Below are 57,395 nucleotides of genomic sequence, written 5' to 3' on the forward strand. Positions count from 1 at the left end.
GACATAATAAATCTCCCCTTGTTTTAACTTTCTAACCCCAATATATAAATGAAACAATAAGAAATAGTTAAATGAACCTTAAGAAAGTCTTAAGATTGCATTTAAAATCACTTTGTTTGGTTATCTACTTTATAATATTGAAGTTTGTTAGTTTATATAAGCAACCTGGGAAATATTTGGGTATAGGGCTGAGGGCGTATTTTCAACGGGAAACGTCTTACGGTAATTGAAAGATATTAAAGAAAGTAGAATAGCAAGTGTTTAGAAAAGTATTTAAAAAGGGCTAAGGAATTTCATTCGGTACTTTTATTCCTAACAGTTTACATCCTCATATGATTAGACATACGGGAGGCCATGCATTTATTAGAGACTAGAGTAAACTTGGTTTATATTAGAGATTTATTAGGACATGTGAATGTTACTACAACCGAAAGTTATTTGTGGGGCAAATACAGAAACAAAAAGAAAAGCATTACAATTTTCATATATGGAAATTGTAAAACAAGATGTTTCTATGTGGTTTGAGGATACCGATCTATTAAACTGGTTAGATGATTTTTGTAGATAGAATTTAAAAATTATGGAAAGATATTTCTTATCTAAACCACGAATTCAGTACTTTTTTGGAGATATCTTTCCATAAACAAAAACTTTCTATAATTTCCCACGCCAGGCGGGCCTAGAATAATCAAATTGTACAACTGATCTAGCCATGTAAACTCTGTTAATTGATGGAGCTGTTTCTTGCTTAGAGATTGCTGTCCATTTCAAGCGTTTTTCAATTTGTTTCTCTTCGTGACGTTTCTGTTCGTATGCGGTTAGATGTTGTAAGAAACCCCGGTATGTCCAATCTTCTGATCCGGCTTGTTGAATCAGAGAAGGCAGATAATTTGCCGTCTCTGATTACCGTAATGTGCGCAATTTTGCTGCAGTTGTTCAAGGGATTGCGTCATACCATTGCCCCTCCTTTCAACACATCCAGATAACGATTCAATTCTCTTGACTCTGGCCGTATGTCAATTAGCGCAGGATCAACATCATGTAGTGTCTTGATTTCCTTAACTGGATCTATTATGAATCCAGCCTTTTTACCCGTGTTTTTGTAGAAGCCATTCATTCCGCTATTTCTTCCGGTGACTTTTCCAAATATTTATAAAAAGTCATTCTGGATATCCCCAACTTCCTGGCGATGCGCCGTATCTGAATCCTTGTTCTTTATATTGCTTGATCTTTATATACATTTTTAGAATTTCCACCTTTTCAACTTCCTCCATTACTGATAGTCAACATGATTGATTATATAGTAATGAAGTGAATTCTCAATGGGGAGAACGACCAGGTGCGATGTTTTGATAGGTGCTGCCCCTGGAGGGGTAGCACCTATCGAATGCGAAATGACCTACCCCACTATCTCAATAAAGTGTCCATTCTTATCTAGCAGAAATAGTCTATTATAGTTTAGCAGTTACAGATATGAATGTGTTTTACAAGATAATTATGACACAGGGGTTCCATCAGATTAGAACTCCTTTTATTATAAATCTAGAGGTTTTTTCTATAATTTAACTAATATTTTTAAAAATAGTAATATAGTAATATACTTTCGATGATTTACAACATTAATCGACATTTTTTAGTGTTGTAGATTAATAGAATAAAAAGCGCAGTGGGATTTCATGGGTATTTATAACTATTGAAATTTTTTCGTTAATTTGACTGATATAAAATGATGGTTTATTGTAATAATTGTTATATAATTTTAATAATTCACACAGGAGGTTGTTATTTATGAAAGCAATATTTTCTTCTTTCGCTATTATTTTAAGCATCGCATTTGTAAGTTTTGGATTTGCAAATGTTAGTTATGCAGCAGAATCAAACGACAAAGTGGTTAATATTAGTGAAACAGATCGTGATTGGTTAAATGGCTTGGGCTTCTCTAATGAAGAAATTAATATTATGTCAGACGTATCATTTAACCATATTAAAGAACAATTCAAAGGTGAAAAAGGTGAAATAGTAACAAAAAAAGAAGAGTATTACAAAATTAATAAAAAAGAAACTGTGAAACTGTCGAAGCAAGAGGCTTTAAGTGGGATAAAATTGGCAAAACAACTTAACAAATACAACCTTTTATCTGGCGGTTACGATACAGAAACAGATAGCTGGATTAAACAGACTTTATCGGTTTCATATATTGGAAATGGTAAATATCTAGCAAAAACGAGATATGAGTGGTTATATCAACCAGCTGCTACTTTTTCCGATGCTATTGCAATTACACACGATGACAATGTTGATGTAGACAATAATAGTTTCTTTTCTGAACATAGGAGTGGGAGTGGCTATGAGTTTGATTATGGAGCTGACAGAAGTAACTATTATGGCTTAGGAGATAAATTTGATTTAAAGAGATCAATTCCAGCTACAGGATTCATGTATTATGAATTCAAACGAGATAAAACAAGTGATAATACTGCTGATTTGTATGGTCACTATACTCATGCCACTTCACCTGGAGGATTTAATATTTCTTTATCTTTAGGAGTACTCTCCTTAAGTGGAGTAACTGAAACACAGGCTACAGATACAGCTGTTGATGTAACTTATTAAAATTAAAAATAAACAATGCTAATCACTATGATTTGTGATTAGCATTGTTTTTATGATTAGAATTTGTTATTGTAAGAAAATAAGAATAATATTTTAAGTTTAGACAACGAGAAAGGTGCTGATTAACTTGCCAAAGAAGTATGTAGTAATTTTAATTCTCAGTTTTTTACTTAATATTACAACAATAATATTTTTGTTTATTCAGAGTTCCCAAATAAACGAAAACAATATGTTTTTAGAAACCATAGACAAGAAAATAGAAAGTTTAGATGACTCATTTGAAGATGCTATACCGAGATTAGAAAAAATGATACAGCAAAATTAAATATAAAATCATCTTGTTTAAAACATATCTGTATCCCATCTTAACAAATATATTATTTCAACAGTTCCGGTTTAATTGAAAAAGTAGCTTATAATTATTAGACAAGTGGAATACAACTACTTGAAATATTGCCATAGTAATATTGGTATAATAAATTAACTAATAACTAATAACTAATAACTAATAACTATTAAGTGTATAAGCTCAAATAGCGTAGCGTGAGCTGTGTCTATTTGAACTTTTTGGTATCCAAAAGGGGGGGATGAATGTGTTTCAATAAGAGAATTATACTTTACGGAATTTGGTTATTGCTTCATTGATGAGTGAAGGGTACATACAACCCAAATTAAATAAAACCAGACAAATATGTAAAGATACACTTTATTCCAACAAACGGGGTTATTTTGCAAATTAGAACGGATTTTCCCACGCTATCTCAGACGAAATCCTGTGCAAAGTGCAAATACCCACCCATTTATTTACAATTAGCTGTTGGTGGCAAATAACCCAATTAGATTGTAACGATAGTTTTCTTTTAAAGCTTCAATTCTTTTCATATAATTAGTCATTTTATTAAATTCAGTTTTATTAACTGTCCAACAGTAGATTGCGCATGTTGCATTTTTAAATAATCCTTCATTTATATTTTCACTAACAAATCCACCAATAAACGGATTTCCTGGCCCCTTTCTCCCAAAGCTGTAAACTTGCGATAAATTCTCGTCAAAGGCTATGGATGCATGGTTGTATGGCTTCTTTGTATATAGTTTTATTGTTTTTGTAAATAATGTACCTGTATCAGTTAATAGTACATATACCTTTTTTTCTGACATAATAAATCTCCCCTTGTTTTAACTTTCTAACCCCAATATATAAATGAAACAATAAGAAATAGTTAAATGAACCTTAAGAAAGTCTTAAGATTGCATTTAAAATCACTTTGTTTGGTTATCTACTTTATAATATTGAAGTTTGTTAGTTTATATAAGCAACCTGGGAAATATTTGGGTATAGGGCTGAGGGCGTATTTTCAACGGGAAACGTCTGGCACAATTGAGAAAATATTGGAGAAAGTAGAATAGCAAGTGTTTAGAAAATAAAAAAAGCTGTTAATTCTCAATGGAGATTTAACGGCTTTTTAGTTTAATCAAGAAAAGAGAAAGTATCTTCTATAGAGAATTTTATATCAGGGAAAAGGGTGGATTGAAAAAGTTGATTTTCAAGGTCGAAAATCTCTTCTAAATGATAGGAATTTGAATGTAGTACATATTTTTCAATGTTCTTGTTGTGAGGGTCGATAATTAAATATTCTTTAACACCGGCTTTTTCATAATAGTTTCGTTTGAATAATCGATCGTTTCGAGCAGTACTTGGGGACAGAACTTCAATAATAAGATCCGGAGAACCATAACATCTCTTATTGCGCAATTTATTTTTATCACATACAACAGAAATGTCCGGGAGAACAGTTACATCTTTGTTTCCTTTTTTATCATCTTTAAAAGGAAAAATAACTTGAAGATTACTTCCAAATACTTGGCAAGTCTTTCCTTTAAGTGCATTACCGAATGCGACAATTAAATTAGCAACAACACCTTCATGTTCATAAGAGGCAGGTGACATAAAAACAGGAGCTCCTTCATAGAGTTCCGCCCTTTCCTCTTCCTTTACGTAATCTAAAAATTCTTCCAGTGAATAGTATTTATTTTTATCCAACTGAGACATTTATTTTTCTCCTTTCCAAGAATGTTCTTGAATATAATTTTACCTAGTATGGCATGAGGGTGCAAGTACAAATGCATTTATAAGTGAATATTACAAAATATTCGGGAGGAATTATGTAAAGGAAGATTTTACGTGATAGTATAGAATAATAATAGGAAAAGGGAGGGGGCATTTAAATGGGAGTATGTAACATCGACCATTCGCGTGAAGATGTTGTGAAAAAGCTGAAGAGCCAGGAAAACTTTTTACCAGAAGAGTTAAATAAAAAAATACATCACTTTCTAAAAAAGGAACATTCGCAGGAAACATTAAACGAGGTTTTCCATCTATTGAAGAAATACGACCTTGCTGAAAAATCAGAACAGGAAGACAGAAATGAAAAATTTAGTGCACTTATTGGTTGAAGGCTATAAAAAAGACTCCCATTTTAAACTAGTGGGAGTCTTTAAAGTATGCTATTTCTGTTTCGCAGCCTGTGTCATCTGATGCCAAATCGATCCTTCTGCTTTTTTGCCGCCTTCAATTCGAGCCAGAGCCATTTTTACCTGCATACGAACTTCAAATTCTGGGTCATCCATCGCCTGTTGCAATGCAGGTATTGCTGTTTCGTCTCCAATTTCATATAAGAACATGGCTGCACGCCAGCGTACGAGACGGTTTTTATCTGATAATGTATGGATCATTTCAGGCATTGCTTCCTTAAAGCCAAGATCTGATAAACAGTCACCAGCAGTACGTCGAACGTTAACTGCTTTATCCTTCAATGCTTTATACAGATACGGCAGCGTTTCCGGTTCTTCGATCACTCCTAAATAGGCAGTGGCAAGCCTGCGAATCGAAGCTTTTTCGTCATCCAATGCTTTGTCCAAAACTGGAAAATCAGCTTCTGTTGGATCCATTCTGTCCAATGCTGCATAACGATCTTTCCAGTTAGGCTGATCCAGCATATCGAGTGTTACCTTTTTGCCTTTTCTTTTCTCTTCCACGGGTTCATTTGAAAAAGCAAGTTTTACTAGATCTGATAGACGCTCAGAATCATAGGTTGCAGCTAATTCTTCCACAACATCCTGGCCAATTTCTTCAACTTCCCCGTACCGAGGACTTTGTTCCACCCATTTTCTTTCCATCAAATAATTATCAGAGGCACTTGATGCTTCCATTACAGAGGTCATAAATCTCTCAGGAAGTCCAAAGCGTTCTTCGTTATCGCCTTCCTGTAATTTCACTTGTGTAGGAATATTGCGAAATATTTGAATGAATACTTTCACTTCTCCAAATGCGTCTTCCATGTCAGTATTCTCACCCGAAAATAAATCAGTAGTTTCCACGGAAGAACCTAAAACATTCTTTACTTCAGGGAGGATTTCTTCCCAGGGAACCCGCGCATTACGTTCAAGTGCTATAAAATCTATTACACGATAAAGACCTTTCACTCCATTAATTTCAAATAGTTCTTTAATATATTCAGGAGCACTGTCCAGATTATCTTTAAGCTTATAATTTTCAGTTATTCCATCAGCCAATTGTTCATCAACATTGATTTTCATTGAATATGGGCTTGGTGTCGGTTCGATCGATACAATCTTCATTTCACATTCCCCCTTCGACATAACTCTATATAAATGTTAACAAAGAAATAAGGAATTATCCATTACAGCGTACTGCAGTGACCTCAGCTGGCTTTTGACATGATCAGCCCGTTTTCTTTATTAAATTCCTTTTTTCTTTAATCGGATCGACCTGTATAAATAAGATGGAATAGACTATCGTAAAGATTATATAAGTTATTCCAACAATGAAGCTTAATGTCCTCGGATCAAATACTTCCAATAGTAATCCGGCCGCTCCCATTGAAATACCGAGCGAAGTATTGGATACCATTGCCGTCAAACCGAAAAAAGTGCCATGCCTTGATTTTGGTACAATTTTCATAATAAGTGTGCTCAAGCAAATATTGCTTATTCCTCCAACAAATGTGATGAATAATATGGTAAGAAGGGCCAAGGAGAAGGCTGGAACAACACTTAAAATCAAATGTCCCACACCTTCAAGAGCGATAAAAATAACAATAAGTGTAATTAGCTTCCGCTTGAGCAGATTAGAAAAGAAAGAACTCAGTACAAATCCTAATCCGAGAAAAGCATAAATAAACCCAACCCCTAAATCTCCCATTTGAAAAATATCAAGCGCGTATACACTCATCAGTACATTATCAATACCATTAGCCAATGGCATGGTCAGTTCAATAATAAGAAACACAATAAGTGCAGAGGATCCGAAAATCAGCTTCCAAGCAGACGTGGTGTGTTGCGTTGGTATACTTGTTTTGGTGGCTGCAGCTGCTGGCGGTGTAATCTTTGATAGAAAGAATGCCGACAGCAGAAAGCTAATTCCATCTAAAAAGAAAGGAACATGTAAACCAAATAAATAGGATATAATTCCACCAGAACTTGAACCTAAAACAAGGACACCACCAACCATAATTTGCTCAATTGCATTTACATACAGCAGCCGATCCTGCTTAACCACCCGAGGTATCGATGCCATTCTTGCTGGTGCGTATAGTGCTTCCCCAGCTGCTAAACAAAATGCGCTGATAAATACTATCCATAAATGTTCTGGACCTTGAACAAAGATAGGAGATATAGCAAATGGGATTCGTATTAAATCGATCGTGATTAATAATTTCTTTTTTGAAAATCGATCTGCCAGTTTCCCTCCAATTGGTGCAAGCAATAAAAAAGGTGCCATCCGAATCGCAAAGAGTATTCCGATAGCAAAGCCTGAACCAGTAATTTGGTAGAGCAGTGTAAGGGTTGCGACTTGTGTGAATCTATATCCAATTCCGCTGACAGTACCAGCCCAGAACAAGTTTTGATAATTTTTCTCCATTTTCCATGCCTTCCAGTTATTCATATATACTCACCTAATTTCACGCTTATCTAATTAGATTTGCAAAAGAAAGCCCTGGCTAAAATGACTAACCAAGGCATTTGGATTAAATTAGCCACATTTCCTTTGGGTTCAGCTCGTACTCACCATTTTGTCTGTTCATAAAATGACACATAATAAACTCCCGGCGAATCGTTGCATAATCCTCATGAAACTGCTTAATGTGTTCATTAATTTCTTTCTCCTGATAGATACGCCCGACTTTTAATCCTTTAATCAAATGCTCCAGAATAATAAGCTTTTTCTTGCGTTGTGCAGGGATATTTTTGAGTTTACCATCGTTATTAAAGAAATTATTAATGATTTTGTACTTTTCTTCATCTGAAACAATCAATGACTCCACCTTCTCACCTCCAATTTCTAAAATTGCCTTGGCCATAAATTCAAGCTTTTTCTCGTTTAAATGAAAATAAATAGTGTTTTTATCTCGGCGCTGATAAATAACATCAATTTCCCTTAGCTTTGTAATGTGGTAGGAAATTGTAGGCGGTGTTAACCCTAATTTCCCCGCTAGGGCCTGCCCGTGTAATGGCCCATCCTTTAATAAAGCGATTATTTTAATCCTCGTTTTATCTCCAATCGTTTTATGAAAGTTAACAACTCGATCCAGTTGCATAGTTATACCTCCTGAAAAACATCTAATTTGATTGTAATCTAATTAGATAGATATAACAATAGATTTCTTTAGAAATATTTCAATCAATCCATACCACTCGAATTTTGTCGATTGGATTTTTTGTGATATACTCATGTTATCTTAATCAGAAATGGAGGTTTTCCTTGTGTTATATATCAGACTTCGATTCCAAGGATTGAACAAGTAATTGAATATGTTCAATGACTCTGCATGTGTTGCAGGGTAAACGGGATTAGTCTGCCCTTTACAAGGAAACCTTTTTATATACGGACAGTAAAAAGAGGGGGAGGAGTCTACCTTCTTTTTTGTTGTCTAAAAAAACGCCGGGCAAAAAATATATTAGGGAACTTGTAGCTAATTTGGTGGAATGATTATTTTTTTGCCGATTTGCTTGCATGAAAATATATCAGTTGTTAAGGCTGGACTATTTCCCGTTTACTTAAACACAGGCAGAGGTCTGTGTTTTTTAGTATGTAAAAATGGAGGGAAAAGTTATGAGAAAAAAGGCTGTTATAGTTGGTGTGAATATTAAGGGGAACGACGAGGAATTGGAATATTCCATGCAGGAGCTGGGAAACCTTGCAGCTGCATGTGGCATTGAAACTACAGGGGAAGTAACGCAAAACCTGAATCGGGTAAACCAAGGTTCTTATATCGGAACAGGAAAATTGAATGAATTAAAGTCTATGGTTGAAAAAGAGGATGCAGATACAATTATTTTTGATGATGAGTTAACACCTTCGCAGATTCGCAATTTGGAAGCAGAGTTGGACTTGGAAGTAGTAGATAGAACCATGCTTATCCTAGAGATTTTTGCTAAACGTGCGAAAACAAGGGAGTCTAAATTACAGGTAGAGGTAGCGCGTTTGAAATACATGCTCCCGAGATTAATTGGAAGCCGCGAGTCGCTTGGTCGTCAAGGGGGCGGTTCCGGGCTGAAAAACAGGGGTGCAGGTGAAACGAAGCTGGAGCTGGATCGAAGAAAGATTGAAGAGAAAATTTCTCAACTAAGCAAAGAACTTGAGGATTTGGTTAACCAGCGAAAACTGCAGCGGGAAAAACGTGCAAAAAACGAAATACCTATTGTTTCACTGGTGGGCTATACAAATGCAGGTAAATCAACCATGATGAATGCGGTGTTGGAATCATTTAATCAGGGGAAAGATAAGCATGTTTTTGAAAAAGATATGCTGTTTGCGACATTGGAAACATCAGTTAGAAAGGTGAAGCTCGATACGAATCAAACCTTCCTCCTGACAGATACGGTGGGCTTTATTAAAAAGCTTCCACATCATCTTGTAAAAGCATTCCGTTCGACATTGGAGGAAGTATCAGAAGCTAATCTCCTGATTCATGTGATTGATGTTTCAAATCCAGAACATGAAAAAAAACGTAAGCTAACCAATGAAATATTAGTGGAAATAGGAGTAATGGATATCCCGGTTATTTATGCTTACAACAAAGCCGATTTAGCGGATAGGAAATACCCATTCATTGAAGATAATCATGTTTACTTGTCTGCAGGAGAAAAAGTGGGAGTCAATGAACTTACAAGCATGATCAGTGAACATATTTTCAATGATTATGTTCGGTGTGAATTTTTAATTCCTTATTCAGATGGTCAGGTTGTTTCTTATTTTAATGAACGTGCTCATGTTTTACTGGAAGATTATGAAGCAGAAGGAACAAGGTTGGTTGTGGAATGCAGGGAAGCAGATAGAGAAAAGTATGATCAATATGTTATAAACGCAAAAAATCCAAATGAAAAAGGAAGTGTAACCTATGACACTGTCGAATGAACAAGTGATTGAAATAGCCAATAAAAATGGTTTGGAGATTGACCGTAACTCACTTAAATATAATGAATCAGGAGTTGATTTTCAGGTTGTATTTGCAGCTGATTCTGAAGAAGAGAACTGGGTCCTGCGTTTTCCAAGACGTAAGGATGTAGTGCCAAGAGCTAAGAAGGAAAAAGATATCCTCGACCTGATTGGAGAAAAAATTTCAGTGCAGGCACCCAGGTGGGAGATTTTTTCCGCTGAGCTTATTGGATATAAACTTTTAAAAGGGATCCCGGTAGGAACAATTGACCCAGAAGCAAAAGCATATGTATGGGAAATCGATGAAAAAAATATTCCCGCCATTTTTCATGAAACGTTGGGAAGTGCAATGGTGGAATTACACAAAATTGATCATGAGGAAGCTAAAAGGGCTGGTTTATCTGTGCAGTCTCCCGGAGATATAAAAAATTCGATGCAAAAGCGGATGGAAAAAGTTAAGGCTGAATTCGGTGTGAGTGAGGAGCTGTGGCATCGCTGGCAAGAGTGGCTGGCAAATGACGAACTCTGGCCGAAGCGAACTGCACTAATCCACGGTGATCTTCACCCAGGGCATATTTTAATCGACAAGGATACCAGAGTAACCGGATTCATTGACTGGACGGAAGCCCGTGTTGACGATCCGGGAAATGATTTTGTTTCACAACTTCTTACTCTAGGTGAAGATGCTCTAAAAGAATTAATTGATGCTTATGGAAACGCCGGCGGCTATGTATGGCCTAATATGTTTGAGCATATTGTTGAACTTTCAGCAGCATATCCTGTACCATTAGCAGAATTTGCGATGATTTCCGGCATGAAGGAGTATGAAGAAATGGCTAAACAAGCGCTTGGTGTAGAAAAGTAAATGATGAGGAAGAAAAGTCAATACCCATTTAAACAAAGAAGAGCGTCCTTCTAATATGGACGCTCTATCATTTCAAACCTATTTATTTTCCTCGGTTTTACCAGCTGTATCTTTTTCAAACAAAACAAGCAGTCCTGGTAATAATACACCTCGAATCAAGAAGGTATCCAGTAAAATTCCGACTGCGACTATGAAGCCAAAGACGAATAAAAACTCAATTGGCTGTGTCATCAGTACTGCAAAGGTTGCTGCCAAAATAAGTCCAGCAGAGGAAATTACCCCTCCAGTATTGGCAACGGCAATTTCAACTGCCTTTTTAACTGGATGTTTTGTGCGTTCTTCCATAAACCGCGATATTAGAATGATGTTATAATCAATTCCCAATGCTACGAGGAAAACAAAGGCGTACATTGGCACCCTGTTGCTTATGTTCTCTATATCAAAGAATAAATTGGTTAAAAACATCCCAAGTCCCAGTGCTGCAACATAGGAAACAAGGATCGTGCCCATCATATATACAGGCATTCTAAATGACTTGGTCAGGAAAATCAGCATTACAAAGATTAATAGTGTTTCTATTGTTATCACGACAGCAAGATCCCGGTTATTGACAGACCTGTCATCTATTGCAGTAGCTGTTTCTCCGGCAAAGTAAAGCTCGCCACTAGGATTACTGTTCTCTGCAATTTGTTCGGAATCATCAATGATTTCTTCAAGCGCATTCATTGTTTCATTTGAGTATGGACTCAGGTCAAATGTCATGCTATAAGAAATAACCTTTTCATCCTCGGTAATCCCATCCATCCGAACATTGCTTACATGCTCCCGATCAGACAGATCATTCATTAATTCATTTCTTTTTTCTTCACTGATAACCTCTTCTGACTCAAACAGGACAGTGGTTGGAGCTAAATCTCCAGCCTCAAACTTCTTCTCCAGAATTTCATAGCCAACACGAGAAGGCATATCGTCAGGAAAGGACTTTAGATTATCGAACTCATAACTTGTATTAAGTACATTCGTTGCAGATATTAGAAGGAAAATACCAATAATAGCTATAGAGATAATTGGTTTTCCTGTTACAAAACGACCAACCTTGCTCCAAAAGGAACTGGATTTAATATGCTGATCCCCAACACGTGGAATGATTGGCCAAAAAGACTTTCTGCCAAAAATCGTAAATAATGCAGGGACAAGGGTGACAGATGCAAGAATTACAACGACCATTGTTGTTCCGAAAATGGGAGCAAAGTTCCTAGAGTCCTCATATTGGGCAAAGAACAAAACAAGCATTGCTGCTAAAACAGTTGCTCCTGAAAAGAATACAGGAACTCCAACGCCTCTCATTGCAATCTTCATTGCATCATGTTTATTTTCATGGGTTTTTAGTTCTTCTCTATAACGTGAAAAAACAAATAAAGAATAATCAATCACAGCAGCAAATAATAATATACTCATGATGGATAAGGATTGGCTGCTTAACAGCACTCCGCTTTTACCTACTAAACCAAGCAGTTGGTTCACTACGCCATAAACAAATCCAGCTGCCAACAATGGGATTAATGCGAGTGCAGGTGATCTGTAAAGAATAATAAGCAGTACCAATATAATTCCTACAGTTGACAGGATAAGAACAAGGTCTGCACGGGAAAATAGATCATTTGTATCTGATGCTATTCCGGCTGGTCCTGTAACATATAAGGAAAGGTCAGTTTGTTCTACTATATTATAAATTTGTTCCAATGAATCCTGAATATCACTAGTCTCATAAGATGGATCAAAGTTTAGTGGAACGATTGCAGTGGTGCCATCCTCAGAGAAAAAGCTTTCAGTTGCCTGCGGGGGCAGTTCACTTAAAGGAACAATTGATTCGATTCCTTTCACATCTTCCTCGCTGATACTTGAAACAATATTAGATACATCAGTTAGTTCAAGCTCATTTTCATCTGTTTGGAACACTAAAATAGCAGGAATCCCATCATTATCTTTAAAGTATTTGTCCACTTTATTTTGGGCGATAACAGATTGAGCATCTTCAGGCAGCGAATCTAAACTGGAAACTTTATAATCATTAGAGCTCGGAGCAAACACCATTAATAACATGATTGCGACAAGCCAGATACTAACGGTAATCCACATACCTTTTTTGGATGTAACGCGATCGGTTATAAAATGCAGTAGATTTTTCATAGTTACTTCCTTTCTGTGCGTATGAATTATAAAGGCTCTTTTCGTAAACTTTGGGACTGCACTTCGTTCGCCCCACCAAATTACTGTTGCTTTTTAATCTTCGCAGTTTGGATAGAAGGCGACGTAATTAATGTTTGCTATAAGTATTTGCAATAATCGCCGTTCGGGATCGTTCCGGGCGGATGCTTTCCGCGGGCACGGCTTCAGCCTCCTCGAGAAAACCACTCTGCGGGGTCTTCAGACTCGTGCTGGGACTGCGATTACTCGCCCCACCGAAAACCTTTGTTCCCGCAGGAGTCACCGCCCTTCGCTCACCCGAACTGGTGAGGTAGTTCAAGTTTGAATATTGATTACTAATGCAGTTCATCGGCAGTAACCCAAATACCAGCGGAGGAAACACATTGAAGACTCCTGCGGGAGGAAAGGCATAGGTGAGACCCCGGAGTGCATAGCACGAGGAGGCTCACCAGCCGCCCTAAGGTCCGCGAAATGTGTTTCCGTAGCGAATCCCTGGTCCCAACCAGCGTTTGCAAATAAATTTTCACTGTGTCGCACTTTATATCTAGTACGGGACAGATAGCAACAATATATGCAAAAACAGCCATTATAAAGAATAGTGACACTTGTGTCACTTTACAATTATCATTCAAAGTAACACAAGTGTCAATTAGTTTTCTGTTAACATTCCGTGACTTATCATCTCCTTTATGGAGGCATTCCATTTTGCCAATGGAACATTAAAGTGATTTGGAATATCCACGGTTTGGAAAATAAATCCTAATACCAGGCTGTCTGGAATGGTTCGTTTTAAAAGATTTTCTTTCCTGCCCAAGTCAACAAAGTTTTGTAAATATTTATACATATCCTGATGAAGATCTTTTATTTGTTCAATATTGCCCTTGACCTTATTATTGGTTGATGGGATTTGAAAAGCTATGCTGCGTATCTGGTGGATTTCACTATCCTCTAAAATAATTTCCAATAAGTATTCAAACTGAGCCCGAAACCCATGATATTCATCTATTTTCTTTAATTCAATCAGAAATTTTTCCATTTCATAAACCATATAATCAGATATTAACTCCTCTTTGTTTTCATAATATTTATATATAGTACCCCTTGATAGGTTTAGTCGTTCAGCAACTTTACCAAAAGTAAATCCCTCATAACCATGGCTAAGAAGGATATCCCTGGTCGTAATATATAACATTTCTTTGGAAAATTTGCGCTCCCTTGCCATATGCTCACCTCGGTTCTTATTATAATCTAAGATAACATCTAAACAAAGGTCAGGAAATAATAATCGGTTAACCAGGATAAAGGACAGTCGAATATATATGGTATACTAAGTACAATTGAATATCTTGCCTAATGGTAACTTTTTTATAAGTTGAAAAGGGAAGTTGGTGAAATTCCAATGCGGTCCCGCCACTGTGATGAGGAGAGCTCTTTTGTATCCACTGTTTCAGTATTGAAATGGGAAGGGAAAAGGAGATTGATGATTCAAAGCCAGGATACCTGCCATAAGGAAGAACATTTTAATCCTACGGGAGATAGGAGGATGTTGCGATTTAATGATTTCATATATATGAAATTTATTTAATTGTGTTTTTAGCGTCTTCTACTATAGAAGGTGCTTTTTTATTTTTAGGAGGTTATCTTAGTGGAAAAAGTAACAATCCAAAGCTCAAGAACAATTCAAACCCGCCTTGTACTTCCGCCAGATACAAATCATTTGAACACGATATTTGGTGGTAAAGTGCTGGCTTTTATTGATGAAATTGCAGCATTAACAGCAATGAAGCATGCAAAAAGTGCAGTAGTAACAGCATCAATTGACTCTGTGGATTTCCTTTCCTCTGCGAAAGTAGGGGACTCATTAATATTGGAGTCATTTGTAACATATACAGGTACAAGTTCAATGGAGGTTTATGTAAAAGTTACGGCCCATGATTTAATTGAAAATGAAGAGAAACTAACGACAGAGTCCTTTCTAACGATGGTTGCTGTCAATGAAGAGGGAAGACCAGTTCCCGTTCCGAAAGTGTATCCCGAAACGGAAGAGGAAAGACAATTACATATGACAGCCCCTTCCAGAAAAAGAAATAGAGAAAAACGAGCAGCCATAAGATAAAGGGAATTTTATTAAATATCAAAAAAAGAAGTATCCGCATACTTACAACGGATACTTCCTTTGGGTTATTTTTTTTCAATATAAGCTTCACCAAGAATTTCTTTTTGATTGTAATTTTCAGATGAAAGCTTATCTTGAAGAAATGCTTCAACCTGATTTTCCTCAAGATCATACATTATTTCAATCTCCTTGGAAAATAACAGATCATCTTTTTCCAGAAGTGCTGAGGGCTCAGGACGAGTTTTTGGTTGGATTTCTTTATCGCCCATAACCTGGTTGAGTCCATTAGCATAGTCCTGTAATGAACGTGCGCCAACAATTTTAACGCCTTTATTTTCTTCGTTGACCATGATGATTGTCGGGAATCCTCTGGCACCAAGCTGCCCCGCAAGTGCAAAGTCCTGATTCAACAGATCCTGACTGCTTGAAAGATTCGCTTCCTTCATTATTTCTTTTCCATCAAGTCCGACTTTATCCACAAGCTCTGTCAATACCTGCTCATCCCCGATGTTTCTGTTGAAGGCAAAAACAGCCTCCCTGGCTTTCCGCAAAAATACAGGCGCAAGTTTTTCGTCATATTTCTGCACAACTTTAAAAACTCTGGATGGCGGGAATGAGGATTGAACCGGGTCATCATACCAAAGTGAACCATCAATCGGCATGCGGGATTGTTCACCAACTTCCCTCCAATGTCCGGCAACATCAGCAGGACCGCCAATACCATTTTGAACATCTGCAAATCCATCGCCCCATTTATCGAGCAATCCACCCATCACAGTTTTAAAGTTGAAATAATGACCATATTGTTCAACAAAACGTCGAAGTACTGGTTCAAGCGCCCAGCAATGGGAACAGATTGGGTCAGTTACATAATAAAGATCGATCGTTTTTTTAGGATTTAGATCAATTAATTCCATTGTTTCATCTCCGGCCTCTCCACATACTCCTGTTTCTAAATCGCAAACCATTTTATTATTCATTTAATTTTCCTCCTTAGCCGAAACAGCTACATTTTGGTATTCCATGGCCCATTCCTGGATGGGCTTCAGTGCATTTGCTAAAGCCTTTCCCTTTTCAGTGAGTTCATAGGAAATCGTAACAGGTGAGCCACTTGTAACGTTCTTATCTATTAATTCAAACGCTACAAGCTCAGATAATTTGAGTGAGAGTGATCTTGATGTTATTCCTGTAAAGTCTGTTTTAAGTTCAGAAAAATGTGCCCTGTAATCCTTACAAAGTGATAGATAATGGATAATTTGACCATTCCACTTTCTGGCTAATATTTGGAAAGCAGATTCAATATATGGACATGTATTAATGACGATCACCTCCGATTATAAAAAGTATATCATGTATAATAATTATATCAAGTATATAGTTTATATTTATTTATTTCTCACAGGTCTTAATTGGGTGAATATCATGAAATGTAACAACTTAACTATGGGGGAGAGAACTTTGCAAATTCATGTAGTAGAAAAAGGAGATACGTTATGGCATATTGCACAGCTTTATCAAACGAACATGAACCAGATTATATTGGTTAATCAGCTTGAAAATCCGAATGTGCTTGTTGTGGGGCAGGCGCTGGTTATACCTGAACCGAGTCGGGAATACGTTGTTCAGCCAGGAGACAATTTATGGGCAATTGCCGGTGAGTTTGGTGTTACTGTCGGGGAGTTGGCGGAAGTGAATAATATAACGAATCCAGCTTTAATATATGTAGGTCAGATGCTGCAATCACCTTCTATTCAACATACCATACAACCAGGTGATACACTTTGGCAGATAGCAGTGGATTTTGGAGTTACCATAAATGAGCTTATTCAGGTAAATAATATACCAAATCCATCGATGATCCATGTCGGACAAATGATTCGAATTCCAAATAGGAATAAACCTATTGCTGAAGTTAATGCGTATACTACACAGATGGATGAACAAGGTAGGCAGGAAGTGCTCTTATTAGGTAGGAATTTTACGTATCTTACACCTTTCACGTACAGCATTAGATCAGATGGATCAATTACTGATTTGCAGGATTTACAGGTATTGGAGGCTGCTCGGGCAACGAATTTGTCACCACTACTTGTACTGACAAATTTTGTTGAAGGAAGCTTCAATTCAGATGTTGTAGCCACTATCATGCGAGATGTAGATTTGCAGGAAAAATTGATAACCAATTTATTGAATACGATGAGAGAAAAAGGTTATTCCGGTGTGAATTTTGATTTTGAATATGTTTATCCAGAGGATCGTGAGAACTATAATAACTTTTTACGAAGGGTTGTTGCGAGACTTCACCCTGAAGGATATATTGTTTCCACGGCACTAGCACCTAAGATATCTGGCGACCAACAGGGACTTCTTTATGAAGCACATGATTATCAGGCCCATGGCGAAATTGTTGATTTTGTTTTCTTAATGACATATGAATGGGGCTGGGCTGGTGGAAGGCCTTTGGCTATCGCACCAATTAATGAGGTTCGAAAAGTACTCGATTATGCTGTAACCGTTATTCCCCGGGATAAAATATTGATGGGAATTCCACTATATGGCAGGGATTGGAAAATACCATGGGAAGAGGGGACGATTGCGCAAACAGTGAGCCCGCAGGAAGCAGTGAATTTAGCTGGCCATTATGGAGCCGCTATACAGTATGATGAAACCTATCAATCACCATTCTTCCGTTACGCAGATGAAATTGGACAGCGGCATGAAGTATGGTTTGAAGATGCAAGAAGTGTCCAGGCTAAGTATGATACTGTCAAAGAATATGGGTTAAGGGGATTAGGATACTGGGTTTTAGGCAGTCCTTTCCCGCAAAACTGGCCTGTGCTTCAGGAAAATTTTACGATTAGAAAGTATTAAAATATTATGGTGAGCTTTTTACAGGTGTTCTAATGTTGCCTTAAGAAGCTCACCGAATTTATTTCTGTCTTCTTCTGTAAAAGGTTTCGGCCCTTTCGTCCGCTTCCCGCTTTTTCTTGCCATTGCACTGAGATAACGGGACTGCAGGAGCTGATCAATATTATCATTCGTATAACTAAAGCCTTTATGATGAAGTACTGTGCAACCCTTTGCTAACCCCAATGATGCGAGGCCATAATCCTGTGTAACAATCAAATCCCCCTTTTGAGCAAGCTTCATAATGCGATAATCTGCAGCCTCGGCACCGTTATCTACATAGATTGTTTCAACTCCAGCTGGCTGCTCTTCATTGGAGAAATGCGAAAAACTAGTGACTAGGGTGACAGGAACTCCTGTATTAGCAGCTTCTGAAGTAATAATATCTTTTACTGGACAAGCATCTGCATCAACATAAATTTTCATTTGATTCACCTGATTTCTTATATGTATGTTGGGCGGTAAATGCTGCTGATATATGGGCTCTCCGGTCGATAAAATCGCCCTCCGGCAGATAAATCACTTCTCCGGACGATTTAATCACTTTCCAGCAGATATAACAACCCTCAGCACGATATTCCCCGACTGCATTTTTAATATTAAATTTCCCCTTACCTGGCTTTGACATTATAACGCTTCCTCGCCAACGTCATAACCTGTATCTATTTCTTTCATAGATTTCTCTAATTCCTTATTCAAATTACTAAAATCATAATTTGCAAATCGTTCTTGAATGGATAAAGACCGGTTGTATTTCCTTAATATAATTCCATGCTCGTTAACATTAAATGATACTTGATCACCGGATTTTAAGTTTAGCATACGACGGATCTCTATAGGAATTGTAACTTGCCCCTTACTTGTTAATTTGGCTTCAAGCAATCTAGTCACCTCACATTTCTTACTTTGTATTATATTCGAGTATAAAAGAGATATCAAAATATAATGATTTTAAATTAAAGTATTATTTATATTAATATACACTTTACAATAGTGTGCGACATACACTATAATAAATTCAGGAGTTGATAATATGAGCGATGCCCATGAACATATTGATAAATTAATGCAGGAATTGCGGCGGGGGACGATTACGATAGGGGTGCTCAGTCAGCTATCTGAACCTCAATATGGATATTCACTTGTTACGATGTTAGGTAAAAAAGGAGTCCAAGTTGAGCCAGGGACTTTGTATCCGCTGCTTAGAAGGCTTGAAAAACAAGGATTATTAGATAGCAAATGGGATACGAATGAATCGAGACCCAGGAAATATTATTTATTAAGTGAAACTGGAAAAGAAGTATTTAACCTGCTTGTTGCTGAGTGGAGAAGTATTGTTACCAGTTTGGAAAATCTGATTGAAAATGAAGGAGGGGAAAAAGATGGAGCTGATTGATCGGTATATTTATGCAGTCACACAAAAGCTGCCCCAAGAACAAAGGGAAGATATTGCGGAGGAACTTCGTGGCTTGATTGAAGATATGTTGGAGGAACGCACTGGGGGCGAAAAACGAACAAATGAAGCTGTAGAAGAAGTATTATTGGAATTGGGGAATCCGAAGTATTTAGCACAAAAATACCGGGGGACGAAAAAGTACTTAATCGGCCCGGAAATTTTTGATTCGTATGTTTTAGTGTTAAAAATTGTTATGATTACTCTTGCATTTGCGTTTGGTATTGGATTTGTCATAAAAATAATTCTAAATCCAATTTCAATTCTGGATCATTTCATCGAGTTGATTGTTTCACTTGTTACAGCAACTCCTGCAGCTTTTGGATGGACGACGTTAGGGTTTGCACTTGGCGAATATTTTGGTGGAATAAATGCGAAAGATTTATCATTTGAGAAGAAATGGAAGCCTTCAGACCTGGCGCCTATTCCGGATGAAAAAAGACAATTCAAACGCTATGAACCAATAATAGGTATCGGATTTTACGCACTGCTTATTATGGTTTTTGCCTTTTCTAATGAGTATTTTGGTGTCTGGATTTTTCATGATGAATTCTCTGGGGCAATTCCATTTCTAAACCCTGAAACATCAGGTTCTTACATGTTTTTTATTATTCTTATCTTGGGATTTGGGATCATAAAGGAATCTCTAAAGCTTATATTTGGCAAGTGGACACTTAAGCTTGTAATCTTTACGGCTATCGTCAATTTAATTTCACTAGCCACCGTAGTCATTATGATCAATGGACCCGCATTTTGGAACCCAGGTTTCATGTCTGAATTAGTTCAAGCGGGATTATTATCTGAAGGCAGTGAAGCATATGGGACGGTAAGTAAGATCTGGGAAAACACCACATTTTTGATTTTGGTATTATTAGTGATTGGTTTATTTTGGGATGTTGTAGATGGATTAATTAAAAGTCGAAAAAAATAAAACTCATTATAATTAAGTGTGATTCTTAATTTGGAAAATTCCTAACTGCAGGTAACTCTGAAAAGATGTGATCCCCTTGCAGTTAGGATAAATCTTAGTGAAGGTTATTCTACAACAAAATGAATCTATTGTATGTAATTTCCTACATTTGGGTTCCACCCAATGAAAGAGTTCATTTAGCTTTTCATCTTAGGATCCATTGCATCACGCAGTCCGTCACCCATTAGGTTGAATCCGAGTACTGTTAACATGATTGCAAGTCCAGGGAAAATCATTGTCCATGGAGCAGATTGTAAATAGTCCTTAGAGTCTGCAAGCATCTTACCCCATTCAGGAGAAGGAGGCTGTGCACCTAATCCCAAGAAACCAAGTGCTGCTGCTTCAAGAATGGCTGTTGCAATCGCAAGGGTTCCTTGAACAATAACAGGCGCCATTGAATTCGGCAAAATATGTGAGAATAATATTCGGATATCACGCATCCCTATTCCTTTTGCAGCAGTAATATATTCGTCTTCTTTAATACTTAGCACCTTTGATCTGATAAGCCTTCCGAAATTGGGCACATTGATAATTGCAATTGCAATAAGTGCGTTTTGAAGGGATGGCCCAAGAACAGCGACAATCGCAATCGCAAGTAAAATGGATGGAAAGGCAAGCATAATATCGAAAAATCTCGAAATAATTGTATCAACCCATCGTCCATAATATCCTGCAATAATACCTAATATACTACCAACGATAACAGAACCAATAACAGCAGAAAATCCTACCCATAGAGAAATTCGAGCACCGTAGATAATACGGGACAAGATATCACGGCCGAAATCATCTGTTCCCAGCCAATATTCAGCAGAAGGAGGTAATAATCTATCAGCTGTTTCTTGCGCATTAATTCCTTCCTTTGCAATCCATGGTGCAAAGATTGCCAGTAAAATAAAGAAGAGGACAATACAAAAGCCTACGACGGCAATTTTATTCTTTTTGAACTCATACCATGCTTCCCGCCAAGGGCCACGAGTTTGCTTTGGATCTGTGGTTTCTAGCTCGTCTATATTTCTGGCTGGATTTGCCATACACATCCACCTCCTTAATCGTATTTAATTCTTGGATCAATAAAGCTGTATAACAAGTCAACAATTAAATTAATCATGACAAAGATAAAGGCAACAACTAATATACCTGACTGGATTACTGGATAATCACGGAATCCGATGGCATCATAAATATAACGTCCGATACCAGGCCAAGCAAAGATCGTTTCAGTTAAAATCGCCCCACCTAAAAGCAAACCTAATTGTAGGCCAATAATCGTTAATACAGGGATAAAAGCATTCTTCAATGCATGTTTATAAATAACGAAAAACATTTTTTGTCCTTTTGCCTTTGCAGTTCTGATATAATCAGAACGCATTACTTCCAACATACTAGATCTAGTCATTCGAGCAATGATTGCCATTGGAATAGTAGCCAGTGAAAGTCCAGGCAGGATTAAATGTCTAATGACTTCCTTTAATTGACCCCATTCACCTTGTATGATGGTATCGATGATGTAAAAGTTTGTAATAGCATTGACAGGATCACGAACTGACTCTCTCCCGGTTGTCGGCAACCAATTCAATTCTAAAGCAAATCCCCATTGTCCTAATAGACCGAGCCAGAAAATAGGCATAGATACACCAACAAGTGCAAGTACCATCGCAATATAATCAAACCATGAATTTTGAAACCATGCGGAAACAATTCCCGCGTTAATTCCGATGAAGATTGCAATAATCATTGCAAAGACTGCAAGCTCAACTGTAGCCGCGAGATACGGCCAAATTTCTTCTACAACAGGTGCATGGGTTCTAAATGATTCTCCCAAATCCCCTGTTAGAATACCTTTTAAATAATCAATATATTGAATATACCAAGGTTTATCCAATCCGAGTTTTTCAGTTAGGGCCTGTACCGCCTCCGCTGTTGCTTGTTGTCCAAGAATGACTTGTGCGGGATTTCCGGGAATTGCCCGAATTAGCATCGAGACAATAAATGTCATTCCCAGTAATACAGGAATTAACTGAAATATTCTTTTTAGCGTATAGCTGAGCATGTTGAATCACCTCTTTAAACCGTATGTATTGCTCCAGCATTCATTTATTTTGTTAAATAAGATATAGATTAGTAATTTCTTATCGTAACAGTACAACTATGATATTCAGATAAGGCAAGTTAGCTTATTTGTTTACACTGATAGGAAAGTATAACTTTTTAAGGAAATGAGTATAAGTACAACTAATGCTTGCGATAAGCCAAGTTTTCTAAAAAGGAAAAAGGAAGAAATCTGAGAGTCGATTTCTCCCCCTAGCTTATATTTTCAATATAGTTCCTTCTGCTACGATTACTCTCTGTCTACTTCTACATTTGATAATAGGTCAGATCCAGTTGGATGTGGGACTAAGCCAGATAGTCCTTCTACTGCACCAAGTAATGGTGTAGAGTGTGCAAGCGGTACCCATGGTGCTTCTTCATTAATAATTACTTGTGCTTCTTTATAAAGCTCATTACGTTTTGATTGATCTGTTACCGTCTGTGCTTCAATGAATAAATCATGCATTTTATCATTCTTGTAGTACGTATAGTTGTTACTTCCAATATTGTCCTCATCTAAAAGTACGTATAGGAAGTTATCAGGATCTCCATTATCACCAGTCCAACCAAGCAGGAATGCATCCGCCTCACCTTTACTGGCAAGATCTAAATAAGTTGCCCACTCATGGGAAACAATCTCGGCTGTGATACCAACGTCTGCCAAATCTTTCTGCATAAGTTCTGCTACTTTTTGGCCATCCGGCATATATGGACGTGGCACAGGCATTGCCCATAATTCCATTTCAAAGCCATCACCATAACCTGCTTCTTCTAATAATTCTTTTGCTTTTTCGGGATCATATTCATATCCTTCAATTTCATCATTATACCCCTCAATGGAAGGTGGCATAGGGTTGACTGCAGGTGTGGCATAACCTGCAAAAAAAGTATCGATAATAGATTGTTTATCGATGGCGTGGTTCATTGCCTGACGTACCAGTTTATTATCAAATGGTTCACGTGTAACAGTTAGTCCTAGATACCCAACATTCATGGATGGACGTTCAATTAATTGTAGGTCAGCATTATCCTGAATTGCAGCTGCATCTGATGGATTGATTCCATCGGCAAGGTCAACTTCACCAGCTAATAATGCATTCAGTCTTGCAGAGTTATCTGGAATAGAACGGAAAACAACTTTATCCATTTTAGGTAATCCATCTACCCAATAGTCATCATAGCGTTCAATAGTAATTGAATCATTTGGTTTCCATTCTACAAATTTGAATGGACCAGTACCTACTGGATTTCTTTCAAAATCATCATCCCCATATTTTTCAATTGCAGTGGGACTTGCAATTGAAAACATATCCATTGCAAGGTTCTTTAGGAATGGTGCCTGTGGTCGCTTAAGCTTAAATACAACGGTATAGTCATCTTCTGCTTTAACAGATTCAATGACATGACCTTCGTCCCCTTCGAATCCGCCAAACATGGAATTATAGTATGGGAACGTATCTGCATCTCCAGCAGCCCAGCGTTCAAAGTTTTTCACAACAGCATCGGCATTAAAGTCTGTGCCATCATGGAAAGTAACCCCTTCTTCTAAAAAGAAAGTGTATGTTAAACTATCCTCAGAAATTTCCCAGTCATGGGCTAACTTTGGCACAATCTCTGTACCACCTTCTTCAAAGGTAACAATTGATTCATATATGTTCTTTGTGACCTTGAATGTTTCCCCCTCTGTTGTTCTAGATGGATCAAGTGATGTAGAATCACCACCACGGGCAAATACTAATATTCCCCCAGTACTGTCCTCATCGGATGAAACATCATCTCCTCCATCGCTGTCATTCGCATCTGTGCTTGCATTATCATCATCGCCACCTGAGCAGGCTGCAAGCATTAATGCAACAAAGAGAAGAAGCATCCCCAATAATGATTTGGTATTCTTCAACTTCATGTTAACTCCCCCTTAACTTTATATATCATTGCTGTTTGTCCCATTATATAAGTGACAAGCGGCAAAATGACCTGGTTTCTGTTCCTTTAATTCAGGAACGGCTTTTGTACAGACATCCATTTTAAATGGACATCTGGTGTGAAAGGCACATCCTGTAGGTGGATTTGCCGGACTTGGCATATCCCCTTCCAGTACAACCTCATTTTCATCATGATGTGGATCTGGAATTGGCACTGCAGATAAGAGTGCCTGTGTATAAGGATGCATAGGATTTTGATGTAATTCATTACTATCAGTTATTTCAACAATTTTACCTAAATACATAACTGCAATTCGGTCACTAATATGTCGGACTACTCCCAAATCATGGGCAATAAAAATATAGGTTAAATTAAATTCTTTTTGTAAATCCTGCATCAAATTCAGTACTTGAGCCTGAATGGACACATCAAGTGCTGAAACAGGTTCATCTGCAATAATTAACTTTGGATTTGTCATTAGTGCTCTGGCAATACCAATTCGCTGTCTTTGCCCACCACTAAATTGGTGTGGATAGCGTTTGGCATGAAAGGCATTTAGCCCAACAATCTCAAGGAATTCATAAATTTTTTCTTTTCTTTTTTTGGCATCTTTCATTCCATGCACTATTAAAGGTTCCGCAAGAATCTTTTCAATTGTATGTCGTGGATTAAGTGATGCATAAGGATCCTGAAAAACCATTTGTATATTGCGTCTAACTTTCCGCATGTCATTAGCGGAGAATTTAGTTATATCTTGCCCATCAAAACTTACCTTTCCTTCTGTTGGTTCCAATAATCTGACTAATGACCTGCCTGTTGTTGATTTACCACAGCCGGACTCTCCAACAATTCCAAGTGTTTCTCCTTCTTTTACATAGAATGAAACATCGTTTACAGCTTTTACAGCGCCAACTGTTTTACCGAAGAGTCCCTTTTTAATCGGAAAGTGTTTCTTGAGGCCATCAACTTCTAGTAAGTGCTTTGTCATGTTCGACTGCTCCTTCTTTGTCATATAAAAAACATCTTGCCTTTTGAACATCGGAAGTTTGATAGAATTCCGGGTTTTCATTAAAACAACGGTCAAAGGCAAATTTACAGCGGTCAGCAAAGCGGCACCCTTTATGTATGGAACCGGGAAGTGGCACATTTCCTTCGATAGAATAGAGTCGATCCTGTTTTTTTCGGACGTCTGGAACTGATTGAATTAATCCTTGGGTATAAGGATGTTTAGGTGAATCAAATAGTTTATCAACAGGCGCCTCTTCAATAACTTGACCAGAATACATGACAATCACACGTTCACAGGTTTTAGCAACTACACCTAGATCATGTGTAATCAACAAGAGAGCTGTATTTAAACGATCATTTAACTCTTTGATTAGTTTTAGAATTTGGGATTGGGTTGTCACATCCAGTGCTGTTGTCGGCTCATCTGCAATAAGTACTTTTGGGTCACAGATCAGTGCCATAGCAATCATTACTCTTTGACGCATGCCACCAGATAATTGGTGTGGGTATTCATCCATTAAATCTTTAGCGCGGGGAAGCTCGACAAGCTCCAGCATTTCAATACATCTGTCTTTTGCGTATTGTTTTCCTTTCTTTTTATGGTGAATTAATACCGCTTCCATCATTTGATGTCCAATTGTAAACAATGGGTTTAATGATGTCATCGGTTCCTGAAAGATCATTGCAATATCGTTTCCGCGGACTTTTCGCATTTCCCGTTCAGATAAATCCAGTAAATTTTTATCTTCAAAATGGATATCACCGCCGACTACTTTACCAGGAGGGTTTGGGACTAGTCCCATGATGGAAAGAGATGTCACACTTTTTCCACAGCCCGACTCACCAACAATCCCGAGCACTTCTCCATCATGTACATGGAAACTGACATGATCAACAGCAGGTATATCCCCTGAATCTGTAAAAAAAGTAGTTTGTAAATCATTTACTTCTAGCATAACTTTTTTATCCTCCATTATGTCACCCCTCCTTTTTCTGACTATACTTTCTATTTTAAATTATACTGCTAGTTGCAATAAATGCAATAGTTTTTATAAGATGCATTACATATAATGGTAATGAAGTGCATTCAAATACAGGGTGAATATGGTTTTTACCAAAGAGGATTTAAGGTTGGGAATAGTGATTATTAGTAGTTTTTTGTTGGAATATGGAAATTTAATGATAAATGGTGTTCATACGGTAGGCTTTTAAAAGGGGGTCAAGTCTATCTACAGCATTACTGGTTATCTTAATCAGTAATTCCTTTGGATTATTCTGAAACTTATAAATCGCTTATAACGTACATAGTATTAACCATTCATAAGTAGGTGGAGAGATTAATGAAGAAAAAAATCCCTTTTATCTTAATAGGATGTATGCTACTTGGCCTCTTTTTATTTTCTGTAAACTCGAAAGAAACAAAGGAAACAAATGTTGGAAAGGATAATGAATTTACCCAAAAAGAAGAGACTGAAGATAAACAAGACGTTGTAAGAGAGGAAAACGAAATAGACCCTTTTAACAAACTGCCGGAATATGAAGAGGAGGGTATTCAATGTAAATCCATAGAAGAAACCCTGGAGCGTGGAGATTGTTTCCAGGAAATTAATTCTAAATACCTTGTTTGGTTTATGGATACTGCAAAACAAGAATTCTTTTTCCCATTTCAAAGGGAACAGGATCATTGGAAAGATGTTCTTTATTTGACAGTAAATGCTAAGGATGAGCTGGGTGATGTAAATGAAACGGAATATTATGATTCGTATGTTGATCCACATACTAATTCCGAGTCAAATTCTGAAAGAGGCATGAAAATCCTCAACGATTATTGGTATATTTTCTCTGGATTCTTTCCTCAGGAGTATCGAAAGGACTTAAAACATGTCTACTGGACAGATACAGGAGAAGATTTTGTGTATGCAGTTGGCAGAGATGAGAAAAATCTGCAAGATACCGTATTAATGCTTTCACATCATATAGGAGAATATCGTCCTAGTGTAAAATATACACTTATTCACGAGTTTGGCCATGTGCTCACACTTAGTGAAGACCAGGTAAGAGTTGATGAAGAAGTTTTCTTGTCGGAGGACGAGGAGGCCTTTGAAGCGGCAGAAGCTAACTGCTCTACGTACTATCCTTATATTGGATGCCCGAATGAAGATAGCTATTTGAGTCAATATTATAAGGCGTTTTGGATGGATATAGAAGATGACTTTAATCAAATAGATTGGGAGACGGAGGAAGATTACAAAGCCTTTTTCTATGAAAACGAAGAGAGATTTTTCAATAGCTACCAAGGTTCAAATCCGGTGGAAGATATTGCTGATGCATTTACATTCTTTGTGATGACGCATAGTAATGAAATAGAAGGCAAGGCTGATTTGAAATATAGCAAGCTGGAATTTTTCTATCAGTATGAGGAATTGGTTGAATTACGGACAATGATTTTGGAAAATATGTATGATCTTTCGGTGGAGGATGGGGTGTTGTATTAGATTATCAGAACATGCTTGTGTACAGAATTATGGGTTAGGTGAAGCAAGCATGGGCGGGGAGTTGTGAGAGAAATACTTAAAGTTGAGAGATAATGTCCTATAGTTGAGAGAGAATTGATGAATCACCGCTTATCTCTCAACTTTCCACAAAAGTCTCTCAACTTCCGCGCTTCTTCTCTCAACTTTTCTCGAAAGTCTCTCAACTTCCACTCTTCTTCACTCAAATTCCTAACAGCTTCTATAATACTTGCAGTTCCCTAGGAAACGAAGTCAATACTTCAGCTTCACCATCCTCATTAATATAAACTTCATCTTCAATGCGAACCCCGCCATAATTAGGGATGTATATTCCAGGCTCGATTGTAAATAGCAAACCTTTTTCAGCTAGTTGATCATTATTTTCATGGATGGATGGTTCTTCATGTACTTCGATACCAAGACCGTGCCCTACGCGATTATTAAAATATTCCCCATAGCCATTTTGGTTTATAATATTTCTTGCTTCGATATCAAACGTTTTGAGTGGGACTCCTGCCTTTACAGCGGTTATGCCAGCCTGATTAGATTGAAGCACAATATTATAGATTTCTTTCTGCTTGTCTGACGCTTCTCCAATAATAAAAGTCCTAGTAATATCTGAACAATATCCTTCTTTTGTTATGACACCAAAATCAATTAATAAAAAGTCGCCTTTTTTAAATGCGCGTTCTCCAGGAGTTCCATGAGGCAATGCAGCTTTTTCACCGGCTAGAACCATGGTTGAAAAAGATGGACCAACCGCACCGAACTTCTTCATTAAGTACTCTAATTCTGCAGCTAGTTCTGCTTCAGTCATGCCTGCATGAACTTTTTTAATCCCTTCAGCCAGCACTTTCTCAATAATATCCACAGCTTGTTGTAAATATACAATTTCATTTCTGGATTTTTTAAGTCGTTGCCTGTTGATACCGGGCTGAATGTCATCATACGAAGCATCTGGGAAATATGATTGTAATTGATTATGTCGGAACATGCTGACTACATTCATCTCCAAACCGATACGCTTCACATTTGGACCAAGCGCTCTTTTAAGTTTTGCAAATGGATTTTCTTCATCAGAAATTGGAATAATATTTTTCACAAATGAGTCAGTATCAGCTATTTCTTTGTCCAATGCAGGAACAAATAAGGTGAATTCCTTGTTAAGGTTGTCAAAAATTAAAGCCATAAAACGTTCATGTGGATCAGAATTGAAACCAGTAAAGTAGAAAACGTTTGCTGGTGATGTAATCATTCCTACATCAATATTATTTTCATTCAAGCTTTTCAATAAAGTTTGTAATCTTGTTTGATAGTCAATAGTCATCGTTTCAACCTCCATTTTTAGTTATAGTTTAATAGGGGACCTTCAGGATTTTAAAGGTTTCCGCATTGTTAGCATGGCTAAAACTACTGCACTAATTCCCCCTGCAAGTTTCCCCACAATCAAGGCAAAAACTACTTCTTTATTAATTCCTGCCACAAAGCCTAAATGGCTCCCAAATACAAAAGCCCCGCTAACTGCGAAAGCAACGTTGATAACTTTTCCCCTTGAGTCCATTTCCTTTAACAGAGCCAGCATTGGAATAATATGTGCAAGTGAGGCAACTAAACCTGCTGTAGAAGTGTCACTAATCCCAAGTAAGGAGCCCATTTTATTCAATGGTTTCTTAAATGCCTTGGAAATAAACAGAACCATTGGAAATGCACCAGCCAGAAATACAGCGATCATTCCAACAATTTGTATCCCCTCACTTAATGGTGTCAGGTTAGGAATCACTGTGAAGCCAATTAATGTTTCAATAATGATGGCAGTTAGACCAATAATTGCTACTATCTCAATTATTTTTCCGAAAATTGAAAAGCCAAAAATCATTTTTTCTGGTTTTTTCCATAATCCGATTGCAATAAGGGTGGAGAACAGGATTGTTGGCAATAGATTTCTAAGTATCATCAATAAATTCAAATTGGCAACTAGCCCACCTATGATACAGCCGATGGGTATGGTGATAATTCCGAGAAGAACTCCCTTGGCAAAATAATCATGATCTTTTTTTTCAATAATCCCCAGTGACACAGGAATTGTAAAGACGATAGTTGGCCCCATCATGGTTCCTAAAAACACCCATGAGAATAGTTCTGCTTCCGAACTCTGTGACATTTCTTGCGCCAATGAATACCCACCCATATCGATTGCCAGTATTGTATTCGCAAAAGCTGATGGGTCAGCGCCAATCAAGCCATAAACGGGAGCGATGATTGGTGTTATAATTTTTGCGATAACAGGAGCCAAAGAGATTATTCCTACCATGGCTAATGTCAGTGGTCCCATTGCCATAAATCCCTCTGAAAATCGCTCCCCAAAACCTAACTTATTTCCGAAACATTTATCTATAGCTCCTAAACAAAGAAAACCAACTACGATTAAAACAATTACATCATTTATCCCCATTACTTTTCTCCATTCATTTGTAAGTCCATCCCATTATAACAAGGTGAGTCAATAATATGGAAGAAAATTAACACAAACAAATAGTTAGCAGGTTTAGGTTTCAAACTGTTAAGCTGATTTGTAAATGATATACGAAAAAAACCAAAGAGGGTGTTGTTAACATGCATCAAAAAGTTCTTATAAATGATCTGATTTTCGACGTGACAAATTTTCATGAAGAAAAAGTTATGAAAGAAGGAAAAGAGCTAATTAAAGTAAGCTTTGATTTTAAGGTGAAAAGTGAAGATTATCATGAAGTTACCACTTTACTTTACTTGAATGATTTTATAATTAAGGTCCCAGGGACAGAACTCGAATTTCCTGCAACGATATATAATTATTCAACATCGATCACGAATTTATATAAAGAGAATGAAGTTGGGGACTTTAAGCTGGAATTGATTGAAAACGTGTAGCTCCTAACTATGTTTTAACCTATGGTGCGATATGTTTGTACCATAGGTTTTTTTGCTGTATAATTGTTAATTATTTTTTGATCAAACGTTTGATCAATTTTTTATGAAAAATTTAGTGTCATGAATCTGGTATCAGCCTGTATAAATATTATGGGCATTTTTATTATCAATGTACTCAGGATTCTTAGGAAAAAACTATAAAGTACCACTCCATTCCCGCAGGTCATACACTGCATGTGGGAGGTATCGGTATGAATAATGAATTTCCGGATTTTGTAAATCAGATTATAGCGGGTTGGCCAGAGAAACAGAAAAATGGGGCATTGAAAATTATTGAGAAATATGGATTTCCACAAGAAGCGACAGCAAGCAGGTTGATTTGGTATAACAATGGACACTGGAAGCGGACAATTGTGCATCGTGATGCAGTACCGCATAATTTTCCTACTCCACATCCGGATTTTTTGGAGCAAACGATTGATTATCGAACACCAATTTATATGTTTGACGAAATTGCTTTCTTTGATGGCAGCTGTTATCCGGATCGAACAAAAGGAGAGGTCACTGCTATTTGTGATAAAGAAGAAATGAATATGCTGTCAATAAACTTATTCCATGAGATCGTGACAAGAAAGCGGACCGCCGAAGAAGCAAAAGCTGCTCTTGTTGAGATAGGTGCAAACTATTTGCTTCATCATATTTCTTCCCCGTATGTGGAGCAGTTTCTTTTCCCGAAGCAATATAATACAGGAGATCCGGATCTGCCGTATTTCTAATAGGTAAACGATAGCACGATCACAATAATCAATCCTTTTACTTTTTCCGCCAGCATGCGATAATGAGGAAAAAGTGAGATAGGATGAAAATATGAAGCAGGTCATCGATTTGAATATAAAAGGAAATTTTATAGAAAAATATAAAAGTGGGTATCCGTTGATCAGTAAAGATTCACTAGCTAATCCAAACGCTCTGACAGATGAAGGAAGTATTATCCATTTGAAGGATAATAATAACCAATTTATCGCAAAAGGCTATTATGGAAAACAGAACAAGGGCCTGGGCTGGGTGTTAACTCAGAAGCAGGGAGAGAAAATTGATTTTACCTTTTTCAAAACAAAAATACTCACAGCAATAAATAAACGACAATCTTATTATAAGGATGAAAAGACCAATGCATTTCGCGTTTTTAATGGGGAAGGTGATGGCATTGGTGGCCTGACAATTGACTATTTTGACGGATATTATGTAATCAGCTGGTATAGTGAAGGAATTTATACGTTTAAGGAACAGGTAATCAGAGTACTTGATGAGCTCGGGGATTATCAAACAATTTATGAGAAAAAGCGGTTTGATACGAAGGGTAAATATATTGATGATGATGATTTTGTAAAAGGAGTGCGCGGGGAATTCCCGATAATTGTTAAGGAAAATGGCATGACTTTTGCAGTTTATTTGAATGATGGTGCAATGGTTGGGGTTTTCCTAGATCAGCGCGATGTAAGGAAAGCAATACGTGATCGGTATGCAAAGGATAAAAATGTGCTAAATACTTTTTCATATACCGGCGCTTTTTCCATAGCAGCTGCTCTTGGTGGAGCTGAGAAGACAACGAGTGTCGATCTGGCAAAACGCAGCAGGAGTAAAACGATTGAGCAGTTCAGTGTGAACGGAATTGATTTTGACCAACAGGATATTATTGTGATGGATGTCTTTGATTATTTTAAATATGCGAAGCGAAAAAATTTGAAATTTGATTTAGTTGTTTTGGATCCACCAAGTTTTGCGCGTTCCAAGAAACGAACATTCAGTACAGCAAAAGACTATCCTTCACTTATCAAAGATACGATTGAAATCACAGAGAACGATGGTGTCATTATAGCTTCAACGAATAATGCGACATTTGGTATGAAGAAATTTAAAAAGTTTATAAAAGAGGCATTCAGTGAGATGAATGTAAAATATAAAATACTGGAAGAGTTTTCGCTGCCAACAGACTTTCAGGTGGATCGTGATTTTCCACAGGGCAATTATTTGAAGGTATTGGTTGTGAAGAAATTAGGGTAAATAAAATTAGATTAAATTAAAGTCGTGCATCTACTGCCTCCGCACGCGCGATTCCACTTAACAACAAACACTATAACTAAAGCGTATCTATCCAAATAAGATCGGACATTTAAAAAAACAATAAAAAAGAGCTGCAGATTACTCCGCAGCTCTTTTCAACGATTGTGTAACTTGAACACCAACACGATCAACCTCTAACATATTAACCTGATAATCTTTATATACTGTTTTCATATGTTCAGCAATGGCTTGTCCTTCTCCTTTAGGAACGAAGGAAATCATTGTTGGCCCCGCTCCGCTGATAACTGTTCCATACGCACCGAAACTTTTGGCTTCTTTTTTTATGTTCTTATAATTTGGGATAAGATTTGCCCTGTAAGGTTCATGAAATAAATCCTTTTCCATCATTTTTCCTGCTAAGTTATAATCCCCTTTTAAAAGAGAAGCAATCAGAATATTGCTGATGCTACTTGCAGTAGTAGCCGAATCCCTGGAGTAATTCGCTGGGAGCACGTTTCTTGCTTCTTCTGTTTTAAGTTCAATGTTAGGAATATATACAATTACATCCAGATTTAAGTCCGATAGTTGAATCCAATCGATTTCATGATCAGATGTCTTGACCGAAATGACCATTTCGCCGAGCAATGCAGGGGCGACATTGTCAGGATGTCCTTCGATTTCAGTTCCATAGTGTAACTTTTCCTCAGTAGATAGCGAAAGCTCACATGCCTGATTTGCCAGTTCAATACCAGCTATGACGGCGGAAGCACTGCTGCCAAGACCGCGTGCGAGTGGAATATCACTAGTTATAATAACTTTACATGCCGGCAGCTGTTTATTATGGCGCTCAGCAGTTTGTTTAGCAATTTGATAAATAAAATTTTCTTCATAATTTGTCTCATCCGGCAATAATTCGGAGTGTTGCTCAATCTCCCAATTATCAGCCTCTGAAACCTGTAATGTTAAATAAAGATTTAAAGCAGCACCTGCCGAATCAAAGCACGGACCTATGTTTGCTGTGCTTGCAGGAACTGAAATTGTAAAGTCCTTCATACCTTCACCATGGACTCGACATAATCGATTACTGCCTTTTCATCATTTGGCAGTGATGTAGGATTGATACTTAGCTGGTCAATAGCTGTTTGCGGATCTTTTAATCCATTCCCTGTAAGAACAGCCACTACTTTACTGCCTTTTTCAATGGTTCCTTTTTCACACTGCTGAATAAGTCCGGCGATGGAAGCACAAGACCCTGGTTCTGCGAAAATACCTTCCTTGCGTGCCAACAATTTAAAAGCATTCGCTATTTCATCATCTGTTACAGAATTAATAGCTCCATTGGATTCATCCCTGGCAGCTGTTGCCAAATCCCAGCTGGCTGGATTTCCAATGCGAATAGCGGTAGCGATCGTTTCAGGCTGTTCAATTACTTGATCCTTCACGATTGCGGCAGCACCCTCTGCTTCAAAGCCAAATATTCTTGGTAGTCCTGTTTGTTTCAATTCATGATATTCTTTAAAACCTTTCCAGTAAGCACTAATATTTCCGGCATTTCCTACAGGAATAGCTAGAATGTCAGGCGCAGTTCCGAGCTGATCGCAGACCTCAAATGCTGCTGTTTTCTGTCCTTCCAAACGATATGGATTTACTGAATTAACTAATGTCACAGCAGTTTTCTCACTAAGTTTTCTTACCATTTTTAAAGCTTCATCGAAATTTCCGTCTATCTCCACAATCTCTGCACCATACATAATTGCCTGTGCAAGCTTGCCCATTGCAACCTTTCCTTTTGGAATCACAATGATGGCACGGATACCGGCTTTGGCAGCATAGGCTGCAGCAGAAGCGGAAGTATTCCCGGTTGAAGCACATATAACGGAATTGCTTCCATCCTCAATTGCTTTTGCCACGGCCATTACCATTCCGCGGTCTTTAAAGGAACCTGTTGGATTAGCCCCTTCTACTTTTCCATAAAGCTCGATGTCTAACAGCTCAGAAAGGTTGGGAAAGTGGATAAGTGGTGTATTTCCTTCTTTTAGTGTAAGCTCCGGTGTCTTTTCAGATACAGGTAAATATTCTTTATAATGTTTGATTAGCCCCGTCCAATTCACTGTTCAGCATCTCCTTCGACTTTATAATGGCCTTTTATTTCAAGTACCCCATCAAGTTTAGGGAGCTCTTCCAATATATTGTGGAAGTTTTCCAATGATGTTTGATGTGTCACCAGAACTATTTCCGCAAGACCATGTTTTTCCAATGGCGTTTGCAAAATGTGTTTAAAGCTCATTCCAAATTGATTAAATAATGATGATATCGCTTGAAATACGCCAGGCTCATCATTGGCGTGCAGCCGTACATAATATTGTCCTAAACGTTCAGCAGGCGTTTTTAGTTCTTTTTTAAAGTATGGCTCAACAAATTGGTTTCCGGTTACACCCAAAAGCATATTTTTAATTAATGCAACAACATCTGAGACAATTGCTGTGGCAGTTGGCAGGCTTCCTGCCCCCGGACCGTAAAACATCGTCTCACCAACAGCTTCACCATATACATACACTGCATTATATTCATTTTTTACATCTGATAAAGGATGTTCTTTGGAAAGCAATGTAGGCTGAACTTCTACTTCCAGCTGTTGATTGGAGAAATTGGCATTACCGATCAGTTTCATTGTATAGCCAAGTTGATTTCCATATTGTAAATCTTCCAGTGCGATGTTTTTAATACCTGAGACTTCCACATCCTCCAAATCTACATCAGTTGAGAATGCCAAGCGTCCGAGAATAGCCATCTTTCTTGCCGCATCCAATCCCCCGACATCCGCAGTAGGATCTGCTTCAGCAAAGCCAAGTTCCTGAGCTTCCTTCAACGCATCTTCATAGCTCATTCCCTCATTATCCATTTTTGTCAGTATGTAATTGGTTGTACCATTAACAATCCCCATTACCTGCTGAATACGATCTGAAGAAAGTCCATCCGTAATTCCCCGCAATATCGGGATTCCTCCGGCAACACTTGCTTCATAATAAAAATCACATTTATTTTGGCTTGCAGCATTTTGCAGCTCTTTGCCATGTAATGCCACTAAATCTTTATTAGCCGTTACAACATGTTTTTTTGCTTTAAAGGCATTTAAAATATGCTGGCGCGCTTCATCTATTCCACCCATTACCTCAACAATGACATCAATTTCAGGATCGTTTAATACATCATCGGGATTTGTGGTAAGAAATGTTCGGTCTGTATTAACATCACGTTGTTTTTCAGGATTACGAACTAACACGCTTTTCACTTGTACTTCACAGCCAAGCTGGTGCATGAGCTTTTCCTGATGACTTTCAATAATTTTTATTACCCCTGAGCCTACTACTCCTAAACCTAACAGGCCAACAGACACTTTGTTTCCCACAATATCACCTCATATAAAATTTTATTTATAGCATTATTATTTGTAATTGTTTAATAGTCATTTAATCATGAATAATCGTGTATGGCAATAGCGAATTTTTAGAATTATTCATTAAAACGCTTACAATAATTTTGATGTTTTGGAATATATTTGTTATAGGTGATTAACCAAAATCGTTTTTATAAATAAACTAGTTATTATACAAAACAATGGGGTGACGGAGATGAAATATGCGAGTGTAGGCTTTACATTTATTGTCTGTTTGTTACTGGGAGCTGGTATTGGGTTGTTATTTGGTAATCTAGAGGTTGGCGGCGCAATTGGCTTTGGTGCAGGAATTATATCCATCGCTCTCTTTAGAAAAAAATAATGGAATTAACAAACAGTTCCCTGAAGATGTTGTTAATAAAGAATAAAACAAGCTTGTGTTGTTGTTGGCCACAAGCTTGTTTAAATTCAAAAGACCACTGTTTCATTCTGTTGTATCCGCTATTAAAGTGCTATAATGTTGAGAAAAGTTTTAGATGCATTGAATCATAATTTTAAAAAAGGTAAATAGGAGTGGAAAGTGTGTTCTATGAGTAAAAAGAAAATTGAACAAAGCGTTCGGCACCGTGCAACAGAGTTAATAAAGGAAAAAGGATACATCAGCCCTGTTGATCTTTTAGTCAAAATGGAGCGGCTAACATCTAAACAAGTAGAGGACTGGCGATTCAAGCGGATCCCTTATCTGGAACGTGTCACTGTTGGGAATTTGGCAAAACTGAATCACACAATGAAAGCATTAAAAAAGTTTGCAAACGAGCAAAATCTTAAACCATCCATCACAACTTATAAATCATGGGGGAAAGGTCCGAAAAAGCTTCTGCGTTTTTCAAAAACAGGTAATCCTTATATGGAAGAACTATATTCTACCCATTATGTACGGGTTAAAAGTAAAAGGAAAAGTGAAGCTGAAAAGAAGGATGAGTAAATGACAAAAGTAACAAAACTAAAAATTACTGAGTTAAAAAAGCATTTAAAAGAATATGATCAAAAAGAACTCATCGGATTAGTATCTGAGTTGTACAAGCTAAATAATGATGTACAGCATTACTTATCTGTAAAATATTTAGGAGGAGAAACGATTGCAGATTTATTTGAGAGTGCAGAGAAAGAGATAGAGGATGAATTCTTCCCTGATAGAGGCTTCGGCAAGATGCGTCTGGCAAAAGCAAAAAGCGCAGGTAACCAATTTTAAAAAGCTAACAAATGACCACATTAGAACAGTAGAGTTGATGCTGTTTTATGTAGAAGTTGGAACGGAATTTACCAATACCTATGGTGATATTGATGGAAAGTTCTATACCAGCATGTACTCTATGTATGATAAAGTAGTTTTGGAATGTGAAAAAGACGAAAACCTATTCAAAGAATTAAATGATCGATTGTATAAAGTTGTTGTTGAATCAGATGGAATTGGTTGGGGCTATCATGATGGTTTAGAAGAAAGGTATTACTCTATAGACTGGTTGGATGAGTGAATGATAATCACCATAAGGACTTAATTTTCAGATAGAAAAGAATATAAGGCAATCTGAAGAGATACGCATACCATAATTATGCTGCACCCAAGTTAATTTGGATTGCCTTTTAACTTTTCCACTTCTTCTATGCTTAATTCTGTAATTTCAGCAATATCGGCGGGTGACATTCCTTTTAATAGCAACTGCTTAGCTACTTTGATTGCTTTTTGTTTGTTTCCTCTTTCTATCCCTCTTGCCTGCGCTTCCTCATAAAACCGCTTCAAATCTTCACCTAGGTTTGAAATCATTAGGTTAACCTCCTTTGGATTGGCTTGATCAATTGTTTGTTCCATTTTCCTATGCTGAGCTTTAGGGAAACGTTTGATAATAATCTGCTTAAACCAGTTCTGGAATAATGTGAATTCCTTCGGTGTAAGTTTTTGCAATGTGCCAGCCAGAGCTTCCAGTTTCTTGTATAGTTCTTCAGGTTTCTTCGTTTTTTGATCCAAATAAAATACAGAAGAAATTAAATTTGATAACCCGAGTAACTCACCTTCAGTATATCGATTAACATCAAGTAAAATATATTTAAAATTAAGTAATTGCTCATCAAACATCGTTTCTTGACTCAGTTTTTGTTTAAATTCCAGTGGAACCGTCCATTCACCCCCTCCATTGTGCAGTACAATTGGTATAATTACAGGAAGACGAAAGTCCTTTTGCTTCACTTTAGTTTCATCACTGTTTTTTACAAATTCGCGCCAGACTTCAACCATGTAAAGCAATAAGCGATAGGGCATTTGATGATCCACGGTGGATTGCAATTCCATTAGTGTATAAAAGATAACTTCCCGATCTTTGAGTTTTAAATTATATATAAGATCGGCTTCTTCCTCCTGAAAGTCCGTAAAATAAACGATTTGTCTACGAGTTCAATATTTGATTCATCAATTTGTTTTACCCACTTTTTATCGATAAACGATTTAAGTAACTGGACAAATACTTGTTTTGCTTTTAGTAAGGATCTATATCCAACATCATGTTCATTATTAATCTTTCCCGTTTCATTCACTTTTGACACGAAGAACCCTCTTTTCTCTATTATATTCGATTACGCTGTAATTTCCATCATTATTGATGAATTTTCGAAAATAAGCAAATCGTTAATATTGGAAAATGAGGGCTAATCTTTGGTGAGAAATTGAATTTTGCTCTAAGGGGAAATGGCATTTTAGAGAGGTGGAATTGGGTTGAAATGCAAAAGTTGTATTTATAGATATTTTTTCATAATACGTGTATTTATGAATATCAGCCCGAATACGTACATTATTAAAAAAGAGAAGAATGTTGCTACCCATGTAATTATAAGATTGCAACAAAGATGTTAAGTCCTGAAGGAGCCAGAAATTTAAACGATGGTTGAAAGAAAAAGAGGTAAAGCGATCAACTTAAAGCAATGATGATCGCTTGTAATGCTTATAAAGTTAAGCATATGGGTAGTTCCTCTACTGCACCCTCCTTTTACGGAATAATAAGACGCCCCCAACAATTGTAATTAATACAACTAAAACTACCGTTATTGTTATTAACATTGGATCCTCGTTTACACTTTCAGGAATGAATCGATTTGCAACAGGACCCCACGACAGGAAGAATGGAATTAGTATGGTAATCCATGATTTAGAATAAATAGCAAAAATAATAAAAAACATAATACATGCCAGTAGGATCAAATTATTCTGTAGTGGTGTTGCAATGAAAAATGGCTCTGCATTTGTTTTTTGTTCCCATAGGATAACTACAACAAATAGTCCTGTTAGTATGGTGTAGGCTACAGCTATTACCCCGTAAAACCATTTTGAATGAAACAGCTTTGGCAATACATTTACTAATAGAAATCCATAAACTGCAAAGGAAAGCAGACATAAAAAGATAGATACACCTATTCCTATTTTCGAAATAGAAAATGTACCTTCTATAGCAGGTGCAAAGCTAAAGTAGGCAATGATAAGCAATGCTGTCATCGGTGCCAGGCTGGCAATCTGACGAAAATCAAAGCCCATTTCCTTGCCAATACTTTTCATATACTCCCTTGGACTTTCCCCGACAATATGTTCAGGCACTTTCCCCTCTGCTTCAGCCTGCTGCAGGTGATCTTCAAGCTCCTCTGTTAATTCATTAATTTCCGCATCATTTTTCCCTTTGGACATTAAGTACATTCTTAGCTCAATGATAAATTGTTCCGACTTATTGGACAGCATTCTTACCATCTCCTTCTTCTAAAAGTGAGGATACGCCTTGAGACAATTGATCCCAATGTTCCTTGAATCGTTCCAGTTCAACGATGCCATCTTCAGTAATTGTGTAATATTTTCTCTTTGGGCCGCTGGGTGATTTTCGCATCACTGTTGAAACAAGGTTGTTTTTTTGCAACCGCATTAATACAGGATATATACTTCCTTCACTTACTACCGCAAATTTATGCTCCTGTAGCTTTTCAATAATTTCATAGCCATATGTTTCCCCTTTGGCAATAAGTGCAAGTAAACTCCCATCCAGCAGACCCTTGAGCATTTGACTTGTTGTAGACAACGCCTTCACCTCTGATTATATTTCTAATTTACTCTATCTTACATCATGCTATAGTGTATTGCAAGATAGCATTAATAAAAATATCCACTAAGTTTTTAGTGGATATTTTTATTGAGATAACAAAATCTAAAGTGCTTATCATTTACATACTAGAAAGATATCTGTCTACACATACACGCTACTTCTTGATTTTGCCATTGATATTAATGCGGTCCCCAGTGCGAAAATAACAAAAAACCCGCCAACTGTAGGGGTTTGTGCAACAGAAGCCTGTTCAATCACAGTTCCACCGATGAGTGATCCGAATGCTATCCCGAAGTGAAGAGCAGAGTTATTTAAGCTTTGCTGAATATCTGCTGTTTCAGGGGAAGTTTCAATCAGATGGCTTTGCAATGCCGGTGTGATTGCCCAGCTCATCATACCCCAGAATACCATTACAATCAGGAATAATGGTAAAAGAAATGTAGTATAAGGAATCACAAATAATGCAATTCCAAAAATAATTACTGTAGTCAGTGTGGTCCGTTTGGAACCAAAGCGATCGGACAATGTACCGCCGATACCTCCACCACTAACTGCTGCAATTCCGAAGATCAAATAGATAATACTAACCCAGTTTCCATCAAGTCCCATTGTTGTTTTCACATATGGAGTTAAATAGGCATATAGCACGGCATGACCTGTCAGAAATAAAAATGTAGTTAGATGCGCAAAAAATATTCTGCGTTCTTTCAGTGATGCCAGCTGTTTTCCCAGAGAAACTTGCGGCTTTGGTGCAACTTTCTCCATAAAGAAATATACACCTATCATGGAAAACAGAGTTAATACTGAAATCAAAATAAAAGGTGCCCGCCAGCCAAAAGCATTACCAAGCATTAATCCAAATGGAATCCCTAATACAAGCGAACCACTAACTCCCATGGAAACCAAGCCAATCGATCGACCGCGGTATTTTGGGTCACCAATACTTGCTGCTAAGGTTAAACATAGGATAATTAATAAGGCCGCACTCGCTGCAGAAATGATACGACTTAAAAACAGAATGGCAAATGAGGTGCTAATAATTGCCACAAAGTTTCCAATTAAAAATACGAATAAAGCGATTAACATTAATTTTTTTCGTTCTATTTTAGCTGTTAAAACCAATAAAACCGGAGCTCCGATTGCAAAGACTACAGAAAAAATAGTTATCAAAAGTCCAGCCTGACCAAGACTTATTCCTAAATCTGTAGCAACTAAATCGAGTATTCCACCTATAATTAATTCGACCATCCCAACAACAAATGCGACAATCGTTAATAAATATATACGTTTATCCATTATTACTTACGCCTTTCCTTCTATAGATACCTTTATTATACTAATCTCATTTGTAAGGAAAGACAAGAGAAATATATGGAAATGAAAGATTTACGAATTAACTGTCTACGCATATTTAGTTCGAATCTTTTGGACAAAACATGGGGAAATAATTAGCTGTTTTTGGTATACTTGAAATACCTCACGTTTTAAAGGAGGAAAATTCGTTGAGTAATCAAGCTAAATTACAAAAAGAAGCTATGCATATGCTTAAGCTTACAAGCAGAACTTTTTATATTCCAATAAAATTATTAAATCAAACGTTGAGATTAACAGTAGGCTCAGCCTATTTATGTATGCGTGCAATCGATGAAATAGAGGATCATGACCAATTAGATGCAGAAACAAAGCAGTACTTACTCCGTTCTACCAGTGAGTTGTTAAAACATGAGCAATTTGATGGGACTGCCTATCAAAAGCTGGTAAAGCCATATGCGTCCCTTTTACCGGAAGTTACCAAAAGACTTGGTGACTGGATTTCTATATGTCCGGAGGAAATTGCAGGTAAAATCAAAGAATCAACAAGCATCATGGCTGAAGGGATGGCTGATTGGGTTGAAAAGGACTGGGTAGTAAATACGAAAGAAGATCTGGATGACTATACATACTATGTAGCAGGATTGGTTGGTGTAATGCTTTCTGACATATGGGAGTGGTATGATAATACAAAAACGGACCGGGACCTTGCGATTGGATATGGCAGGGGGTTGCAGGCAGTTAACATGCTCAGGAATCAGGAAGAAGATGCTGACCGTGGAGTAAGCTTTATCCCTGAAGGCTGGGATAGAAATGATTTATTTGCCTATGCCACAGACAATTTAAGTAAAGCAGATGAATACATAAAAGACATTAATACCCGCAACATTCTTTTATTTTGCAGAATTCCGTTGGCACTGGCAAAACGGACCTTAAAGGCAATGAAAAGCGGTAAAGAAAAAATGTCGCGTGACGAAGTGGAAGAAACAGTTGATGGGATTATTAATGAGTAAAGAAATTCTCTAATAAATACACAGTTAGGTGATCTGATTGTGTATTTTTTACTAATAGGAAATTTTCAAGGAAAAACAGTATAAGTGCATGAAGAATTGGCGATAAGCCAATTTACCAAATGATAATTTCGATAGTTATAAGTTTTATGAAGTTTACAGTATAATAAAGGAAAATTAAATAATAACCGGGGTGAAGGGGGATGCTGGAAAATCAATCTGAGGTTAGCAGGCATCCGACCGGAAGTTTCCCACACATTGGTAAGCCTGGGAATTAACTTTGAAAATTAAAACGTATAGCTCTTTGCAGCAGGCTCTTTCTGTGTATATGAATGCACAGAAACAAGCAAACTAGGATCAATCATGATAAATAGTTGATTTTTTTGACTATGAATCGGATTATACCTATAATAAATAACTGTGTTAAAAATCTGAGCAAGCTGATGGTTTTTCGTCAAGGTTATTATGAAAGAAAAAGAATGTGATAATCAACTTCCATCCAACGGTCTTAAAATGACAAAGGTATATATATAGTTTAGACACTTGCTCCTAACAAAATTAGGAGGAAAAGCGTGGATTTAGAAAAGAAAGGCAAGAGATTAGATTGGCCGGTATTTATCGTAAGTGGTGGATTTTTAATATTATTTATTGTATTGTCATTAATTAACAGTGATGTAGTTGGTAGTACAATTACTACATTATTTGATTATTCTGCAGACATATTTGGTGCCTATTGGCAATTACTATTACTGGGGAACTTTTTCGTCGGGCTCGGTTTGGCGTTTTCAAAATATGGAAAAGTTCGTTTAGGTAAACAGTCCAAACCAAAATATAGTTATTTCCGCTGGGTCGCCATGATTTTAGTTACATTATTGGCGAGTGGCGGCGTTTTCTGGGCAGCCTCAGAACCAATGTATCATTATATGAGCTCACCCCCACTATTCGGTGGCGGAGAGTTTAACAATTTGAATGCAGCGTTTGCTCAGAGTTTCCTGCACTGGGGATTTACGGCATGGGCAATTCTTGGAACACTTGCAGTAATTGTGATGATGTATGTGCATTATAGTAAAGGATTGCCTTTACGGCCAAGGGGCTTGTTATACCCGATCTTCGGTGAAAAAATATACCGGAATAGTGTACTTGGTTCATCGGCAGATATATTTTCAATCATAGCAACTGTTGCTGGAACATTGGGTCCACTGGGGTTCCTGGGATTACAGATTTCGTACGGGCTTAATCATTTATTTGATGTTCCCAATACATTAACAGTAAGTATTATTGTCGTACTGGTGCTTGCAGGAGTAGCTGCGATTTCAGCTGCAACCGGAGTTGATCGAGGGATTCTTACCCTCAGTCGCTATAATGTAGGGTTTACAATTTTCTTGGCAATTGTAACACTTATTATCGGCCCCACGATGTTCATTATTGATGCATTTGTAGGTGGAACGGGCGTTCATTTGCAAAACTTTTTCTCGATGAGTCTATTTCGCGGGGATAATGCATGGCTTGGTGGATGGACTATATTCTTCTGGGGCTGGTTCATCGGTTATGCTCCCATGCTGATTGTATTTATTAGCCGAATTTCCCGTGGCAGAACCATCAGAGAGCTGATTATTGCAGTATCAATTGTTGCTCCATTAGTTAATAACTTCTGGTTTTCGGTTGTAGGTGGAACGGGTGTTTTTTATGAAAGGGAAAATCCGGGTTCAATCTCGAATGCATTAAATGAAGGTGGAATGCCTGCAGCAGTAATGGCAATCACAGATCAAATGCCTTTGGGCCTATGGATGGGATTAGGGTTTTTACTTGTCTCCGTCGTATTTGTTGCAACAACAGTTGACACGATGTCTTATACAGTTGCGGCAACATTAACTGGAAATGATAATCCAAAAAGATGGCTGCGGGTATTTTGGGCAATGATTTTTGGCCTGACAACGGTCATGATACTTTCGATTGGTGAGGGCAGCATTGCTTCTATCCAAAACTCAATCGTTATTACAGCAGTTCCCGTGTCGCTATTATTATTACCTCCATTATGGAATGCACCTAGAATAGCAAGAAAAATGGCGCTGGAACAAGGTCTCATTTGGGAAAGAGAAATGAGAAAAAAAGTAAATAAATAATCATTAGGGAACCTTCACAAGTGAGGTTCCCATATTTTTTTATTCACTTTCCATATATGTTAATGAAACTTTCAGATTGGCATTCTTTTCACGAATACGATCAAGCAAATCCCTGTCCTTTGTGCCTGCTTTACAGCGGATCGCATAAGTGTACAATATCATAGTACCCAGATTAGTAGTTTCCACCTGCCTGAGGGAGTTGCTTAAAGTGAATGTTTGGAATACATCATCAAGCAGGTTTTCATGATTTAAATTTTCCGGAACAGTTACTTTTAATATTTGGGTATCCTTACCTTTCCCGTATTCAAATTTATAAAGAATATAGAATAGGATACATGCAAAAACTGTCAGGATAATTGCCAAGTCAAATTGATATAATCCACAAGTCATACCGACAGAGAGACCAAAGAAAATATATGCAATATCCTTCGCATCGGTTACGGCACTCCTGAACCGGATCAGTGAAAATACTGCAAATAAACCAAAGGCAACACCGGCATTTCCGCTGACAACATTCATCACTACCGATACAACAACACTCATAATAATGATGGTATGCACGAAATTTTGGGAGTACCTTTCTCCAGTAAATGTAATTTGATATAGTTTCGTAATAATTAAACTAAGAATGGTTGCTACTGCCATTGCAAGTAAACTCATAAATATAGTTGATTCATTTCCGTCAATTTTAAATAGCTGATCGATGATCTCCATATTAAATACCTCCCACAAGTACGTTTTCCTTCACAATGCCATTTGGCAAAGCTTCATTTTTTAATAATTCCAAGCTTGTGCAAAATTTTGATGCACTTCTTTGTTCACAATTTATATTTTGCAAGATTCGTGTTAGCCATAATGGAACGCTGTCGTTTACTTTTACTTCTAAAACTACTAAATCGTCATCTATAAAATTTACGCCATGTGGCCCATGTTCCAGTAATAGATTATCTTTCCTGCACCTAAGATTTAAATCAAATGTAATTCTTAAATCAGGGTCATCTGTACAGTGAAGTGCATGCCGGTCATAGCTTACAACCATTTCTGGATCCAACTGGTAAAGCTTGCGGAAATAATCTATTTCTTTTAAAACCTGTGGATTTGAAGTTTCATAGTAATCCAGCGAGTCCTCCTTTTCATCCAAATAGCGATATGCTTCATGAAGCGGGATCAGCATTCTCCTTTTATTCACTACTTTTTTATGCTTTTGTTTTACTTCAAAAAAAGCTGTACTATTAAGGTCGGTGTCGTTATAGACACGCAGACGCAGCTTTTGCCGATACTTTAATTTGTTTTTTGTTTCAAAATAAATTTTGTGATCCGAGCTTTCGAAATATAGGGTGGAAACTGTATACCTTCCATCAATGCCAAATTTGTCCGAACGCATATAAGGTGCAATTTGCATGATGAGCTCCTGATATTGCTCCTTAGTAATAAGATATTTTTGTTCCCTTCTTCTGAAAATTTCAATTGCCATAATCTTCATCCTCCTTGAGATCTATAGTAAAGGGGTATGGTAAGATCCCGATGTGAGAAGGATTAGAATACGGTGAGAAATACATGTGTTTCCAGTAAGTAAAAATGGTACTTAATATGTAGAGTTATAATGGGGACAAGTGTTGATTATTTTAAGGACGGGAATTTATTGCATGAAAAAGAAAGAGACCTTAAAAAAGGTCTCTTTCGTTAAGTTTAGGTCCATTCCTTTCTCAAAAGTGCTCTGACTGCAAGGTACAGTAGAGCTACAGCAAAGACAATTACTGCAATTGCTCCCACAGCTATCAATAAATTAGCTATGGCGGTTGAAGTGATGAAACTCGCTGCAAGTCCTGGTACAATGATTAGCGCAAAGCCTGCTAGAATGGCTGTGAGAAAAAGTGTGGCCAATCGATTCATCATAATCCCTCCTTCGCTATACCTTATGAAGGAAGGAAAAATTATGCTTGTATTGATGTCTATCAATTAAATAATTTGGGATATCTAATAGCATTGGAAGGACTCGATTTGGTCCAAATCAATTCCAAAATATACCCATCTGAAACCGGCCCATCTGAAACCAGCGATGGAATTCCTTCCTACAAACGTTGGGAAAAACCAGAAAGAATCTCTTCTTAGCCATATATAGGTGAATCGGAACAAGCAGCCACGTATGCCGCCTGGATCTACTGCTTTGGTTTGAAATTGCGACTGTTCCGGTGTAAAGCTTGGTGGTGGGGTAGTAGGTGCACCGGTTGATTGCCCACCGCCAGGGAATCCAGGAAACTGTCCGGGGCCACTGGGACTGCCTGGTCCACCGGGAAAACCACCACCAGGAAATCCGCCTCCTGGAAAGTTTCCTCCAGTGGAGCCTCCCCCTGGGAATTGTCCACCTGTTGAACCTCCTCCTGGAAACTGCCCGCCGCCACCACCGGGTCCTAAAACTTGATCTAATAAGTAGCCAGGTAAATTAAATTGTCTTTCATCATTATAATTATTCACGTATTTTTCCTCCCTTAAAAACCTGCTCCCTTCACTATATGGGTGACAAGTCTAGTTTGGGAATGATTCCAGTAAGAATGGGCACATAGATGTGAGCCAAAAAGTTCTTGCTAATCGTGTGAAGACGTGATAATATAAGTCTCTACAATTTTGAACGGAGGGTTTACTAAAATGGCAATCTTTAAATTCCGCAATACTTTATCATTGCTTGGCTAATTGAATAGCATTGGGAGGCTCTGCATGTGTAGAGTATTCGGAATTGGTCTGCCTTTAAAAATCCATACAAAGAGATGAAAGGGAGGGGGGACTCTCTCTTTTTATTTTCTTTAAAACGCAATATAACCGGAGTTTGATTACCTATTCCTCTGCACATTAGTTGAGTATCACCCGAATGGATTGTAAACAGAAGGAGATTTTAGTATGAAAGATAATAATCAACCAAAAAAGTATGAATACCTGGCGGATAATCCAGACGTAAAAGTTATGCCGATTATGCTATCAGTAATTATCGGGGCTTTTTTTGCAATATTGAACGAAACGTTATTAAATATTGCGCTTACCACACTGATGGATGAATTTAATATTACATTGCCTACTGTTCAATGGATGGCAACAGGGTTCATGCTGGTAATGGGTGTTGTTATTCCAGTATCAGCCTTATTACTGCAATGGTTCACTACAAGACAATTATTTTTAAGTACAATGATCATTTTTACCATTGGGACTTCGATCAGTGCTATAGCACCAACTTTTTCCGTTTTGTTAGTTGGTCGGTTAATCCAGGCAGTAGGAACAGGCTTATTAATGCCTATTATTTTTAATGTATTTTTATTAATTTTTCCGCCACACAGACGTGGAAAAGTAATGGGGATAGTCGGACTGGTTATTATGTTTGCTCCTGCTATCGGACCAACTCTTTCAGGAATTATTGTGGAATATTTAGGATGGCGTTATTTATTTATCACAGTTATCCCATTCGCTATATTCTCTATTGCATTTGCTTATAAGTATCTTGTAAATGTTTCAGAAGTTACAAAACCGAAGATTGATATACTGTCAATTGTTTTCTCTACAATCGGGTTTGGTTCTATTGTATATGGCTTCAGTGCGGTAGGGGAGAGTGATGCAGGCTTTCTTAGTCCAAATGTTTATATTGCAATAATTGCTGGAGTCCTTGGAATAGTTTTATTTTCACTTAGACAACTTAAACTTGAAGAACCGGTAATGGATTTAAGGGTATTTAAATACCCAATGTTCACACATGCTGTTCTGATGTTTTTAATTATCATCATGGCTATGTTCGCTTCAGAGATTATTTTGCCAATTTATATGCAGGGACCATTGGCCTTAAGTGCAGCAACTGCAGGATTAGTTCTGCTTCCGGGAGCTATTTTAAATGGGATGATGTCACCATTTATGGGGCATCTATTTGATAAATTTGGTCCTCGTGTTTTGATGATTCCTGCAACAATTGTTTTAAGTGGAACAATGTTTATGATGAGCAGATTAACGGTAGATACATCTCTATGGGTTGTAATTGTAGGGTATATCTTATTAATGTTAACTGTCTCAGCAATTATGATGCCTGCAGAGACAAACGGATTAAATCAATTGCCTAAACGATTGTATCCACATGGAACGGCAGTAATGACAACATTACAGCCTGTTGCAGGGGCAATAGGTGTCTCGGTATTTATCAGTATAATGAATGCAAGACAACTTAACTTCCTGCAAAAAACTAGTAACCCAACAGATCCTGCCACAGTTAATGAAGCGATGGTAGCTGGTGTTGAACTTGTATATTTTATAGCCTTTGCCATGTCGGTCATAGCTGTCATTATGTCATTTGTTGTTTACCGTGCAGTGCCAATGAAAGAGGAAAAGGCTTTAACAGAAAAAGAATAATACCACCAAACCCACTTTGAAATTAAATTTGAAGTGGGTTATTTTAATTAAAAAGCATTTCATCCATTGACTCTAACGTTACGTTATACTTTATAGTATTAGTTGAAGGGAGGTTCTCACCATGAAGGTAAAAGAAGTTGCTGATTTAGTTGGAATAAGTGTGCGCACACTGCATCATTATGATGAAATTGGGTTATTAACCTCTGAAGAAACAACTGAATCAGGCTACCGTATTTATTCTGAAAGTGATCTTGAGACATTACAGCAAATTCTATTCTTTAAAGAATTAGGCTTCCCTTTGAAAAAGATAAAAGAAATTATCAGTAGTCCATCGTTTGACCGAGCTGAAGCATTGGAGCTTCATCGAAAATCGCTTCTTGAAAAAAGAAGCAAACTAGATAATATGATACGGACGATTGATAAAACCATTCAACACTCGAAGGGAGAAATTGAAATGAGTAATAAAGAAAAATTTGAAGGCTTTGATTTCAGCAGCAACCCATACGAACAGGAAGCACGTGATCGCTGGGGCGATAAGGCCGTTGATGAATCAAATGCCAAAATAAATAGCCTGTCCAGAAATGAGAAGAAAGCATGGGAGGACGAATTTAATTCGATTTACAAAGAATTAGCCGAGATTCGCCATGAAGCTCCGGATTCAGAAGTAGCCCAGGAAGGGATTAAAGAATGGTATGACTTTTTGAATAGAATGGGTAACTATTCATTGGATGCATTTAAGGGGCTTGGCCAAATGTATGTAGATGATGAACGCTTTACTAAAAATATCGATCAGTTTGGTAAAGGCCTTGCTGTATTTATGCGTGACGCTATGGCCGTTTATGCCGATAAAAATAAGTAACGGTTGTAGAAAGTTGTTTCTACAACTATAATCGAAAATATTTTAGATTTGGGGGCATAATTTTGCCCCCATTTATTAATTTCATACGATTATCACTTTACAAACCATTCACTGCGTTTTTTATATTGTCTGCTTTCGTAATGGCGGAAATAACTGACACACCATCTGCACCAGCTTCAATTACAGAAGCAGCATTTGCCGACGTGATCCCACCAATTCCTACGATGGGGAGTTCGGGAAACTGTTTCCTTAATGATGTTATCCATTCTAGACCAACTGCTAATTTTGCATCAGCCTTTGTACTTGTATCAAAAACAGGTCCGGCCCCAATGTAATCGACTAAAGAGGTTGGACTCTTAGCTACTTCATTAGCATTTGAGACCGAAAGTCCAATAATTTTATTGGGAAAGTGTTTACGCAACCCTTTTGCGGATAGATCGTCTTGCCCGATGTGAATCCCATCAGCCTCTAATTGATCTACTAAATACATATCGTCATTTACGATGAATGGTATCTTATATTGCTGACAAACATCACGTAACTTTTTGCCTAATTCCAATTTTGCGTCCCCGGATAGTGAACCCTCACCTTTTTCGCGAAATTGAAAAGCTGTAATTCCTGCTTCTGCAGCCTTTTTCAGTATTTCAACAGGATCGCTTTTACAATTTTGACTCCCCATTATAAAATATTTGCGAAGAATCCATGGTAAATGTTTGTTCATCATCTATCTCCTTTCCAGCTCAATAACTTCTAATGAAAGTGCATCGATAAATCGAGTGGAAAAGCTGCCGGAACCAGTTACATCATTACGATTGGCTGCATATTTTGCTGCCAATCCATAAAATTCAACTGCTGTTAGTGCTTGTTCTTCGATAGGAGCATCTGTTGTTAAACAAGCAGTTAAAATAGATCCAAGTAAACAACCTGCACCAGTAACCTTTGTTAAAAAAGGATGCCCGGTTTCATTGTGAATGGTCGTATTACCTGTGCAAATAATGTCTGTTTTGCCAGTTACTACAGCAGTAGTTTGATAGCTTTTGGCAATTTTCCTGGCAATTTCCTCGGTATTGCCAGCACCAATTGATTCAACCCCTTTTGATCGCCAGGGAACTTGTACAAGATGTGCCATTTCACCGGCATTTCCTTTAATGGCTGCCACTCTAACTTCTTCTAATATTTGTTTTACAGCTGATGAACGAAGTGAGGTAGCTGCAACTCCTACAGGGTCAAGTACAACCGGGATTCCTTTTTGATTTGCAGCTTTTCCTGCAAGAATCATTGCAGAAAGCTCATTGGCAGTCAGTGTACCTATATTAATAAGCACACCGTCAGCAATGGAAGCCATCTCACTTGCCTCTTCCTCTGCTTTTGCCATAATTGGCGAACCCCCAAAGGATAGTAATCCATTAGCTGTAAAATTCATGACAACCTGATTGGTTAAATGATGAATCAACGGACTATTTTTTCGAATGTCATTAATGATTTCGGCATTCATAGTTTTACACTTTCCTCTCTTGTTGCCCAATGATTTGTTGGGCCACTTCCAGCACCTAGTGAGAAGGAATGCTGAATAGCTGCTGTTACAAAATCTTTAGCTTTTCCAACAGCATCAATTAAAGATACACCCTGACTTAAATAGGCAGTAATAGCGGCAGAATACGTACATCCAGTGCCGTGTGTGTTTTTTGTATGAATACGTTTTGCAGAAAAAGTATGCAGATTTGAACCATCATAAAGGAAATCGACAGCTTCACCCTCCATATGTCCGCCTTTAACCAGTGCAGCACCTGCGCCAAAAACTTCTACAATCTTTACAGCAGCATCTTTCATAGCCTCAACTGTATCAATCGTTTCTCCTGTAAGGTATTCTGCCTCAGGAATATTCGGTGTTACTAAAGATGTTAATGGCAAAAGGTTCTGTCGTAGAAAATAGCGTGCATTTTTTGCGATTAGAGGATCCCCACTAGTGGCAACCATCACAGGGTCCATTACATAGGATATATCCTGCCCTGAAATTTTTTCAGCGATTACCTTCATGATGTCTTCATTAGCGATCATTCCTGTTTTGAATGCATGAATGGGCATATCGGAAAACACTGAGTTCAACTGTTGCTCAATCATTTCAATAGGAATATGATGAACAGCTTGAACACCTGTTGTATTTTGAGCAACTACTGATGTGATCACTGACATTCCATAGGTTTTTAATTCCTGAAATGTTTTGAGGTCTGCTTGAATACCAGCACCGCCACTCGGATCGGTACCAGCAATTGTAAGTGCACATGGGACTTGTGTTGTTGAGCCTTTCGGTAAATCATTTGTGAATGTCATTAAAAAAGCCTCCTAATTAGTAGTTTGGAAGCTGCTAGGGGGTCTAAGTAGATTAATAGAGGATTCATTGTCCTCGACTACTTTCCTGCGCAGGCATTATCCTGATCAGGTTCCAAGGGACTAAGGATTATTCCTTATCTCAGCCTCAAGTAGCGCCCCCAGTAGTTTCCAGTTAAATTCGTATTAAATTTTCCTGCTTAACACGTGAAATAATAAACCAGCCGATAAAAGCTCCGGTTATACTGCTTACCAGAAATGATGGTAGAAAGGCAAATGCCCCAACGGAACTTCCCATTAGAATTTTAGCAAATGGTACTGCGAAAAGTGAGCCAACTATCCCGGTACCTAGTGATTCACCAACTACAGCCCACCCTTTTTTTCCGAATTTCAGGTAAAGATAGCCAGCTAAAAACGCACCAATCATACCACCGGGGAATGCTAATAATGTTCCAATCCCCAATAAGTTTCTTAATAAACCGATCATAAAAGCAATTACAACTGCTGGACCGGGACCAAGCATTACCCCTGCCATTACATTGACAGCATGCTGCACAGGGTAAGCTCTTGCAACGCCGGCAGGAAACCAGAGAATTTGTGCTCCTATTGTTCCAATTGCTACAAAAACAGCCATGGTGGTTAATAAACGTGTCCGATTCATCATTTTCCTCCCTTCATCATAGGGGCATCAAAAAAGCCAGATCCATAAAAAGGACCTGGCTTCGGTATGCTGAAATAGAATAGACGTATTGTCCGACTACTTCCCTCCGCTGGCATTAACCAGATCAGGTCCGTAAGAGTCGGAAAGCTTATGCGTGCTTTCCTCTCAGCCCGTTAATTGGGCACCCCTAGTAGTTTTGTTTAAATGTTCAATTCTTTACAAGCATAACAAAAAAAATGGTGATTGTCATAAGATACCGGTAAAATATGAGTGAAGACCTATAAAAATTAATATTTACCATAATCATATAAACCGGTAAATAAAGTGTTGTATAATTTTATAAAGTAGATCATTTACAAAGGAAGTTCAGAGATAGGGGATATTTATGTGAAAGTGGATGGTTTACTAAAATAGAGAGAGATCTATTTTTAGCGGGTAATATTTGTCTTTTAATGATCTCTATAAAATTTGATCAAACGTTTGATCAAATTTTACATATAACTCAATGACACTGCCTACAGATGATCTTTATTGGATTTTGATGAGTTTTTCTGTATTAAATGATTTCAAACAATGTAGAATTGAAAGAGAATGAACTTGGGGGTGAAGTTGATGGATAAATTTAACAGCAAAAAGTTCCCTTTTTACCTGTATACAAAGCTTATAGGTGCGGGATTTTCATTTTCGGTATTTATAGTTTTCATGACCTTTATGATTTCATTTGATCTTTTTGAGCTATCAGAATTGCTTTCCAACCCATTATTATGGGCAGCATTTTATGTGTATGCAATACTTTGCTCAATTATTATCGATGGGATTATAAAGTTGTGGCCAAAACTAAAAAGCCGGATTGTTCTTCTTTATATTTTTGCAGGCTGTATTGTTTTTGCTATTCCGATGTACCATATTATTTATTTTCTGATTGCAGGATCTATAGGGGCTGCAGCTGCACTTTTATTTTATTATGGAATGAAAATAATTAAGCCCAGATTCTGGCTATCAATTATTTTTGCAATTGGCATGCCAATTCTGTTTATCGTTATTTCAATAGTTGATTTTACGGATAAGGAGAATTGGGTGGAAGAAAGAAATTCATTCGGTTTTGAATCGACATTTGACTACTTTCATGGAGAACATAAAATTCCAATTGACCTTGAAAAGGGGGAAGTAATTATATTTCAAGTAAATATATATGATGAAAGTGGCGGCTGGGGATACCATTTTGAAGATGAAAAAGGCAATCATGCAGGTATGGAAAGTAGAGGCGAAAAGTCGGCATTTGAGGCTTTGGAGGATGGCGAATATTATATTGTTCTCCATGGTGATGAAGCAAAAGGCAGGTTTGAAGTAGATTGGGAAATTTCCAGAGAATAAATAGGTGGTGGAGTGAATCTTAAATGGACTATTTATCTGAACAAATACAGAAATGGGTAGTAAGTGCTGTTGGAAAAAATGCAGCTATTGTTTCGATTGAGCGGTTAAAGGGCAGTACTTCTTCTGTCTTGCATAAACTAACGCTTAAATTAACTGATGAAATGAAGGAAGTAGTAGTTCGGCAATATGATAATAAAGAGTGGCTGAAGGAAGAACCGGATCTTGCCCTGCATGAAGCAGGAAGTTTATTTTGGGCAACTGATAAAGGGTTGTCTGCACCTGAAGTAATTGCATATGAAGAGCGTGGGAAGGTATGTGGTGTTCCACTTGTTTTAATGTCAAAGGTTACGGGTACTGTTGAACTGAAACCACAAGACATGAGTGAATGGATTGATGGATTGGCAAAAGAACTAGTAAAAATACACACTGTTGATATCAGTGACTTTCCATGGAAATACTTTAGCTATAATGATATGGGTAAGGTGGAAGTGCCAGGTTGGTCAAGTGTTCCCGGCACATGGAAAAAAGTAATTGAAATGGTAAAAGGGGCACCGCCAAAAGCAAGGGAATGCTTTATTCACCGGGACTACCATCCTGCTAATGTGCTTTGGGAAAGTGGCTCTGTAAGTGGAGTAGTTGATTGGGTTAATGCATGCATGGGACCTGCTGGGATTGACGTCGGTCATTGCAGGTGGAATTTGGCCATGCTGTATGATGTTGAAACGGCTGATGAATTTTTGTCAGCATATCAGGGTTATGCCGGACCAGATTATGTATATGATCCATATTGGGATTTGATTTCGCTGATTGATGTGCTTTTCGGACCACCTGAAGTTTATCCAGGATGGAAAGCATTTGGAGTAACAGAACTTACGAATAAGCTGATGGAAGAGCGGATGGATAAGTATGCAGTTAGTTTAGTGGAAAATGCAGAAAGAAGCGAATGACTTAATGAAATATCAAGAAAATAATGATATAATATGGGAAATGAAAGGAGGTGCAGAGTGAGGTGGAGGAGAAAGTAAATATTATATTGGATCGATTGGAAGAGTTAAAACAAGGGCAAAGTGTACTTGCTTCAAATCAGGAGAAACTAGAATTAAATCAAAGTCATCTCGAATTAAATCAGGATAAACTATCATCTAAACAGGATGAGTTTGCTTCAAGCTTAGAGCTTCTTGCATTAAATCAAGCAAATTTTTCAATAAAGATGGATCGAATGGATGAGAAACTTGATAATTTCATGACCGAAACCAGGAGCAATTTTAAGCATGTGCAGTCACAGTTAGATAATCATACAGATATGTTTAAATTGGTGCAATTGAAACGTTAAACTGGTGCAGCCTCAAGTGAAGACTTCTTTGTTTTACCGCAAAAGCAATATCATCCGACAGCCTCATAGTCAATTTTAATAAATGAAAATAAAACGAAGCCTGATTATAAAAAGGCTTCGTTTTTAGTTATTTTGAGTTAGTTTAGTTGTTCCTGTTCTTTGCTTCTTATTATGATGCGATAGGAATATGAAGTTTTAATGAAAATAAAAAAGGTTAACAGGATTTCTGTTAACCTTTCGATAATGGAGCATAGGGGGCTCGAACCCCTGACCTCTTGCCTGCCAGGCAAGCACTCTCCCAGCTGAGCTAATGCCCCGTACAAATAAACATTATATATGTAAATCACTAATAATTCAATTGTAATTGTTTTAAAAGTATAAATCGGAACATATAATTAATTCACATAAGCATATTTATATGATACAAATATTATTGTACATAAAGGAGGAAGATGTTATGCGCACAGAAGATGAACGTCTTTTTTCCATGTTGATCTATATTCTAAGCCTCCCTTTCCCGGTTTTGGGGCCATTAGTCATTTGGCTTTTAAAAAGGGAGGAATCTGAATTTGTTGATTATCATGGAAAGGAATATTTTAATTTCATAGTTTCCTATATTATTTATGGCATTATCAGTTCTATATTGATCATTTTATTGGTTGGAATACTTATGCTGATTGTACTTAGTATTATGACAGTTGTATTTACCATAATTGCAGCGGTCAAATCATACCAGGGTGAAAGATATAGATTTCCATTGGTTATCCATTTTATCAAATAATGAGATCCTTTTTCAGGGTCTCTTATTTTTTTGACGTTAAGGAATTATATATAGGTACATATAACTGTTTTAATAAAAAGTAGTCTTAATTTACCGGAACTTTACAAAAACTTAATTGTTTATGATGGCATAATGTGCCATATTAATAGTGTGTCCTATTAATTTAATAGGATATAAAACTATTAAAAATGGAGGGTATCAATGAGAAATTCTACTGTAAAGAGGGTCATTAATCTTTTCTTGATTTTCACGCTGGTTTTTATGAATTTTTCAAACGTTTTTGCTATCACGGCTTCAGCGGAAAGTGACGAGGCGGTTGCAGAGGATTTATTTATTTCAGAGTATATTGAAGGAAGTTCCTTCAACAAAGCGATTGAAATTTACAATGGTACAGGCAATGCAGTAGATTTGTCCGGCTATCAGGTAGAATTGTATAGTAATGGGGCTACTGAAGCGAGTCAGTCCATTACATTATCAGGGACATTAGAACATGGTGAAGTATTTGTTATAGCACATAAAAGTGCTGTCCCGGAAATATTAAACCAAACAGACTTGGAAAATTCATCGGTCATTAATTTTAATGGTGATGACGCACTTGTATTAAAAAA

General features: G+C 37.4%; 63 protein-coding genes, 1 tRNA gene and 3 riboswitches (1 of these 67 running past the window's edge). Of the genes, 26 read left to right on the forward strand and 38 right to left on the reverse strand.

Annotated elements, in window-relative coordinates:
• Positions 1-415 precede the first annotated feature (415 nt).
• Positions 416-568, forward strand: coding sequence for a hypothetical protein (locus CIL05_RS22050; RefSeq protein ID WP_165769042.1), 153 nt, complete (start codon positions 416-418; stop codon positions 566-568).
• Between the two features lie 381 nt (positions 569-949).
• On the opposite strand, the gene CIL05_RS22055 is transcribed toward CIL05_RS22050, so the two are convergent.
• Together CIL05_RS22055 and CIL05_RS04885 are read right to left on the reverse strand one after the other, a co-directional pair.
• Entirely contained in the window at positions 950-1,117 is a 168-nt protein-coding gene (locus CIL05_RS22055; RefSeq protein ID WP_165769043.1) for a hypothetical protein, read from the reverse strand.
• Complete coding sequence (locus CIL05_RS04885) at positions 1,114-1,179, reverse strand: hypothetical protein (protein WP_240510131.1); 66 nt, start codon at positions 1,177-1,179, stop codon at positions 1,114-1,116. The genes CIL05_RS22055 and CIL05_RS04885 overlap by 4 nt, the downstream gene beginning before the upstream one ends.
• A 609-nt stretch (positions 1,180-1,788) precedes the next feature.
• Here CIL05_RS04885 and CIL05_RS04890 point away from each other — a divergent pair.
• On the forward strand, positions 1,789-2,613 hold the full coding sequence (locus tag CIL05_RS04890; protein ID WP_095654409.1) for a hypothetical protein: 825 nt from the start codon (positions 1,789-1,791) through the stop codon (positions 2,611-2,613).
• An 810-nt stretch (positions 2,614-3,423) separates the two neighbouring features.
• Here CIL05_RS04890 and CIL05_RS04900 read toward each other — a convergent pair.
• The gene (locus CIL05_RS04900; RefSeq protein ID WP_095654411.1) at positions 3,424-3,771 is read right to left on the reverse strand and encodes a hypothetical protein; all 348 of its coding nucleotides are present in this window, start codon (positions 3,769-3,771) and stop codon (positions 3,424-3,426) included.
• 310 nt (positions 3,772-4,081) lie between these two features.
• Positions 4,082-4,663 carry a Uma2 family endonuclease gene (locus tag CIL05_RS04905; RefSeq protein WP_095654412.1) on the reverse strand — a complete coding sequence of 194 codons (582 nt, stop codon included), beginning with the start codon at positions 4,661-4,663 and terminating at the stop codon, positions 4,082-4,084.
• Positions 4,664-4,839: 176 nt separating this feature from the next.
• Between CIL05_RS04905 and CIL05_RS04910 the strand changes: the two genes are divergently transcribed.
• Entirely contained in the window at positions 4,840-5,067 is a 228-nt protein-coding gene (locus CIL05_RS04910; protein ID WP_095654413.1) for a group-specific protein, read from the forward strand.
• A gap of 51 nt (positions 5,068-5,118) precedes the next feature.
• Here CIL05_RS04910 and CIL05_RS04915 read toward each other — a convergent pair whose 3' ends face one another.
• The 3 genes from CIL05_RS04915 to CIL05_RS04925 all read right to left on the reverse strand — a co-directional run bounded on the left by CIL05_RS04915 (position 5,119) and on the right by CIL05_RS04925 (position 8,231).
• Positions 5,119-6,252 (reverse strand): conserved virulence factor C family protein, encoded by a 1,134-nt coding sequence (locus CIL05_RS04915; RefSeq protein ID WP_095654414.1) that lies wholly within the window; start codon positions 6,250-6,252, stop codon positions 5,119-5,121.
• A 103-nt stretch (positions 6,253-6,355) separates the two neighbouring features.
• A complete protein-coding gene (locus CIL05_RS04920; RefSeq protein WP_095654415.1) occupies positions 6,356-7,579 on the reverse strand; it encodes an MFS transporter in 1,224 nt (407 codons plus the stop codon).
• An 82-nt stretch (positions 7,580-7,661) separates the two neighbouring features.
• Positions 7,662-8,231, reverse strand: coding sequence for a DUF2087 domain-containing protein (locus CIL05_RS04925; protein ID WP_095654416.1), 570 nt, complete (start codon positions 8,229-8,231; stop codon positions 7,662-7,664).
• Positions 8,232-8,746: 515 nt separating this feature from the next.
• Between CIL05_RS04925 and hflX the strand changes: the two genes are divergently transcribed.
• Positions 8,747-10,051: a GTPase HflX gene (gene hflX, locus CIL05_RS04930; protein WP_439144824.1), complete on the forward strand. Its 1,305-nt coding sequence runs from the start codon at positions 8,747-8,749 to the stop codon at positions 10,049-10,051.
• The gene (locus tag CIL05_RS04935; protein WP_095654418.1) at positions 10,035-10,937 is read left to right on the forward strand and encodes a macrolide 2'-phosphotransferase; all 903 of its coding nucleotides are present in this window, start codon (positions 10,035-10,037) and stop codon (positions 10,935-10,937) included. Before hflX ends, CIL05_RS04935 begins: the two co-directional genes overlap by 17 nt.
• A 78-nt stretch (positions 10,938-11,015) precedes the next feature.
• Here the strand turns inward: CIL05_RS04935 and CIL05_RS04940 are convergent, their stop codons facing one another.
• Entirely contained in the window at positions 11,016-13,127 is a 2,112-nt protein-coding gene (locus CIL05_RS04940) for an MMPL family transporter (protein WP_095654419.1), read from the reverse strand.
• Between the two features lie 667 nt (positions 13,128-13,794).
• Complete coding sequence (locus tag CIL05_RS04950) at positions 13,795-14,367, reverse strand: TetR/AcrR family transcriptional regulator (RefSeq protein WP_095654421.1); 573 nt, start codon at positions 14,365-14,367, stop codon at positions 13,795-13,797.
• Between the two features lie 115 nt (positions 14,368-14,482).
• Positions 14,483-14,667: riboswitch (cobalamin riboswitch) on the forward strand.
• A 123-nt stretch (positions 14,668-14,790) separates the two neighbouring features.
• Between CIL05_RS04950 and CIL05_RS04955 the strand changes: the two genes are divergently transcribed.
• Entirely contained in the window at positions 14,791-15,261 is a 471-nt protein-coding gene (locus tag CIL05_RS04955; protein ID WP_095654422.1) for an acyl-CoA thioesterase, read from the forward strand.
• 65 nt (positions 15,262-15,326) lie between these two features.
• Here CIL05_RS04955 and CIL05_RS04960 read toward each other — a convergent pair whose 3' ends face one another.
• Both CIL05_RS04960 and CIL05_RS04965 read right to left on the reverse strand, forming a co-directional pair.
• Positions 15,327-16,241 carry a DsbA family protein gene (locus CIL05_RS04960; protein ID WP_240510120.1) on the reverse strand — a complete coding sequence of 305 codons (915 nt, stop codon included), beginning with the start codon at positions 16,239-16,241 and terminating at the stop codon, positions 15,327-15,329.
• Positions 16,242-16,580: a winged helix-turn-helix transcriptional regulator gene (locus CIL05_RS04965; protein ID WP_095654693.1), complete on the reverse strand. Its 339-nt coding sequence runs from the start codon at positions 16,578-16,580 to the stop codon at positions 16,242-16,244. It abuts the gene before it with no gap.
• A gap of 139 nt (positions 16,581-16,719) precedes the next feature.
• On the opposite strand from CIL05_RS04965, the gene CIL05_RS04970 reads away from it, so the two are divergent.
• Positions 16,720-18,132 carry a glycoside hydrolase family 18 protein gene (locus CIL05_RS04970; RefSeq protein ID WP_095654423.1) on the forward strand — a complete coding sequence of 471 codons (1,413 nt, stop codon included), beginning with the start codon at positions 16,720-16,722 and terminating at the stop codon, positions 18,130-18,132.
• A gap of 18 nt (positions 18,133-18,150) precedes the next feature.
• On the opposite strand, the gene CIL05_RS04975 is transcribed toward CIL05_RS04970, so the two are convergent.
• The 3 genes from CIL05_RS04975 to CIL05_RS04985 are packed head-to-tail and all read right to left on the reverse strand — an operon-like array spanning position 18,151 to position 19,050.
• Positions 18,151-18,594 (reverse strand): YaiI/YqxD family protein, encoded by a 444-nt coding sequence (locus tag CIL05_RS04975; protein ID WP_095654424.1) that lies wholly within the window; start codon positions 18,592-18,594, stop codon positions 18,151-18,153.
• Positions 18,578-18,796, reverse strand: coding sequence for a hypothetical protein (locus tag CIL05_RS04980; RefSeq protein ID WP_095654425.1), 219 nt, complete (start codon positions 18,794-18,796; stop codon positions 18,578-18,580). The genes CIL05_RS04975 and CIL05_RS04980 overlap by 17 nt, the downstream gene beginning before the upstream one ends.
• Positions 18,796-19,050 (reverse strand): AbrB/MazE/SpoVT family DNA-binding domain-containing protein, encoded by a 255-nt coding sequence (locus tag CIL05_RS04985; RefSeq protein WP_095654426.1) that lies wholly within the window; start codon positions 19,048-19,050, stop codon positions 18,796-18,798. Before CIL05_RS04985 ends, CIL05_RS04980 begins: the two co-directional genes overlap by 1 nt.
• 151 nt (positions 19,051-19,201) lie before the next feature.
• Between CIL05_RS04985 and CIL05_RS04990 the strand changes: the two genes are divergently transcribed.
• On the forward strand, positions 19,202-19,564 hold the full coding sequence (locus CIL05_RS04990; RefSeq protein WP_095654427.1) for a PadR family transcriptional regulator: 363 nt from the start codon (positions 19,202-19,204) through the stop codon (positions 19,562-19,564).
• On the forward strand, positions 19,551-20,552 hold the full coding sequence (locus CIL05_RS04995; protein WP_095654428.1) for an HAAS signaling domain-containing protein: 1,002 nt from the start codon (positions 19,551-19,553) through the stop codon (positions 20,550-20,552). The genes CIL05_RS04990 and CIL05_RS04995 overlap by 14 nt, the downstream gene beginning before the upstream one ends.
• A 176-nt stretch (positions 20,553-20,728) precedes the next feature.
• On the opposite strand, the gene nikC is transcribed toward CIL05_RS04995, so the two are convergent.
• From nikC to CIL05_RS05020, 5 genes are all read right to left on the reverse strand, one after another.
• The gene (gene nikC, locus CIL05_RS05000; RefSeq protein WP_095654429.1) at positions 20,729-21,625 is read right to left on the reverse strand and encodes a nickel transporter permease; all 897 of its coding nucleotides are present in this window, start codon (positions 21,623-21,625) and stop codon (positions 20,729-20,731) included.
• A gap of 14 nt (positions 21,626-21,639) precedes the next feature.
• Positions 21,640-22,644 (reverse strand): ABC transporter permease, encoded by a 1,005-nt coding sequence (locus CIL05_RS05005; protein WP_095654430.1) that lies wholly within the window; start codon positions 22,642-22,644, stop codon positions 21,640-21,642.
• A 288-nt stretch (positions 22,645-22,932) separates the two neighbouring features.
• Positions 22,933-24,585: an ABC transporter substrate-binding protein gene (locus CIL05_RS05010; RefSeq protein ID WP_439144825.1), complete on the reverse strand. Its 1,653-nt coding sequence runs from the start codon at positions 24,583-24,585 to the stop codon at positions 22,933-22,935.
• Between the two features lie 18 nt (positions 24,586-24,603).
• Positions 24,604-25,593, reverse strand: a complete 990-nt coding sequence (locus CIL05_RS05015) for an ABC transporter ATP-binding protein (RefSeq protein WP_095654431.1) — start codon at positions 25,591-25,593, stop codon at positions 24,604-24,606.
• Positions 25,568-26,587 carry an ABC transporter ATP-binding protein gene (locus CIL05_RS05020; RefSeq protein WP_095654432.1) on the reverse strand — a complete coding sequence of 340 codons (1,020 nt, stop codon included), beginning with the start codon at positions 26,585-26,587 and terminating at the stop codon, positions 25,568-25,570. Before CIL05_RS05020 ends, CIL05_RS05015 begins: the two co-directional genes overlap by 26 nt.
• A gap of 366 nt (positions 26,588-26,953) precedes the next feature.
• Here CIL05_RS05020 and CIL05_RS05025 point away from each other — a divergent pair, with 366 nt between their 5' ends.
• Positions 26,954-28,108 (forward strand): hypothetical protein, encoded by a 1,155-nt coding sequence (locus CIL05_RS05025; RefSeq protein WP_095654433.1) that lies wholly within the window; start codon positions 26,954-26,956, stop codon positions 28,106-28,108.
• Between the two features lie 238 nt (positions 28,109-28,346).
• Here CIL05_RS05025 and CIL05_RS05030 read toward each other — a convergent pair whose 3' ends face one another.
• Both CIL05_RS05030 and eutH read right to left on the reverse strand, forming a co-directional pair.
• The gene (locus CIL05_RS05030) at positions 28,347-29,453 is read right to left on the reverse strand and encodes a M24 family metallopeptidase (protein ID WP_095654434.1); all 1,107 of its coding nucleotides are present in this window, start codon (positions 29,451-29,453) and stop codon (positions 28,347-28,349) included.
• Positions 29,454-29,495: 42 nt separating this feature from the next.
• Positions 29,496-30,578, reverse strand: a complete 1,083-nt coding sequence (gene eutH / locus CIL05_RS05035) for an ethanolamine utilization protein EutH (RefSeq protein WP_095654435.1) — start codon at positions 30,576-30,578, stop codon at positions 29,496-29,498.
• Between the two features lie 161 nt (positions 30,579-30,739).
• Between eutH and CIL05_RS05040 the strand changes: the two genes are divergently transcribed.
• From CIL05_RS05040 to CIL05_RS05050, 3 genes are all read left to right on the forward strand, one after another.
• The gene (locus CIL05_RS05040; protein WP_095654436.1) at positions 30,740-31,033 is read left to right on the forward strand and encodes a DUF3219 family protein; all 294 of its coding nucleotides are present in this window, start codon (positions 30,740-30,742) and stop codon (positions 31,031-31,033) included.
• A 251-nt stretch (positions 31,034-31,284) separates the two neighbouring features.
• Entirely contained in the window at positions 31,285-31,809 is a 525-nt protein-coding gene (locus CIL05_RS05045) for a hypothetical protein (protein ID WP_095654437.1), read from the forward strand.
• A 91-nt stretch (positions 31,810-31,900) separates the two neighbouring features.
• Entirely contained in the window at positions 31,901-33,097 is a 1,197-nt protein-coding gene (locus CIL05_RS05050; RefSeq protein ID WP_095654438.1) for a class I SAM-dependent rRNA methyltransferase, read from the forward strand.
• A 138-nt stretch (positions 33,098-33,235) separates the two neighbouring features.
• Here the strand turns inward: CIL05_RS05050 and thrB are convergent, their stop codons facing one another.
• From thrB to CIL05_RS05065, 3 genes are read right to left on the reverse strand one after another with little or no spacing between them, the layout of a single operon-like run.
• The gene (thrB, locus tag CIL05_RS05055) at positions 33,236-34,150 is read right to left on the reverse strand and encodes a homoserine kinase (protein WP_095654439.1); all 915 of its coding nucleotides are present in this window, start codon (positions 34,148-34,150) and stop codon (positions 33,236-33,238) included.
• Positions 34,147-35,208, reverse strand: coding sequence for a threonine synthase (gene thrC, locus CIL05_RS05060; RefSeq protein WP_095654440.1), 1,062 nt, complete (start codon positions 35,206-35,208; stop codon positions 34,147-34,149). Before thrC ends, thrB begins: the two co-directional genes overlap by 4 nt.
• The gene (locus CIL05_RS05065; RefSeq protein WP_095654441.1) at positions 35,205-36,506 is read right to left on the reverse strand and encodes a homoserine dehydrogenase; all 1,302 of its coding nucleotides are present in this window, start codon (positions 36,504-36,506) and stop codon (positions 35,205-35,207) included. Before CIL05_RS05065 ends, thrC begins: the two co-directional genes overlap by 4 nt.
• A 223-nt stretch (positions 36,507-36,729) precedes the next feature.
• Here CIL05_RS05065 and CIL05_RS22060 point away from each other — a divergent pair, with 223 nt between their 5' ends.
• From CIL05_RS22060 to CIL05_RS22570, 4 genes are all read left to right on the forward strand, one after another.
• Entirely contained in the window at positions 36,730-36,876 is a 147-nt protein-coding gene (locus tag CIL05_RS22060; RefSeq protein WP_165769044.1) for a hypothetical protein, read from the forward strand.
• 207 nt (positions 36,877-37,083) lie between these two features.
• Positions 37,084-37,479, forward strand: a complete 396-nt coding sequence (locus CIL05_RS05070) for a hypothetical protein (RefSeq protein WP_095654442.1) — start codon at positions 37,084-37,086, stop codon at positions 37,477-37,479.
• Positions 37,480-37,746 carry a hypothetical protein gene (locus tag CIL05_RS22565; protein ID WP_240510121.1) on the forward strand — a complete coding sequence of 89 codons (267 nt, stop codon included), beginning with the start codon at positions 37,480-37,482 and terminating at the stop codon, positions 37,744-37,746.
• 37 nt (positions 37,747-37,783) lie between these two features.
• Positions 37,784-38,029: a hypothetical protein gene (locus CIL05_RS22570; protein ID WP_240510122.1), complete on the forward strand. Its 246-nt coding sequence runs from the start codon at positions 37,784-37,786 to the stop codon at positions 38,027-38,029.
• Positions 38,030-38,121: 92 nt separating this feature from the next.
• On the opposite strand, the gene CIL05_RS05080 is transcribed toward CIL05_RS22570, so the two are convergent.
• The 5 genes from CIL05_RS05080 to CIL05_RS05100 all read right to left on the reverse strand — a co-directional run bounded on the left by CIL05_RS05080 (position 38,122) and on the right by CIL05_RS05100 (position 41,923).
• Positions 38,122-38,931 (reverse strand): Rpn family recombination-promoting nuclease/putative transposase, encoded by an 810-nt coding sequence (locus CIL05_RS05080; RefSeq protein WP_095654443.1) that lies wholly within the window; start codon positions 38,929-38,931, stop codon positions 38,122-38,124.
• Complete coding sequence (locus CIL05_RS05085) at positions 38,877-39,092, reverse strand: hypothetical protein (RefSeq protein ID WP_095654444.1); 216 nt, start codon at positions 39,090-39,092, stop codon at positions 38,877-38,879. Before CIL05_RS05085 ends, CIL05_RS05080 begins: the two co-directional genes overlap by 55 nt.
• A 424-nt stretch (positions 39,093-39,516) precedes the next feature.
• On the reverse strand, positions 39,517-40,272 hold the full coding sequence (locus tag CIL05_RS05090; RefSeq protein WP_095654445.1) for a DUF1129 family protein: 756 nt from the start codon (positions 40,270-40,272) through the stop codon (positions 39,517-39,519).
• Positions 40,259-40,585: a PadR family transcriptional regulator gene (locus CIL05_RS05095; protein WP_206207751.1), complete on the reverse strand. Its 327-nt coding sequence runs from the start codon at positions 40,583-40,585 to the stop codon at positions 40,259-40,261. Before CIL05_RS05095 ends, CIL05_RS05090 begins: the two co-directional genes overlap by 14 nt.
• Positions 40,586-40,768: 183 nt before the next feature.
• The gene (locus CIL05_RS05100; protein ID WP_095654447.1) at positions 40,769-41,923 is read right to left on the reverse strand and encodes an MFS transporter; all 1,155 of its coding nucleotides are present in this window, start codon (positions 41,921-41,923) and stop codon (positions 40,769-40,771) included.
• 206 nt (positions 41,924-42,129) lie between these two features.
• Here CIL05_RS05100 and CIL05_RS05105 point away from each other — a divergent pair, with 206 nt between their 5' ends.
• The gene (locus tag CIL05_RS05105; RefSeq protein WP_095654448.1) at positions 42,130-42,951 is read left to right on the forward strand and encodes a squalene/phytoene synthase family protein; all 822 of its coding nucleotides are present in this window, start codon (positions 42,130-42,132) and stop codon (positions 42,949-42,951) included.
• 569 nt (positions 42,952-43,520) lie between these two features.
• Positions 43,521-45,071: a BCCT family transporter gene (locus tag CIL05_RS05110; protein ID WP_095654449.1), complete on the forward strand. Its 1,551-nt coding sequence runs from the start codon at positions 43,521-43,523 to the stop codon at positions 45,069-45,071.
• A 39-nt stretch (positions 45,072-45,110) separates the two neighbouring features.
• Here CIL05_RS05110 and CIL05_RS05115 read toward each other — a convergent pair whose 3' ends face one another.
• From CIL05_RS05115 to CIL05_RS05130, 4 genes are all read right to left on the reverse strand, one after another.
• A complete protein-coding gene (locus tag CIL05_RS05115; RefSeq protein WP_095654450.1) occupies positions 45,111-45,785 on the reverse strand; it encodes a DUF4956 domain-containing protein in 675 nt (224 codons plus the stop codon).
• A 1-nt stretch (position 45,786) separates the two neighbouring features.
• Complete coding sequence (locus CIL05_RS05120) at positions 45,787-46,545, reverse strand: polyphosphate polymerase domain-containing protein (RefSeq protein WP_095654451.1); 759 nt, start codon at positions 46,543-46,545, stop codon at positions 45,787-45,789.
• A gap of 215 nt (positions 46,546-46,760) precedes the next feature.
• A complete protein-coding gene (locus CIL05_RS05125; RefSeq protein ID WP_240510123.1) occupies positions 46,761-46,967 on the reverse strand; it encodes a hypothetical protein in 207 nt (68 codons plus the stop codon).
• Between the two features lie 81 nt (positions 46,968-47,048).
• Positions 47,049-47,546 (reverse strand): hypothetical protein, encoded by a 498-nt coding sequence (locus CIL05_RS05130; RefSeq protein ID WP_095654453.1) that lies wholly within the window; start codon positions 47,544-47,546, stop codon positions 47,049-47,051.
• A gap of 420 nt (positions 47,547-47,966) precedes the next feature.
• On the opposite strand from CIL05_RS05130, the gene CIL05_RS05135 reads away from it, so the two are divergent.
• Positions 47,967-49,451 carry an MDR family MFS transporter gene (locus CIL05_RS05135; RefSeq protein ID WP_095654454.1) on the forward strand — a complete coding sequence of 495 codons (1,485 nt, stop codon included), beginning with the start codon at positions 47,967-47,969 and terminating at the stop codon, positions 49,449-49,451.
• A 121-nt stretch (positions 49,452-49,572) separates the two neighbouring features.
• Entirely contained in the window at positions 49,573-50,310 is a 738-nt protein-coding gene (locus CIL05_RS05140; protein ID WP_095654455.1) for a MerR family transcriptional regulator, read from the forward strand.
• Positions 50,311-50,407: 97 nt separating this feature from the next.
• Here CIL05_RS05140 and thiE read toward each other — a convergent pair whose 3' ends face one another.
• The 4 genes from thiE to thiW all read right to left on the reverse strand — a co-directional run bounded on the left by thiE (position 50,408) and on the right by thiW (position 53,299).
• A complete protein-coding gene (gene thiE / locus CIL05_RS05145) occupies positions 50,408-51,034 on the reverse strand; it encodes a thiamine phosphate synthase (RefSeq protein ID WP_095654456.1) in 627 nt (208 codons plus the stop codon).
• The gene (thiM, locus tag CIL05_RS05150) at positions 51,035-51,805 is read right to left on the reverse strand and encodes a hydroxyethylthiazole kinase (protein WP_095654457.1); all 771 of its coding nucleotides are present in this window, start codon (positions 51,803-51,805) and stop codon (positions 51,035-51,037) included. It abuts the gene before it with no gap.
• On the reverse strand, positions 51,802-52,641 hold the full coding sequence (gene thiD / locus CIL05_RS05155) for a bifunctional hydroxymethylpyrimidine kinase/phosphomethylpyrimidine kinase (RefSeq protein ID WP_095654458.1): 840 nt from the start codon (positions 52,639-52,641) through the stop codon (positions 51,802-51,804). Before thiD ends, thiM begins: the two co-directional genes overlap by 4 nt.
• 65 nt (positions 52,642-52,706) lie before the next feature.
• Positions 52,707-52,811, reverse strand: a riboswitch (TPP riboswitch).
• Positions 52,812-52,813: 2 nt separating this feature from the next.
• Positions 52,814-53,299 carry an energy coupling factor transporter S component ThiW gene (gene thiW, locus CIL05_RS05160; RefSeq protein WP_095654459.1) on the reverse strand — a complete coding sequence of 162 codons (486 nt, stop codon included), beginning with the start codon at positions 53,297-53,299 and terminating at the stop codon, positions 52,814-52,816.
• An 84-nt stretch (positions 53,300-53,383) separates the two neighbouring features.
• Positions 53,384-53,498: riboswitch (TPP riboswitch) on the reverse strand.
• Between the two features lie 413 nt (positions 53,499-53,911).
• Here thiW and CIL05_RS05165 point away from each other — a divergent pair.
• From CIL05_RS05165 to CIL05_RS05175, 3 genes are all read left to right on the forward strand, one after another.
• Positions 53,912-54,673 (forward strand): hypothetical protein, encoded by a 762-nt coding sequence (locus CIL05_RS05165; protein ID WP_095654460.1) that lies wholly within the window; start codon positions 53,912-53,914, stop codon positions 54,671-54,673.
• A gap of 23 nt (positions 54,674-54,696) precedes the next feature.
• Positions 54,697-55,620 carry a phosphotransferase family protein gene (locus CIL05_RS05170; protein ID WP_095654461.1) on the forward strand — a complete coding sequence of 308 codons (924 nt, stop codon included), beginning with the start codon at positions 54,697-54,699 and terminating at the stop codon, positions 55,618-55,620.
• A 62-nt stretch (positions 55,621-55,682) separates the two neighbouring features.
• Positions 55,683-56,006 (forward strand): hypothetical protein, encoded by a 324-nt coding sequence (locus CIL05_RS05175; RefSeq protein ID WP_095654462.1) that lies wholly within the window; start codon positions 55,683-55,685, stop codon positions 56,004-56,006.
• 244 nt (positions 56,007-56,250) lie between these two features.
• Here CIL05_RS05175 and CIL05_RS05180 read toward each other — a convergent pair.
• Positions 56,251-56,323: transfer RNA gene (locus CIL05_RS05180), tRNA-Ala, on the reverse strand.
• A 140-nt stretch (positions 56,324-56,463) separates the two neighbouring features.
• Between CIL05_RS05180 and CIL05_RS05185 the strand changes: the two genes are divergently transcribed.
• Together CIL05_RS05185 and CIL05_RS05190 are read left to right on the forward strand one after the other, a co-directional pair.
• The gene (locus tag CIL05_RS05185) at positions 56,464-56,787 is read left to right on the forward strand and encodes a DUF4870 domain-containing protein (RefSeq protein ID WP_095654463.1); all 324 of its coding nucleotides are present in this window, start codon (positions 56,464-56,466) and stop codon (positions 56,785-56,787) included.
• A 201-nt stretch (positions 56,788-56,988) separates the two neighbouring features.
• Positions 56,989-57,395, forward strand: partial view of a 5'-nucleotidase C-terminal domain-containing protein gene (locus CIL05_RS05190; RefSeq protein ID WP_095654464.1) — the start only. It continues 3,292 nt past the right edge of the window; only the first 407 of its 3,699 coding nucleotides appear in the window; the start codon lies at positions 56,989-56,991; its stop codon lies beyond the right edge, outside the window.

Source organism: Virgibacillus profundi (assembly GCF_002287375.1).
In the GTDB taxonomy this organism is placed as follows: domain Bacteria; phylum Bacillota; class Bacilli; order Bacillales; family Amphibacillaceae; genus Virgibacillus_K; species Virgibacillus_K profundi.

Bases quoted from the DNA above. Each gene is read 5' to 3' on its own strand.
- CIL05_RS05185 (WP_095654463.1), top strand. From the start codon at position 56,464: ATGCGCACAGAAGATGAACGTCTTTTTTCCATGTTGATCTATATTCTA.
- hflX (WP_439144824.1), top strand. From the start codon at position 8,747: ATGAGAAAAAAGGCTGTTATAGTTGGTGTGAATATTAAGGGGAACGAC.
- CIL05_RS04925 (WP_095654416.1), bottom strand. From the start codon at position 8,231: ATGCAACTGGATCGAGTTGTTAACTTTCATAAAACGATTGGAGATAAA.
- CIL05_RS05070 (WP_095654442.1), top strand. From the start codon at position 37,084: ATGAGTAAAAAGAAAATTGAACAAAGCGTTCGGCACCGTGCAACAGAG.
- CIL05_RS04890 (WP_095654409.1), top strand. From the start codon at position 1,789: ATGAAAGCAATATTTTCTTCTTTCGCTATTATTTTAAGCATCGCATTT.
- CIL05_RS05005 (WP_095654430.1), bottom strand. From the start codon at position 22,644: ATGCTCAGCTATACGCTAAAAAGAATATTTCAGTTAATTCCTGTATTA.
- CIL05_RS04935 (WP_095654418.1), top strand. From the start codon at position 10,035: ATGACACTGTCGAATGAACAAGTGATTGAAATAGCCAATAAAAATGGT.
- CIL05_RS05140 (WP_095654455.1), top strand. From the start codon at position 49,573: ATGAAGGTAAAAGAAGTTGCTGATTTAGTTGGAATAAGTGTGCGCACA.
- CIL05_RS22055 (WP_165769043.1), bottom strand. From the start codon at position 1,117: ATGAATGGCTTCTACAAAAACACGGGTAAAAAGGCTGGATTCATAATA.
- CIL05_RS04980 (WP_095654425.1), bottom strand. From the start codon at position 18,796: ATGTCAAAGCCAGGTAAGGGGAAATTTAATATTAAAAATGCAGTCGGG.
- CIL05_RS05015 (WP_095654431.1), bottom strand. From the start codon at position 25,593: ATGACAAAGCACTTACTAGAAGTTGATGGCCTCAAGAAACACTTTCCG.
- eutH (WP_095654435.1), bottom strand. From the start codon at position 30,578: ATGGGGATAAATGATGTAATTGTTTTAATCGTAGTTGGTTTTCTTTGT.
- CIL05_RS22570 (WP_240510122.1), top strand. From the start codon at position 37,784: ATGCTGTTTTATGTAGAAGTTGGAACGGAATTTACCAATACCTATGGT.
- CIL05_RS04905 (WP_095654412.1), bottom strand. From the start codon at position 4,663: ATGTCTCAGTTGGATAAAAATAAATACTATTCACTGGAAGAATTTTTA.
- CIL05_RS04960 (WP_240510120.1), bottom strand. From the start codon at position 16,241: ATGAATAATAAAATGGTTTGCGATTTAGAAACAGGAGTATGTGGAGAG.
- CIL05_RS05125 (WP_240510123.1), bottom strand. From the start codon at position 46,967: ATGATGAATCGATTGGCCACACTTTTTCTCACAGCCATTCTAGCAGGC.
- CIL05_RS05025 (WP_095654433.1), top strand. From the start codon at position 26,954: ATGAAGAAAAAAATCCCTTTTATCTTAATAGGATGTATGCTACTTGGC.
- CIL05_RS04995 (WP_095654428.1), top strand. From the start codon at position 19,551: ATGGAGCTGATTGATCGGTATATTTATGCAGTCACACAAAAGCTGCCC.
- CIL05_RS04950 (WP_095654421.1), bottom strand. From the start codon at position 14,367: ATGGCAAGGGAGCGCAAATTTTCCAAAGAAATGTTATATATTACGACC.
- CIL05_RS05115 (WP_095654450.1), bottom strand. From the start codon at position 45,785: ATGGAGATCATCGATCAGCTATTTAAAATTGACGGAAATGAATCAACT.
- thiM (WP_095654457.1), bottom strand. From the start codon at position 51,805: ATGAATGCCGAAATCATTAATGACATTCGAAAAAATAGTCCGTTGATT.
- CIL05_RS05120 (WP_095654451.1), bottom strand. From the start codon at position 46,545: ATGGCAATTGAAATTTTCAGAAGAAGGGAACAAAAATATCTTATTACT.
- CIL05_RS04940 (WP_095654419.1), bottom strand. From the start codon at position 13,127: ATGAAAAATCTACTGCATTTTATAACCGATCGCGTTACATCCAAAAAA.
- thiD (WP_095654458.1), bottom strand. From the start codon at position 52,641: ATGACATTCACAAATGATTTACCGAAAGGCTCAACAACACAAGTCCCA.
- nikC (WP_095654429.1), bottom strand. From the start codon at position 21,625: ATGGCAAATCCAGCCAGAAATATAGACGAGCTAGAAACCACAGATCCA.
- CIL05_RS05100 (WP_095654447.1), bottom strand. From the start codon at position 41,923: ATGGATAAACGTATATATTTATTAACGATTGTCGCATTTGTTGTTGGG.
- CIL05_RS04975 (WP_095654424.1), bottom strand. From the start codon at position 18,594: ATGAAAATTTATGTTGATGCAGATGCTTGTCCAGTAAAAGATATTATT.
- CIL05_RS05170 (WP_095654461.1), top strand. From the start codon at position 54,697: ATGGACTATTTATCTGAACAAATACAGAAATGGGTAGTAAGTGCTGTT.
- CIL05_RS05095 (WP_206207751.1), bottom strand. From the start codon at position 40,585: ATGCTCAAGGGTCTGCTGGATGGGAGTTTACTTGCACTTATTGCCAAA.
- CIL05_RS05045 (WP_095654437.1), top strand. From the start codon at position 31,285: ATGAATAATGAATTTCCGGATTTTGTAAATCAGATTATAGCGGGTTGG.
- CIL05_RS04900 (WP_095654411.1), bottom strand. From the start codon at position 3,771: ATGTCAGAAAAAAAGGTATATGTACTATTAACTGATACAGGTACATTA.
- CIL05_RS04920 (WP_095654415.1), bottom strand. From the start codon at position 7,579: ATGAATAACTGGAAGGCATGGAAAATGGAGAAAAATTATCAAAACTTG.
- CIL05_RS05165 (WP_095654460.1), top strand. From the start codon at position 53,912: ATGGATAAATTTAACAGCAAAAAGTTCCCTTTTTACCTGTATACAAAG.
- CIL05_RS22050 (WP_165769042.1), top strand. From the start codon at position 416: ATGTTACTACAACCGAAAGTTATTTGTGGGGCAAATACAGAAACAAAA.
- CIL05_RS04915 (WP_095654414.1), bottom strand. From the start codon at position 6,252: ATGAAGATTGTATCGATCGAACCGACACCAAGCCCATATTCAATGAAA.
- CIL05_RS05135 (WP_095654454.1), top strand. From the start codon at position 47,967: ATGAAAGATAATAATCAACCAAAAAAGTATGAATACCTGGCGGATAAT.
- CIL05_RS05090 (WP_095654445.1), bottom strand. From the start codon at position 40,272: ATGCTGTCCAATAAGTCGGAACAATTTATCATTGAGCTAAGAATGTAC.
- CIL05_RS04990 (WP_095654427.1), top strand. From the start codon at position 19,202: ATGAGCGATGCCCATGAACATATTGATAAATTAATGCAGGAATTGCGG.
- CIL05_RS05030 (WP_095654434.1), bottom strand. From the start codon at position 29,453: ATGACTATTGACTATCAAACAAGATTACAAACTTTATTGAAAAGCTTG.
- CIL05_RS05020 (WP_095654432.1), bottom strand. From the start codon at position 26,587: ATGGAGGATAAAAAAGTTATGCTAGAAGTAAATGATTTACAAACTACT.
- thrB (WP_095654439.1), bottom strand. From the start codon at position 34,150: ATGAAGGACTTTACAATTTCAGTTCCTGCAAGCACAGCAAACATAGGT.
- CIL05_RS22565 (WP_240510121.1), top strand. From the start codon at position 37,480: ATGACAAAAGTAACAAAACTAAAAATTACTGAGTTAAAAAAGCATTTA.
- CIL05_RS05050 (WP_095654438.1), top strand. From the start codon at position 31,901: ATGAAGCAGGTCATCGATTTGAATATAAAAGGAAATTTTATAGAAAAA.
- CIL05_RS22060 (WP_165769044.1), top strand. From the start codon at position 36,730: ATGAAATATGCGAGTGTAGGCTTTACATTTATTGTCTGTTTGTTACTG.
- CIL05_RS04910 (WP_095654413.1), top strand. From the start codon at position 4,840: ATGGGAGTATGTAACATCGACCATTCGCGTGAAGATGTTGTGAAAAAG.
- CIL05_RS05040 (WP_095654436.1), top strand. From the start codon at position 30,740: ATGCATCAAAAAGTTCTTATAAATGATCTGATTTTCGACGTGACAAAT.
- thiW (WP_095654459.1), bottom strand. From the start codon at position 53,299: ATGAATCGGACACGTTTATTAACCACCATGGCTGTTTTTGTAGCAATT.
- thiE (WP_095654456.1), bottom strand. From the start codon at position 51,034: ATGATGAACAAACATTTACCATGGATTCTTCGCAAATATTTTATAATG.
- CIL05_RS05010 (WP_439144825.1), bottom strand. From the start codon at position 24,585: ATGAAGTTGAAGAATACCAAATCATTATTGGGGATGCTTCTTCTCTTT.